General features: G+C 74.7%; 39 protein-coding genes, 1 tRNA gene and 1 pseudogene. 22 read left to right on the top strand and 19 right to left on the bottom strand.

The genetic code is table 11. The annotated features are described in order from the left end of the window. From LPA27_RS15060 to LPA27_RS15050, 3 genes and pseudogenes are all read right to left on the bottom strand, one after another. A pseudogene (locus LPA27_RS15060) lies at positions 1-274 on the bottom strand (hypothetical protein); the annotation flags it as partial. A 147-nt stretch (positions 275-421) separates the two neighbouring features. Further along, positions 422-498 (bottom strand) — tRNA-Pro (locus LPA27_RS15055). A gap of 135 nt (positions 499-633) precedes the next feature. Next, positions 634-1,572, bottom strand: a complete 939-nt coding sequence (locus LPA27_RS15050; protein ID WP_228942949.1) for a metallophosphoesterase — start codon at positions 1,570-1,572, stop codon at positions 634-636. Positions 1,573-1,598: 26 nt separating this feature from the next. Here LPA27_RS15050 and LPA27_RS15045 point away from each other — a divergent pair, with 26 nt between their 5' ends. Continuing rightward, the gene (locus LPA27_RS15045; RefSeq protein ID WP_056904165.1) at positions 1,599-2,060 is read left to right on the top strand and encodes a GatB/YqeY domain-containing protein; all 462 of its coding nucleotides are present in this window, start codon (positions 1,599-1,601) and stop codon (positions 2,058-2,060) included. Positions 2,061-2,126: 66 nt separating this feature from the next. Here LPA27_RS15045 and LPA27_RS15040 read toward each other — a convergent pair whose 3' ends face one another. Beyond that, on the bottom strand, positions 2,127-4,562 hold the full coding sequence (locus LPA27_RS15040) for a penicillin-binding protein (RefSeq protein ID WP_056903208.1): 2,436 nt from the start codon (positions 4,560-4,562) through the stop codon (positions 2,127-2,129). Between the two features lie 192 nt (positions 4,563-4,754). Between LPA27_RS15040 and LPA27_RS15035 the strand changes: the two genes are divergently transcribed. Next, entirely contained in the window at positions 4,755-5,069 is a 315-nt protein-coding gene (locus tag LPA27_RS15035; RefSeq protein WP_193666101.1) for a WhiB family transcriptional regulator, read from the top strand. A gap of 48 nt (positions 5,070-5,117) precedes the next feature. Here LPA27_RS15035 and LPA27_RS15030 read toward each other — a convergent pair whose 3' ends face one another. Then, positions 5,118-6,296 carry an ArsA family ATPase gene (locus tag LPA27_RS15030; RefSeq protein WP_228942948.1) on the bottom strand — a complete coding sequence of 393 codons (1,179 nt, stop codon included), beginning with the start codon at positions 6,294-6,296 and terminating at the stop codon, positions 5,118-5,120. Beyond that, a complete protein-coding gene (locus LPA27_RS15025; RefSeq protein ID WP_056863166.1) occupies positions 6,293-7,303 on the bottom strand; it encodes an ArsA family ATPase in 1,011 nt (336 codons plus the stop codon). Before LPA27_RS15025 ends, LPA27_RS15030 begins: the two co-directional genes overlap by 4 nt. A gap of 70 nt (positions 7,304-7,373) precedes the next feature. Here LPA27_RS15025 and LPA27_RS15020 point away from each other — a divergent pair, with 70 nt between their 5' ends. Next, complete coding sequence (locus LPA27_RS15020) at positions 7,374-8,684, top strand: Nramp family divalent metal transporter (protein ID WP_056863167.1); 1,311 nt, start codon at positions 7,374-7,376, stop codon at positions 8,682-8,684. 88 nt (positions 8,685-8,772) lie between these two features. Here LPA27_RS15020 and LPA27_RS15015 read toward each other — a convergent pair whose 3' ends face one another. Continuing rightward, positions 8,773-10,299 carry a PTS fructose transporter subunit IIC gene (locus LPA27_RS15015; protein ID WP_056863168.1) on the bottom strand — a complete coding sequence of 509 codons (1,527 nt, stop codon included), beginning with the start codon at positions 10,297-10,299 and terminating at the stop codon, positions 8,773-8,775. A gap of 202 nt (positions 10,300-10,501) precedes the next feature. Here LPA27_RS15015 and LPA27_RS15010 point away from each other — a divergent pair, with 202 nt between their 5' ends. The 5 genes from LPA27_RS15010 (at position 10,502) to LPA27_RS14990 (ending at position 14,092) form a co-directional block, all read left to right on the top strand. After that, positions 10,502-10,654 (top strand): hypothetical protein, encoded by a 153-nt coding sequence (locus tag LPA27_RS15010; RefSeq protein WP_165699027.1) that lies wholly within the window; start codon positions 10,502-10,504, stop codon positions 10,652-10,654. Continuing rightward, complete coding sequence (locus LPA27_RS15005; RefSeq protein WP_267477219.1) at positions 10,651-11,127, top strand: RidA family protein; 477 nt, start codon at positions 10,651-10,653, stop codon at positions 11,125-11,127. Before LPA27_RS15010 ends, LPA27_RS15005 begins: the two co-directional genes overlap by 4 nt. Further along, positions 11,127-12,005 (top strand): NUDIX hydrolase, encoded by an 879-nt coding sequence (locus LPA27_RS15000; protein WP_228942947.1) that lies wholly within the window; start codon positions 11,127-11,129, stop codon positions 12,003-12,005. The genes LPA27_RS15005 and LPA27_RS15000 overlap by 1 nt, the downstream gene beginning before the upstream one ends. Before the next feature lie 9 nt (positions 12,006-12,014). After that, a complete protein-coding gene (locus LPA27_RS14995; RefSeq protein ID WP_228942946.1) occupies positions 12,015-12,836 on the top strand; it encodes an MBL fold metallo-hydrolase in 822 nt (273 codons plus the stop codon). 272 nt (positions 12,837-13,108) lie between these two features. Beyond that, positions 13,109-14,092, top strand: coding sequence for a DUF559 domain-containing protein (locus tag LPA27_RS14990; protein ID WP_228942945.1), 984 nt, complete (start codon positions 13,109-13,111; stop codon positions 14,090-14,092). A 173-nt stretch (positions 14,093-14,265) separates the two neighbouring features. On the opposite strand, the gene LPA27_RS14985 is transcribed toward LPA27_RS14990, so the two are convergent. After that, a complete protein-coding gene (locus tag LPA27_RS14985; RefSeq protein ID WP_056863171.1) occupies positions 14,266-14,943 on the bottom strand; it encodes a Crp/Fnr family transcriptional regulator in 678 nt (225 codons plus the stop codon). 176 nt (positions 14,944-15,119) lie between these two features. Between LPA27_RS14985 and nth the strand changes: the two genes are divergently transcribed. The 3 genes from nth to LPA27_RS14970 are packed head-to-tail and all read left to right on the top strand — an operon-like array spanning position 15,120 to position 17,725. Continuing rightward, entirely contained in the window at positions 15,120-15,824 is a 705-nt protein-coding gene (gene nth / locus LPA27_RS14980) for an endonuclease III (protein ID WP_228942944.1), read from the top strand. Then, positions 15,821-16,528: an NUDIX hydrolase gene (locus LPA27_RS14975; RefSeq protein ID WP_056863173.1), complete on the top strand. Its 708-nt coding sequence runs from the start codon at positions 15,821-15,823 to the stop codon at positions 16,526-16,528. Before nth ends, LPA27_RS14975 begins: the two co-directional genes overlap by 4 nt. 6 nt (positions 16,529-16,534) lie before the next feature. Further along, entirely contained in the window at positions 16,535-17,725 is a 1,191-nt protein-coding gene (locus LPA27_RS14970; RefSeq protein ID WP_228942943.1) for a MarP family serine protease, read from the top strand. Positions 17,726-17,802: 77 nt separating this feature from the next. Here the strand turns inward: LPA27_RS14970 and LPA27_RS14965 are convergent, their stop codons facing one another. From LPA27_RS14965 to LPA27_RS14945, 5 genes are all read right to left on the bottom strand, one after another. Beyond that, positions 17,803-18,207, bottom strand: coding sequence for a phage holin family protein (locus tag LPA27_RS14965; protein WP_056863175.1), 405 nt, complete (start codon positions 18,205-18,207; stop codon positions 17,803-17,805). Between the two features lie 126 nt (positions 18,208-18,333). Then, a complete protein-coding gene (gene nhaA, locus LPA27_RS14960; protein ID WP_056903216.1) occupies positions 18,334-19,680 on the bottom strand; it encodes a Na+/H+ antiporter NhaA in 1,347 nt (448 codons plus the stop codon). A gap of 205 nt (positions 19,681-19,885) precedes the next feature. Then, a complete protein-coding gene (acs, locus tag LPA27_RS14955) occupies positions 19,886-21,865 on the bottom strand; it encodes an acetate--CoA ligase (RefSeq protein WP_056903217.1) in 1,980 nt (659 codons plus the stop codon). Positions 21,866-22,007: 142 nt separating this feature from the next. Beyond that, positions 22,008-23,642, bottom strand: coding sequence for a cation acetate symporter (locus LPA27_RS14950; RefSeq protein WP_056863178.1), 1,635 nt, complete (start codon positions 23,640-23,642; stop codon positions 22,008-22,010). 1 nt (position 23,643) lies between these two features. Continuing rightward, positions 23,644-24,042 (bottom strand): DUF485 domain-containing protein, encoded by a 399-nt coding sequence (locus LPA27_RS14945; RefSeq protein WP_056863179.1) that lies wholly within the window; start codon positions 24,040-24,042, stop codon positions 23,644-23,646. A gap of 345 nt (positions 24,043-24,387) precedes the next feature. Between LPA27_RS14945 and LPA27_RS14940 the strand changes: the two genes are divergently transcribed. The 8 genes from LPA27_RS14940 (at position 24,388) to LPA27_RS14905 (ending at position 35,626) form a co-directional block, all read left to right on the top strand. Then, positions 24,388-25,953 (top strand): MFS transporter, encoded by a 1,566-nt coding sequence (locus tag LPA27_RS14940; protein WP_228942942.1) that lies wholly within the window; start codon positions 24,388-24,390, stop codon positions 25,951-25,953. Position 25,954: 1 nt separating this feature from the next. After that, positions 25,955-28,129: a molybdopterin oxidoreductase family protein gene (locus LPA27_RS14935; RefSeq protein WP_267477218.1), complete on the top strand. Its 2,175-nt coding sequence runs from the start codon at positions 25,955-25,957 to the stop codon at positions 28,127-28,129. Next, complete coding sequence (locus LPA27_RS14930; protein ID WP_228942941.1) at positions 28,126-29,598, top strand: FAD-dependent oxidoreductase; 1,473 nt, start codon at positions 28,126-28,128, stop codon at positions 29,596-29,598. Before LPA27_RS14935 ends, LPA27_RS14930 begins: the two co-directional genes overlap by 4 nt. Further along, positions 29,595-32,207: a nitrite reductase large subunit NirB gene (gene nirB / locus LPA27_RS14925; protein WP_228942940.1), complete on the top strand. Its 2,613-nt coding sequence runs from the start codon at positions 29,595-29,597 to the stop codon at positions 32,205-32,207. Before LPA27_RS14930 ends, nirB begins: the two co-directional genes overlap by 4 nt. After that, positions 32,204-32,554 (top strand): nitrite reductase small subunit NirD, encoded by a 351-nt coding sequence (gene nirD, locus LPA27_RS14920; RefSeq protein ID WP_056903220.1) that lies wholly within the window; start codon positions 32,204-32,206, stop codon positions 32,552-32,554. Before nirB ends, nirD begins: the two co-directional genes overlap by 4 nt. Continuing rightward, the gene (locus tag LPA27_RS14915) at positions 32,551-33,708 is read left to right on the top strand and encodes a uroporphyrinogen-III synthase (protein ID WP_228942939.1); all 1,158 of its coding nucleotides are present in this window, start codon (positions 32,551-32,553) and stop codon (positions 33,706-33,708) included. The genes nirD and LPA27_RS14915 overlap by 4 nt, the downstream gene beginning before the upstream one ends. Positions 33,709-33,799: 91 nt before the next feature. Then, on the top strand, positions 33,800-34,117 hold the full coding sequence (locus LPA27_RS14910) for a hypothetical protein (protein ID WP_228942938.1): 318 nt from the start codon (positions 33,800-33,802) through the stop codon (positions 34,115-34,117). Between the two features lie 786 nt (positions 34,118-34,903). Continuing rightward, the gene (locus tag LPA27_RS14905) at positions 34,904-35,626 is read left to right on the top strand and encodes a sirohydrochlorin chelatase (RefSeq protein ID WP_228942937.1); all 723 of its coding nucleotides are present in this window, start codon (positions 34,904-34,906) and stop codon (positions 35,624-35,626) included. Positions 35,627-35,636: 10 nt separating this feature from the next. Here LPA27_RS14905 and LPA27_RS14900 read toward each other — a convergent pair whose 3' ends face one another. From LPA27_RS14900 to LPA27_RS14880, 5 genes are read right to left on the bottom strand one after another with little or no spacing between them, the layout of a single operon-like run. Then, a complete protein-coding gene (locus LPA27_RS14900; RefSeq protein WP_228942936.1) occupies positions 35,637-37,193 on the bottom strand; it encodes a cation acetate symporter in 1,557 nt (518 codons plus the stop codon). Continuing rightward, positions 37,190-37,609 (bottom strand): DUF485 domain-containing protein, encoded by a 420-nt coding sequence (locus LPA27_RS14895; protein WP_228942935.1) that lies wholly within the window; start codon positions 37,607-37,609, stop codon positions 37,190-37,192. The genes LPA27_RS14900 and LPA27_RS14895 overlap by 4 nt, the downstream gene beginning before the upstream one ends. Then, positions 37,606-38,382, bottom strand: coding sequence for a LytR/AlgR family response regulator transcription factor (locus tag LPA27_RS14890; RefSeq protein WP_228942934.1), 777 nt, complete (start codon positions 38,380-38,382; stop codon positions 37,606-37,608). Before LPA27_RS14890 ends, LPA27_RS14895 begins: the two co-directional genes overlap by 4 nt. Continuing rightward, complete coding sequence (locus LPA27_RS14885; protein ID WP_056903223.1) at positions 38,379-39,503, bottom strand: sensor histidine kinase; 1,125 nt, start codon at positions 39,501-39,503, stop codon at positions 38,379-38,381. The genes LPA27_RS14890 and LPA27_RS14885 overlap by 4 nt, the downstream gene beginning before the upstream one ends. Beyond that, positions 39,500-40,540 carry a class I SAM-dependent methyltransferase gene (locus tag LPA27_RS14880; protein ID WP_228942933.1) on the bottom strand — a complete coding sequence of 347 codons (1,041 nt, stop codon included), beginning with the start codon at positions 40,538-40,540 and terminating at the stop codon, positions 39,500-39,502. Before LPA27_RS14880 ends, LPA27_RS14885 begins: the two co-directional genes overlap by 4 nt. 93 nt (positions 40,541-40,633) lie before the next feature. Between LPA27_RS14880 and LPA27_RS14875 the strand changes: the two genes are divergently transcribed. Then, positions 40,634-41,362, top strand: coding sequence for a hypothetical protein (locus LPA27_RS14875; RefSeq protein ID WP_056863550.1), 729 nt, complete (start codon positions 40,634-40,636; stop codon positions 41,360-41,362). 348 nt (positions 41,363-41,710) lie between these two features. Here LPA27_RS14875 and LPA27_RS14870 read toward each other — a convergent pair whose 3' ends face one another. Further along, entirely contained in the window at positions 41,711-42,499 is a 789-nt protein-coding gene (locus tag LPA27_RS14870) for an HAD family hydrolase (protein ID WP_228942932.1), read from the bottom strand. A 148-nt stretch (positions 42,500-42,647) separates the two neighbouring features. Here LPA27_RS14870 and ssd point away from each other — a divergent pair, with 148 nt between their 5' ends. Both ssd and LPA27_RS14860 read left to right on the top strand, forming a co-directional pair. Further along, positions 42,648-43,733, top strand: coding sequence for a septum site-determining protein Ssd (gene ssd, locus LPA27_RS14865; RefSeq protein ID WP_228942931.1), 1,086 nt, complete (start codon positions 42,648-42,650; stop codon positions 43,731-43,733). Next, the gene (locus LPA27_RS14860; protein ID WP_228942930.1) at positions 43,730-44,986 is read left to right on the top strand and encodes a TadA family conjugal transfer-associated ATPase; all 1,257 of its coding nucleotides are present in this window, start codon (positions 43,730-43,732) and stop codon (positions 44,984-44,986) included. Before ssd ends, LPA27_RS14860 begins: the two co-directional genes overlap by 4 nt. Positions 44,987-45,082 lie beyond the last annotated feature (96 nt).

The raw sequence follows: 45,082 nt of genomic DNA, 5'->3' as shown, positions 1-45,082 counted from the left end.
CGCGGGGAGCCTCGTCCGCCCCGGGGGCCGACGGCGGGGCAGGGACCGCCGGGGCGGTGCCGCGCGCGGGCGGCGGCTCCGGGGTCTCGACGACCGGCAGCGGGGCGGTGCTCCCGGCGTCGGAGGTGTCCGCGGGCGCCGCGGGGCCGGTGTCGACGGGACGCGAGGCGGGGGTCTCCTCCGGCGGGGTGGCGTCACGCTTGCGGCGACGCTTGAGCCCGAAGGACGGCACCTCCAGCGACGGCGCCTCGGGTCGCTGCTGCTCGTCTGGCATGCGGCCAGTCTGACACGCAGCGGCGGGCCGCGTCCGCGGGTCCGCGGGGCGCGCCGGCTCTCCTCGCCCGGTCGCCGCCGCGCTCACCGGCACCCCTGCGGTCCCGGGACCACGAAGGGCCCGGATCCTGGTGGATCCGGGCCCTGATGGTCGGGCTGACAGGATTTGAACCTGCGGCCTCCTCGTCCCGAACGAGGCGCGCTACCAAGCTGCGCCACAGCCCGATCGTGACCACCGGCGATGCCGGGCTCACAAGCACGGGAGCATACCCGAGCCGCTCCTGCGGCCCCCAATCGGCCGCAGGGTCGTCCGGACCCTGGTCACCGGCCCCGGTCAGCGGCCCCGGTCAGCGGCCCCGGTCAGCGGGGAGCGCGCGGCACCAGGGTGAGCAGCGTGGCCTCGGGGCGGCAGGCCAGGCGCAGCCGCACGTAGGGGTTGGTGCCGAGGCCGGCGCACACGTGCATCCACGCCGAGCCCGGGTCGCCGTCGCGGGAGTCGGCGGGGTGACGGTGCAGCCCGCGGGCCCGGGCCGGCTCGAGGTCGCAGTTGGTGGCCAGCGCCCGACCTCCGGGCAGGCACACCTGGCCGCCGTGGGTGTGACCGGCCAGGACCAGGTCGTGCCCCTGGGCGGAGAAGTGGTCGAGGACGCGCAGGTAGGGGGCGTGGGTGACGCCGATGCGCACGTCGGCGCCGGGGTCGGCGGGGCCGGAGACCGCGTCGAGGCGGTCGTAGCCGAGGTGGGGGTCGTCGACCCCGGCGAAGGCGAGCCGGGTACCGCGCACGGTGAGGGCGCCGCGGGTGTTGGTGAGGTCGAGCCAGCCCCGCCCGGTGAAGGTCGCCGACAGCTCGCGCCAGGGCAGCTGCGGGGTGTGGGTGGCGCGTCGGCCGTCGTCGGGCAGGAGGTAGCGCAGGGGGTTGCGCAGGCTCGGCTCGAAGTAGTCGTTGGAGCCGTGCACGAAGACGCCCGGCACGTCGAGCAGCGCTCCGAGGGCGTCGCGCACGACAGGCACCGCGTCGCGGTGGGAGAGGTTGTCACCGGTGTCCACCACGAGGTCGGGGCGGAGCTCGGCCAGTCCGGCCAGCCACTCCTGCTTGCGGCGCTGGCCCGGGGTCATGTGCAGGTCGGAGAGGTGGAGCACGCGCAGCGGCTCGTGGCCGGCCGGCAGCAGCGGGACCTCGACGCGGCGCAGGGTGTAGGCCCGCGCCTCCGAGGCGGCGTACGCCGTGAGGGCCGCGCCGGTCGCGGCGGCCGCGGCCGCCCCGGTGAGGAGGTGGGGCGCGATGCGGGTGAGGAGCACCGGCCCAGGCTGCCACAATGGGCCTCATGCCCGCCCTCAAGGACCGTCTCCGTGCCGACCTGACCACCGCCATCAAGGCCCGCGACGAGGTGCGCTCCTCCACCCTGCGCATGGTGCTGAGCGCCCTCACCAACGCCGAGGTCGCCGGCAAGCAGGCCCGCGAGCTCACCGACGACGACGTCGTGGGCGTGCTGACCAGCGAGGCCAAGAAGCGCCGCGAGGCGGCGACCGCCTTCGCCGACGGCGGTCGCGACGAGATGGCCGCCAAGGAGCGGGCCGAGGCCGAGGTCATCGCCGACTACCTGCCCGAGCAGCTCACCGACGCCGAGGTCGCCGAGATCGTCTCGGCCGCGGTCGCGCAGACCGGCGCGGCCGGTGAGGGCATGCGCGCCATGGGCAAGGTCATGGGCCTCGTGCAGCCGCAGGTCAAGGGCCGTGCCGACGGCGGCGCGGTCGCCGCGGAGGTGCGCCGCCAGCTCGGCGCCTGACCCCACGCACGACGAAGGCCCGCTCCCTCCAGGGAGCGGGCCTTCGTGCGTCAGGGGGTGGTGCGGTCAGTTGCCGCGACCGCCGCCGTTGCCGCCGCCCCGACCGTTGCCGTTGCCGTTGCCGTTGCCGCCCGCGTCACCGCCGCCGCCGTTCCCACCGCCGTTGCCGCCGCCTCCGCCGCCCTGGGGGGTCGAGGGAGCGACGGGCTGGGGCACGACCCCGGTGGACTGGTAGATGGTGATCGCGGTGCCGGACGGAGCCGACTCGCCGCCGCTGGGGTAGGTGTAGGCGACCGAGTCGGCGGCGTAGCCGGTGTCGCGGTAGCCGCCGTAGGTGTAGCCGAACCCGGCCGAGGACAGCTGGCTCTGCGCCTCGGTCAGCGACAGGCCCGCGACGTCGGGGATGGTGGTGAGCACGCCCTCCACGTCGGTGCCGGAGGGAGCGACGAAGTTGTCGTCGTCGAGCTGGTCGTCGACGGCCTTCATGGCGTCACCCCACATCGGCCCGGCCACGCCGGAGCCGGAGGCCGCGGAGATGTAGGTGCCGCCGACGGTCTGGTAGCTGAGGCTGACCGGCGTGCCCACGTCGTTGGCGCCGGCGATCATGGCGGCGGTGGCGAGCTTGGGGGTGTAGCCGACGAACCACACCGACTTGCCGTCCTGGGTGGTGCCGGTCTTGCCCGCCGCGGGCGAGTCGAGCGCCTCGGCGGAGGCGAAGCCGCCCTCGATGACGCCGCGCAGCACCGAGTTGACGGCGTCGGCCGTCGAGGCCTCCATCACCTGGTCGCACGAGGAGGGGTACTCCTTGAGCAGGTTGCCCCGCAGGTCCTCGATCGCGGTGACGGGGCGGGCGTCGCAGTGCAGGCCGCGGCCGGCGAAGGTGGCGTAGGCCTCGGCCATCTCCAGGGGGCTGACGTTGGGGCTGCCCAGGGTGAAGGAGGGCACGCGCTCGGCGCCGTTGCCGAACTCGTCGCCGGTGGGGTTGTCGAGGTCGAGGCCCATCGACTGGGCCAGCTCGAAGGGCTGGCAGATGCCGGTGCGGGCCTCGAGCTGGGCGTAGAAGGTGTTGACCGACAGCTGGGTGCCGGTGATGAGGTTCATGGTGCCCGAGTCGGTGGAGTTGCTCGGCGACCACGTGCCGTAGCCGTAGGGCTCGCCGTCGCAGTCCTCGAAGGCCGACTCGCTGATCGAGATGGTCGGCGGGGAGTAGATGGTCTCGGTGAGCGGGATGCCGTCCTCGACCGCCGCGGCCAGCACGAAGGCCTTGAAGGTGGAGCCGCCCTGGAAGCCGGCGGAGTCGCCGTACTTCTCGTTGACGGCGTAGTTGAGGTAGGTCTCGCCGGCGGCCATGTCGTCGCCCATGGGCCGCGACTGCGCGATGGCGCGGACGTTGCCGGTGCGCGGCTCGACCATGGCCAGGCCGCCGATGGCGGTGTCGGTCGGGTAGACGTGGCTGGCGACCGAGGCGTCGGCGGCCTCCTGGAAGCTCTGGTCGAGGGTGGTGCGGATCCGCAGGCCCCCCGAGAGCAGCATGTCCTTGCGCTCGCGACGGGTGTCGCCGAGCGCCGGGTCCTCCATGAGGTAGTTGACGACGTAGTCGCAGAAGAAGGGGGCGACGGTCGAGACGCAGCCGTTGGGCGTGTTGGTGACCTTGAGCCGCAGCGGGGTGTCCTTGAGCCGGTCGGCCTTGGTCCCGGGGATCACCGAGAGCTCCGCCATCCGGTCGAGCACGACGTTGCGGCGCTCGATGGCGCGGTCGGGGGAGTTGGTGGGGTCGTAGCCGTCGGGGCTCTTGACCAGGCCGGCCAGCATCGCCGACTGGGGGTAGTTGAGCTGCTTGGCGTTGACGTCGAAGTAGTGCTTGGCCGCGGCCTGGATGCCGTAGGCGCCGTCGCCGAAGTAGGCGATGTTGAGGTAGCGCTCGAGGATCCAGTCCTTGCTGTGGCGCTGCTCCAGGGCGATGGCGTAGCGCAGCTCGCGGATCTTGCGGGCGTAGCTGTCGTCGATCGCCGCGGCACGCTGCTTCTTGGTCTTGGCCTGCGTCAGCAGGGTCTGCTTGACCAGCTGCTGGGTGATCGAGGACCCGCCCTGGACGTTGCCGTCGTTGGCCTGGTTGGTCACGAAGGCGCGCAGGGTGCCGCGCACGTCAAGGGCGCCGTGCTGGTAGAACCGCGAGTCCTCGATGGCGATGATCGACTTCACCATCTTGCGCGAGATCTGGCTCAGCGGGACCTCGACGCGGTTCTGGTCGTAGAGCGTCGCGATGACGTTGCCCTCGACGTCGGTGATCTCGGTCTTCTGGGCCAGCTGCTCGGTCTCGAGCTCGGCGGGCAGGCTGTCCATGGTCTCGGCGACGTTGCGGGCGCTGATGCCCAGGACGCCGGCGAACGGGATGGCGAGCCCGGCGACGACGACGCCGAGGACGGCCGACACGGCGACCATCACACCCAGGTGGGTGAGCACCCGGCCGCTGGATAGACGGTCACTGCGCGGTTCAGACATGCCGCCAGGGTACGGGAGGCCTCCAGGCCCCAGCGAAACCCGGCTAGGGGAGAGTAGTCATTTCGGACTATGCGGCTCGACCTCAACGAGTCTGTCCGCTGCCGGCCCCGGTTCCTTAACTTGTACCCAAGAGATCACAGGATCGTGCGTCATGGGGACGCCACACCTGCTCTCGGACGATGTGGGGACATCATCATGTGGGTTGAAGACTGGACGCCGCGCGCCGCCTGCCGGGCCGCGCAGCCGGATCAGCTGTTCGTCCGTGGGGCCGAGCAGAACAAGGCCAAGCAGCTGTGCGCCGGGTGCCCCGTGCGCACCGAGTGCCTCGCCGAGGCCCTGGACAACCAGATCGAGTGGGGAGTCTGGGGTGGCATGACCGAGCGTGAGCGCCGCGCCCTCCTGCGCCGCCGGCCCAACGCCTCGTGGCGCTCGGTCCTCGAGGCCGCCCGCACCCAGGCCGCACCGGCCCCCGTGGCCGCGCCCCGCACCGCCGACGTCACGGTCTGAGGCCCGACCCGGCGCCGACGAGACGGCGCCGGCGTCCGACCCGCAGCCCTAGCCCTCGGCGAGCAGCTCGCCGACGCGGCGCAGACCGCCGAGGTCGTGCACGTCGCCCGCGAGGGCGGGCACGACGGCGGTGGCGACGCCGGGGTGGGCCGCGGCGAAGCGGGCACGCAGACCGGCCTCGCGCTCGACCAGGCGCACCTGGTCGGCGTGCAGCCGCAGCAGGCCCGCGGTGAGGTCGTCCTCGGTGCGGCCCGCGCGCAGGCGGGCCGCCGCGCTCATGGCCTCGTCTGCCGACAGGTCGCTGGCGGGGGCCGGGCTGGCCCGGTTGACGACCAGGCCCGCCAGCGGCATGCGGTCGCCGCTGAGCCGCTCGACGAAGTACGCCGCCTCGCGCAGCGCGTCGGGCTCGGGCGCCGCCACGACCAGGAAGGCCGTGCCCTCGGCCTGCAGCAGGGCGTAGGTGCGCTGGGCCCGCTGGCGGAAGCCGCCGAAGACGGTGTCGATCGCCGACACGAAGGTCTGCAGGTCGCGCAGCACCTGAGCACCGAGGATCTTGGTGAGGGCGTTGGTGACGATCCCGAGCCCCGCGGTCATCAGCCGGGCCGGCCCCTTGGCCGGGGCCAGCATCAGCCGGATGAAGCGGCCGTCGAGGAAGCTGGAGAGGCGCTCGGGCGCGTCGAGGAAGTCGAGCGCCGAGCGCGAGGGCGGGGTGTCGACCACGATGAGGTCGTAGGTGCCGTCGCGCTGGGCGTCGGCGTGGATCTGGCCCAGCTTCTCCATCGCCATGTACTCCTGCGTGCCCGCGAACGAGCTGGAGAGGGCGACGTAGAAGGGGTTCTCCAGGATCTGGCGCGCCTTCTCCGGGCTGGCCTGGCTCTCGACCACCTCGTCGAAGGTGCGCTTCATGTCCAGCATCATCGCGTCGAGGGACCCGGTGGCGCCCTCCGCGAGGCCGGTGACCGGGCGCGGGGTGTTGTCGAGCTCCTCGATGCCCATCGACTGCGCCAGGCGCCGGGCGGGGTCGATGGTCAGCACGACCACCTTCCGGCCACGCTCGGCCGCCCGCAGCGCGAGCGCGGCGGAGGTGGTCGTCTTGCCGACGCCGCCGGAGCCGCAGCACACGATGATGCCGGTGGTGGTGTCGTCGAGCAGCGCGTCGACGTCGAGGGGCGGGGCGGCGGAGGCGCGCCCGGCCAGCGGGCCGACGCGGGGTCCTGAGCGGGTCATGCGATCCCCTGTTCCTTCAGCGCTGCGGCCAGCTCATAGAGCCCGCCGAGGTCGACGCCGCCCGGCAGGCGCGGCAGCTCGTACGACGGCACGCCGAAGTCGGCGACGAGGGCGCGCTGGGCGTCCTCGAGGGCGCGGCGCTCCGCGTGGTCGTGGGCGACGCGGAGCAGGCCGTCGAGCAGCGGGTCGCTCACCGGCAGGCCGGCCTCGGCCAGGTCGGCGGCCAGCGCGTCGCGGTCGAGTCCGTCGGCGCGGGCCACCGCCAGGTCGTCGTCGCCGATGTCGCGGGGGCGCACCATGTTGACCACGACGCCGCCGACGGGGAGGCCGTCCCGGCGCAGCTCCTCGATGCCGTCGTGGGTCTCCTGCACCGGCATCTCCTCGAGCACGGTGACCAGGTGGACCGCGGTGCGCGGGGAGCGGAAGAGGGTCATCATCGTGTCGGACTGGTTCTTGATCGGTCCGACCTTGGCCAGGCCGGCCAGCTCGTCGCTGACGTTGAGGAACTGCGAGATGCGTCCCGTCGGCGGGGCGTCGAGCACCACGGCGTCGTAGGTGATGGCGTTCCTGTTGCGGCTGTTGCGCTCGACGGCCTCGTAGACCTTGCCGGTGAGCAGCACGTCGCGCACGCCCGGGGCGATCGTGGTGGCGAACTCCACCACCCCGAAGCGGTCGAGGGCACGGCCGGCGCGGCCGAGTTTGTAGTACATCGCGAGGTACTCCAGCAGCGCCGACTCCGGGTCGATGTGCAGCGCGTGCACGGTGCCGGCGCCGCGGTCGGTGCTCAGCCCGGTCGCGACGCGGACCTCCTCGTAGGGCAGCGGGTCGACGTCGAACATCCGGGCGATGCCCTGGCGTCCCTCGACCTCGCAGACGAGGACGTTCTTGCCGTGGGAGGCCAGCGCGAGCGCGAGGGCCGCCGCCACGGTGGACTTGCCGGTGCCGCCCTTGCCGGTCACGACGTGCAGCCTGACCTTCGGCCAGTCCGGCCGCCTCTGCGCACTCACGGGGCAACCCTAGGTGTGACGCCCTAGGGGTGGGACATGATGGGGCGATGGCTCTTCTCGGGACCCGTCGATGACCGCCGCGGACCGCACCGGCTCCGCCCCGCCCGCCGCCGACCAGGCGCCACGCTGGAAGGTGGTCGGCCCGGGGCTGGTGGTGGCCGCCACCGGCGTCGGTGCCGCCGACCTGGTGGCGACCCTGGTGGCCGGCTCGAAGTTCGGCTACACGCTGCTGTGGGTGGCCGTGCTGGGGGCGGTGATCAAGGTGGTGCTCGTCGAGGGCGCCGGGCGCTACTCGCTGGCCACGGGGCGCACCATCTTCGAGGGCTGGCGCAGCCTCGGCCGGTGGACGACCTGGTACTTCGCGCCGTACATCGTGGTCTGGGGCCTGGTCTACGGCGCGACGGCGATGTCGTCGACGGCGCTGCCGCTGGTGGCCCTCTTCCCCGACCTGTCGCTGCGCTGGACCGCGGTGGCCTCGGGGCTGGTGGGCCTGGCGCTGGTGTGGTTCGGCTCCTACCGCACCTTCGAGAAGGTGATCACGGTCTTCGTGGCGATGATGTTCGTCGCCGTGGTGGGCGCGGCGGTGCTGACGCTGCCCAACCTCGGCGAGGTCGTGCTCGGCCTGCGCCCGATCTTCCCCGACGACTCGGTCATCAACGTGCTGGGGATCGCGGGCGGCGTCGGCGGCACCATCACGCTGGCCGCCTACGGCTACTGGCTGCGCGAGAAGGGCTGGGACACCCCGCGCTTCATGAAGGTCATGCGCATCGACAACGGCGTGGCCTACGCCGTGACCGGGGTCTTCGTGGTCTCGATGCTCATCGTCGGCGCGGAGCTGCTCTACTCCGCCGGCATCGCCATCGACTCCGGCGACCAGGGTCTCGTGCAGCTCGCCGACGTGCTGCAGGACCGCTACGGCGAGGTCTTCGGCGTCGTGTTCCTCGTCGGCTTCTGGGCCTCGTCGTTCTCCTCGCTCATCGGGGTCTGGAGCGGGGTGAGCCTGATGTTCGCCGACTTCTGGGGCAACCTGCGCGACCTGCCCTCGGGCCACCCGGCGACCCGCACCGGTGGCCGGTACTTCCGCGCCTACATGCTGTGGCTGACCTTCCCGCCGATGCTGCTGCTCCTGCTCGACCGGCCGGTGGGGCTGATCCTGGCCTACGGCGTGCTCGGTGCCTTCTTCATGCCGTTCCTCGCCGTGACCCTGCTGGTGCTGCTCAACCGGCGCCGCGACGGTGCGCTGGAGCACACCGAGGTGCCGCAGCAGTGGCGCAACGGCTGGCTCTCCAACTCGCTGCTGGTGCTGTGCGCGGTGCTCTTCGCCGCGCTCGCGCTCAACGAGCTGCGCGGCGTGCTCGCGCCGTACCTGCCCTTCCTGTGAGCGCCGGGCCCGGACGTGCCACGGACCCCGGGAGGGCTGCTCCCGGGGCCCGCGGAGAGTGGGGCCGACCTGCGTCGACGGTGCACGGTCAGGCGACCAGGGCGAGCTCCTCGTCGGCGGTGCGCACGGCCTGGCGGCCGCGGCCCAGCGACTTGGAGACGACCACCAGGGCGGCGGTCACGAGGGTGCCGACCACGACGGCCACGAGGTAGCCGGGGATGCCGCTGATGAGCGGGGTGACCCAGATGCCGCCGTGGGGCGCTGCGAGCTTGCTGCCGAAGGCGGCGACCAGGCCGCCGGTGACGCCCGAGCCGACCATGATCGAGGGGATGACCCGCAGCGGGTCGGCGGCGGCGAAGGGGATCGCGCCCTCGGTGATGAAGGAGGCGCCGAGCAGCCAGGCGGCCTTGCCGTTCTCCCGCTCGGCCTCGGTGAAGAGGTGCTTGCGCACGACGGTGGCCAGGGCGAGGCCCAGGGGCGGGGTCATGCCGGCGGCCATCACGACGGCCATGACGGTCAGGGCGGCGCTGGAGTCGGCGATGGCCGAGGCGGTGAGGCCGCCGGTGGCGAAGACGTAGGCGGTCTTGTTGACGGGGCCGCCCATGTCGAAGGCCATCATCAGGCCGAGCACGACGCCGAGCACGGCGATCGAGCCGCCGCTGAGGCTGTCGAGGCCGTCGGTGAGGCCGGTCTGCACGCTGGCCAGCGGGCGACCGATGACGAGGAGCATCACGACCGTGGTGGCGAAGGTGGCCAGCAGCGGGGTGACCACGACGGGCATGAGGCTGGCGACGGCCTTGGGCACGCGCAGACGGCTGATGCCCAGGGCGAGGAAGCCGGCCACGAAGCCGCCGACCAGGCCTCCGAGGAAGCCGGCGCCGACGACGCCGGAGAGGGCTCCGGCGACGAAGCCCGGCGCGAGCCCGGGTCGGTCGGCGATCGCGTAGGCGATGAACCCCGCCAGCACCGCGACCAGGAAGCCGAACGCCGCCACGCCGCCCTGGAAGAGCAGCGCGGCCCACTCCATGCCGGAGGTGGGGTCGAAGCCCGCGATGAGGTCGGTGACGGGGATCTGGGTGACCTCGACGGCACCCTGGTCGCCGCCGGCGATCCGGGCGAGCATGAAGCCGAGCGCGATCATGATGCCGCCGGCGGCGACGAAGGGGATCATGTAGCTGACCCCCGTCATCAGCCACTGGCGCACCCGCGAGCCGACCGACCCGCCGGCCTCGACCTTCGTCGCGGGCGCCGCGGCGGCGCCCGGCACGGTGCTGGTGGCGGTGCTCGTGGCGGTGCTCGTGCGGACCCCGGCGCGGGCGGCGGCCTCGGCCTCGCGGATGAGCCCGGCGGGGTCGCTGATGCCGCGCTTGACGCCGGAGACGACCGTGGGCAGGCCGGTGAAGCGGTGCTTGTCGCGCACCTCGACGTCGGCGGCCAGGATGACGGCGTCGGCGCGGTCGAGGTCGGCCTGGCTGACGCGGACCGCGCCGCCGGCGCCCTGGGTCTCGACCACGATCTCGTGGCCGGCCTCGCGGGCGGCGGTCTCCAGGGCCTCGGCGGCCATGTAGGTGTGCGCGATGCCCGTGGGGCACGACGTCACGGCGATGAGGAACATGTGGACTTCCTTCGAGCAGTGGCCGGAGCGGCCGAGGGTGGGCCACCCCCCGTGGCCTCCGGACGAGAGTGAGGCAGGTCACGTCCGTCCGTCAAGACGTTCGCAGGTAAAACCACAGGCTCGGGTGTCGGAACGGGCGCGATCGGGCTCGGGCCCGTCGTGTGCTCCGTCCGGGCCCAGCGACGTGAGTAGGGTGCGGAGCATGACCAAGTGGGAGTACCAGGTGGCGCCGATTCCGCTCCACAACGAAGCGCTCATGCTCAACAACTTCGGCCAGGACGGCTGGGAGCTGGTGACCATCCAGACCAACGCCCAGGGCGGGCTGATCGCCTTCCTCAAGCGACCCGCCCAGTGACCTCCCAGGGGACCTCCCCCGAGGAGCGGCTGGCCGCGATGAGGCTGGCGGTGCCCGAGGTCGCCGCCCCCGTGGCCGTCTACGTGCCCGTCGTGCGCACCGGCGACCTGGTGCTGACCTCCGGGCAGCTGCCGATGCGCAGCGGCGAGCTCATGGCCACCGGCAAGGTCGGCGGCGAGGTCACCGTGGAGGAGGCCTACGCCTGCGCACAGCAGTGCGCGCTCAACGCCATCGCCGCGGTGCGCTCCGAGGTCGGCGACCTCTCGCGCGTCGTGCGCGTCGTCAAGGTCGTCGCCTTCGTGGCCTCCACCCCCGACTTCACCGGCCAGCCCCAGGTCGCCAACGGCGCCTCGGAGCTGCTCGGCGAGGTGTTCGGCGACGCCGGCGTGCACGCCCGCTCCGCCGTCGGGGTGCCGGTGCTGCCGCTCGACGCCCCCGTCGAGGTCGAGATCATGGTGGAAGTGGCCCCCTGATGCGGATCCCGCTCCCGCCCGTGCCGCTGCCCGCCGAGGTCGCGACCGTGGCGCTGGAGTACGCCGCGGGCCGCCGCGAGCCGGTCGAGCCGCGCGACGCGGCCACCGTCGTGCTGCTGCGGGGCGGGGAGCGGGGCCCGGAGGTCTACCTGCTGCGGCGCCAGGCCACGATGGCCTTCGCCGGCGGCATGGCCGTCTTCCCGGGCGGCGGTGTCGACCCCCGCGACTTCGACGCCGAGGTCGCCTGGGCCGGACCGACACCCGCGCAGTGGGCCGAGCGGCTGGGCTGCGACGAGGACAAGGCGCGCGCCCTGGTCTGCGCCGCGGTGCGCGAGACCTTCGAGGAGTCGGGGGTCCTGCTCGCCGGGCCCTCCGAGGACGACGTCGTCGCCGACACCACCTCGCAGGACTGGGAGGCCGACCGCGTGGCCCTCGAGGCGCGCGAGCTCGCGCTCACCGACCTGCTGACGCGCCGCGGGCTCGTGCTGCGCACCGACCTGCTCGGCGTCTGGGACGCGTGGCTGACCCCGGTCTTCGAGCCGCGCCGCTACCGCACCTGGTTCTTCGTCGCGCTCCTGCCCGAGGGCCAGCGCACCCGCGACGTGTCGAGCGAGTCCTCGTCGGTGACCTGGCTGCCGGCCGGCGTCGCCGCCGACCGGGCCGACGCCGGCGAGCTGGCGATGATGCCGCCGACGTACCTCACCTGCCTCGAGGTCGGCGACCACGCCGACCCGCACGAGGTGCTCCACGTGGCCGGGTCGCGCTCGGTCGCGATGTTCACCCCCACCGTCGAGCCGCTGGGCGAGGGCTGGACGCTGTCGATGCCCGAGCGGATGCGGCCCCTGGTCGCCGCCCGACGGGCCCAGCGGGGGGACTGAGCGGTGGTCGTGCCGCTCGGTGAGTGGGCCGGGGGATCCTTCGGCGAGCGCGCCCGCTGCGTGCTCGCGCCCAACGCCGACCTGATGACCCTCGACGGCACCAACACCTGGGTGCTGCGCGAGCCGGGCGCCTCCCGCGCGGTCGTCGTCGACCCCGGCCCGTCGATCACCTCCCACCTCGACACCGTCGCCGAGGCGGCGGGGGAGGTCGGACTGGTGCTGCTGACCCACCACCACCACGACCACGCCGAGGCGGCCCGCGAGTTCGCCGAGCGGATGGGCTGCGGGGTCCGTGCCCTCGACCCCGCGCTCTGCCTGGGCGCCGAGGGCCTCGTCGACGGCGACGTCGTGGAGGTCCACGGCCTCGAGGTGCGGGTCGTGGCGACGCCCGGCCACACCGCCGACTCGCTGTCCTTCTGGCTGCCCGCCGAGGCCGCCGTGCTCACCGGCGACACCGTGCTGGGGCGCGGCACGACCGTGGTCGCCCACCCCGACGGCCGCCTCGGTGCCTACCTCGACTCCCTCGACCGGCTGCACGCCCTGGCCTCCGAGCGCGACCTCGCCGCGATCTGGCCCGGCCACGGCCCGGTCATCGAGCAGGCGCTGCCCGTGCTCGACCACTACCGCACCCACCGCCGCTCGCGCCTCGAGCAGGTCGAGGACGCGCTGCGCGCCCTCACCCCCGCCGAGCGGTCCGCCGACGACCTCGCCCGCCGGGTCGTCGAGGTCGTCTACGCCGACGTCGACCCCGTGCTCTGGGGGGCCGCCGAGCTGTCCGTGCGCGCCCAGCTGGCCTACCTGGAGCACGGGCGCCAGGGGCGCCAGGGTTAGCCGCCCCGGACGCTGACTCGTGGCGCCGGTCTGCTTCCCGCGGCCTGACCGGCGGATCGGCGCAATTGCGTGATCCGGGAACGCCGGTCGCGCAATTGCGGCGGTCGTGCCGGGAAGCGCCGCCGGGCTTTGCGTGGTCTGGGCACCCTGGGCGTGTCCCGGGGGGTCGGAACAGCGCAAAGACCGGCAGCGGCGCATCCCCCGTGCCCCATGGCGGTGTCGGGCTGTGGACGACGTACGAGCGGTCGTGCCCGAGTGGGCATGAAGAGCGCATGGACCGATCGACCCCACCCTCCGCGCCCGGCCCTGACCCCGACGCCTCCTCCGGACGCGAGGCGGGTGGTCCGGCCGGCCTGGACCTCGGGCGACCCTTCACGACGGCGGCCTTCCTGGCCGCCGGCCACTCAGTCGTCGAGCTGCGCCGCCGGTGCTACCGGCAGGTGCTGCGGTCGGTGTGGGTGCACACCGAGGCCGTGGACGACGACACCCCCATCCGGGCCGCGCTGGCGTTGCACCCGGCGTCGGCGTACGCCAGCCACTTCAGTGCCGCCAGGGTCTGGGGCCTCCCGGTGCCCGAGCACCCCTTCGAGCACGTCACCGTGGTCAAGGCCTGCCACCGACGGCCGCGCCCGGGCCTGAAGACCCACGTCACCGGTCGTGGTCGGGCGGTGATGACGGCGCGAGGCGTGCGCGCCACCCCGCCGGTGGTCACGTTCATCCAGCTCGCGGGGTCCTTGGCCCTGGTCGACCTCGTCGTGCTCGGTGATGCGTTGGTCGCGCAGCGCGGTGTCACGGCGGCCCAGCTCCGGGCGGCCTGCGACCGCAGCACGGAGTACTACGCCGCGGCGGCGCGCGAGGCGGCGGCCTACGTCCGCGACGGCGTCGACTCCCCGCAGGAGACACGTACCCGTCTGCTGATCGTGCTCGCGGGGCTTCCCGAGCCCGCGGTCAACGTGGTGCTCCGCCACGACGACGGCTCGTGGTGGCGGCGCTTCGACCTCTGCTACGAGCTGGTGCGGCTCGTCATCGAGTACGACGGGCGACAGCACGCCGACGACGCGCGGCAGTGGCAGTCCGACCTGGTGCGCCGCGAGGAGCTCGACGATGCGGGGTACCGGATCCTCGTCGTCACCGCGTCCGGACTGTTCGTCGAGCCGGGCCGCACGCTGGAGCGGATCCGTCGCCAACTGGTCGAGCGCGGCTGGCCCGACGTGCCGCCTCTGGACGAGACCTGGAAGCGGCACTTCCCCACCTGAGGTGCGCAAGCGGCGCAATTGCGCCCGCGACGCGGCCCGCCGCTCGGAGCTTTGCGCCGTCCGCGCAGCACGGAGCGCGCCGTGGTCGCTCAACTGGCGCAATTGCGCCCCGCGGCGCGTGGGCCGTCACGCAATTGCGTGATCGGTGCAGCAGCGGGCGGGTGGAGCGGGGGTCAGCGGGCGCGGCGGGAGAGGCGCTCGACGTCCATGATGACGACGGAGCGGGGCTCCAGGCGCAGCCAGCCGCGGGAGGCGAAGTCGGCGAGCGCCTTGTTGACCGTCTCGCGGGAGGCGCCGACCAGCTGGGCGAGCTCCTCCTGGGTGAGGTCGTGGTGCACGTGGACGCCGTCGTCGGCGGTGCGGCCGAAGCGGTCGGCGAGGTCGAGCAGCGCCTTGGCGACGCGACCGGGCACGTCGGAGAAGACGAGGTCGGCGACGACGTCGTTGGCCTTGCGCAGCCGCCCGGCCAGCTGGGTGAGCAGGCCGCGGGCGACGACGGGGCGGCCCTCGAGCCAGCGCAGCAGGTCCTCGTGGGAGAGCGAGGCGTAGGTGACGTCGGTGACGGCGGTGACGGTGGCCGAGCGCGGGCCGGGGTCGAAGAGCGACAGCTCGCCGAACATCTGGCCGGGGCCGAGCACGGCGAGGAGGTTCTCGCGGCCGTCGGAGGAGGTGCGGCCGAGCTTCACCTTGCCGTCGAGCACGATGTAGAGCTTGTCGCCGGAGTCGCCCTCGTGGAAGAGCACCTCGGAGCGCCGCATCCGGCCCTCGGTCATCGAGGCGCGCAGCGCGGAGGCCGCCTCGTCGTCGAGGGCGCTGAAGAGCGGGGCCTGACGAAGTACATCGTTGTCCACGAAACCTCCAGAATCTGTGCCCGCCGTGCGCAGAGCCACCGCGACGATCCTATCCGTGTGGAACCTCACAGGGGCAATCCGGCCTCGGCGCGGCGAGCCCCCGGGACCGTCGCGGGGTGGGTCCGGGGTCGGTGCGGGGTCGGCCCGGTGTCGGCACGGTCTCGTACGCTGACCCGGTGCCCGCCGTCGAGACCCCCACCGGCCTGGTGCGTCGAGCCCGCAAGATCGACCGCACCCTGGCCGAGACCTACCCCGAGGCGGGCTGCGAGCTCGACTTCGACGACGCCTTCCAGCTGCTCGTGGTCACCGTGCTCTCGGCGCAGACCACCGACCGTCGGGTCAACGCCGTGCGCCCGACCCTCTTCGCGGCCTACCCCGACGCCCGCGCCATGGCCGCGGCCGACCGCGCGGCCCTCGAGGGCATCGTCGGGCCGCTGGGCTTCTTCCGGGCCAAGACCGAGTCGCTGCTCACGCTCAGCGCGGCGCTGGTCGAGGACCACGGCGGAGAGGTCCCGGGTCGCCTCGACGACCTGGTGAAGCTGCCCGGCGTCGGTCGCAAGACCGCCAACGTCGTCCTCGGCAACGCCTTCGACGTGCCGGGCATCACCGTCGACACCCACTTCGGGCGGCTCGCCCGCCGGCTGGGCTGGACCAGCGAGACCGACCCGGTCAAGGTCGAGCACGCGATCGGGGCGCTCTTCCCGAAGCGGGACTGGACGATGCTCAGCCACCGGCTGATCTGGCACGGCCGGCGCTGCTGCCACGCCAAGAAGCCCGCCTGCGGCGCCTGCCCGGTCGCGCGCTGGTGCCCGGCCTTCGGGGAGGGGCCCACCGACCCCGAGGCGGCCCGCGCGCTGCTGAAGACCCAGGGACCCGCGTGATCCCCGACTGGCTCGAGCCGGTCAGGCGCGGCGCCTCGGAGATCACCGCCGAGCAGCTCACCCGCTTCACCCCGCCCGCCGACGGCAGCGCCCGTCAGGGGGCCGTGCTCATGCTCTTCGCCGAGGGCGAGCGCGGCGGCGAGCTGCTGCTGACCGAGCGCGCCCACGACATGCGCTCCCACCCCGGCCAGGTCTCCTTCCCCGGCGGCTCGGTCGACCCCGGCGAGAGCGTCGAGGAGGCCGCGCTGCGCGAGGCCGACGAGGAGGTCGGCCTCGACCCGGCCTCGGTCGAGCTCTTCGGGCGGCTGCCGGAGCTGTGGCTGCCGCCGAGCAACTTCGCGGTCACGCCGGTGCTGGGCTGGTGCGCCGACGTCGCCGTGCGCATCGCCAGCCGCGCCGAGGTCCACGCGATCCACCGCGTCGCCATCGAGGACCTGCTCGACCCCACCCACCGCGTGCAGGTGCGCCACCCCGCGGGCTTCACCGGGCCCGGCTTCCTCATCGGCCCCGAGCACGACGTCGTGCTGTGGGGCTTCACGGGCGGTATCGTCTCGAGGCTCTTCGACCACCTCGGCTGGACCCGTCCGTGGGACACCTCGCGCCTGCAGGACCTGCCCGAGCACATGGTGGCGGGGGCGCCGCGGCCCCGGCAGGGGCGGATGCTGGACATCGAGGACCGCGCCGAGGCGCACGAGGACATCTAGGACCCCATGAACCTGCTCGACTGGCTGCTCGTGGTGCTGGTGCTCGCCTACGCCCTCTCCGGCTACTGGCAGGGCTTCATCACCGGCGCCTTCGCCACCGGCGGGCTGCTGCTCGGCGGCCTGCTCGGCGTGTGGCTGGCCCCCGTCGCCCTGGGCGACGCCGCCCCGTCGCTGCTGGTCTCCCTCGGCGCGCTCTTCATCGTCATCCTGGCGGCCTCGCTCGGCCAGGCCGCGCTGCAGTACGCCGGGTCCCGGCTGCGCTCGCGCATCACCTGGCAGCCGGCCCGCGCGGTCGACGCCGTGGGCGGCGCGGCCCTCAGCGGCGCCGCGGTGCTGCTGGTCGCCTGGGCGCTGGGCGTGGCCGTCTCGGGCTCGCGCATCGACGGCGTGACGCCGCTGGTGCGCAGCTCGGAGGTGCTCGCCAAGGTCGACGGCGTGCTGCCGCGTGCGGCCGGCGGCGTGCTCCAGGCCTTCAACGACGTGGTCGGCACGAGCTTCTTCCCGCGCTACCTCGAGCCCTTCGCACCCGAGCGGATCGTCGAGGTCGCCCCGGGCGACCAGCGGATGCTCTCGCGCCCCGGCGTCGAGGCCGCGGCCGCGAGCGTGCTGAAGGTGCGCGCCACCAACGCCTGCGGGCGGGGGGTGGAGGGCAGCGGCTTCGTCTACGCCACCGACCTCGGCGACGGCCGCGACCGGTTGCTCACCAACGCCCACGTCGTGGCCGGCGTCGACGAGCCCCAGGTGATGCTGGGCGACGTGTCGGTGCCGGGGGAGGTCGTGGTCTACAACCCCGACGTCGACGTCGCGGTCATCGCCTTCGACGGCGACCGCGCCGCGCTGGCGCTCGACGACTCCGCGGCCGAGGGCGACCCGGTGGCGATCCTGGGCTACCCCCAGGACGGCCCCTACGACCAGCAGGCCGGTCGGATCCGCTCCGAGCAGCGGCTGCGCTCACCCGACATCTACGGCGAGGGCACCGTCATCCGCGAGGTCTACTCGCTGCGCGGGCTGGTGCGCCCCGGCAACTCCGGCGGCCCGATCGTCGCGCGCGACGGCGACGTCGTGGGCCTCGTCTTCGCCGCCTCGGTGACCGACGACGACACCGGCTACGCCCTCACGGCGGGCCAGGTCGCCGACACCGCGGCGCGGGGCCGGGGCACGGCCTCGGCCGTCGACACCGGTGACTGCGCGGGCTGAGACCCGCGCCGGGGCCAGGACCCGGGACCGGCCCCGGGCGAGCCTCAGACCTGGCTCAGGCCCGACTCAGGCCTGGCTCAGGCCTGGCCCTTGAGGGCGCGGGGGATCTCCTTGCCCTGGGCGATGGCCTTCTCGGGGGCGCGCACCTGCTTGACCTTCTTGACGCCGACGAAGGCGAGCAGGCCGGCGAGCAGCAGGTAGGCGCCGAAGACGATGAGGAAGGCCCAGTGCAGGGCCAGGCCGTCGCCGTTCCAGTTGATGAGGTAGGCGAAGGCCACCGAGAGCATGATGACGGCCAGCACGGCGAGACCGCCGGCGGCCACGAAGAGCCCGATGCCGACACCGCCGGCCTTGACGCTGACCTTCAGCTCCGACTTCGCCAGCTCGATCTCCTTGGAGACCAGGGTGGAGATGTCGCGGCTGGCGTCGGCCACCAGCTTGCCGATGGTGGGGTCGGTGTCCTTGACCGGTTCGATGGCCATGTGTGGGTGCTCCCGCTGCTCCAGCGCCGTGCGTGCCGACGTCGACGTGTGTGACTGCTCCGCCCGACCCTACAGAACGCGGGCCCCCGGCCTCACCACCGTGGGGGTGAGGCCGAGGGGGAGGGCTCAGCGCGTGCCGGGCTCGCCGCGCTGGAAGACGTCGGGGATGCCGTCGAGGTCGCGGTCCTCGGCCTCCTCCTCGCACAGGCGCCGGTAGACGCGGTTGCGCCCGCGCAGGACGACGGTGGCCAGCAGCGCGGCGATCACCGAGCCGACCAGCACGCCGACCTTGACGTGGTCGTCGCGCTCGGATCCCTGGCCGAAGGCGAGCTCGCCGATGAGCAGCGAGACCGTGAAGCCGATCCCCGCGAGCATCGACATGCCGAGCACGTCGACCCAGGTGAGGTCGTCGTCGAGGTCGGCGCGGGTGAAGGTCGACAGCAGCCAGGTCGAGCCGACGATGCCGACGGTCTTGCCCACCACCAGGCCGGTGACGATGCCGAGGGCGACCGGGTCGCCGAGGGAGTCCACCAGCCCGCTGAGCCCCCCGACGGTCACGCCCGCGGCGAAGAAGGCGAAGACCGGCACGGCGACACCGGCGCTGATGGGGCGCACGAGGTGCTCGAGGTGCTCGGCCAGGCCCGGGCCCTCCTGGCCGTCGCGGCGCAGCACCGGCACGGTGAAGCCGAGCAGCACGCCGGCGACCGTGGCGTGCACGCCCGACTCGTGCACCAGGGCCCAGGCGACGACGGCGAGGGGGATGAGCAACCAGCCCTTCCACACCCGCTTCTGCACCAGCAGGGCGAAGGCCGCGATCGGCACGAGGGCGAGCGCGAGGAAGGTCAGGTCGAGCTCGCTGGTGTAGAAGATCGCGATGATGGTGATGGCCAGCAGGTCGTCGACCACGGCGAGGGTCAGCAGGAAGGTGCGCAGGCCCGAGGGCAGGTGGGTGCTGATGACGGCCAGGATCGCCACGGCGAAGGCGATGTCGGTGGCGGTGGGGATGGCCCAGCCGCGCAGGTCGCCGTCACCGCCGAGGTTCCACAGCACGAAGACCAGGGCCGGCACGGCCATGCCGCCGACGGCCGCCGCGACCGGGAGGGCCGCGCGGCGCGGGTCGCGCAGGTCGCCGGCGACGAACTCGCGCTTGAGCTCGAGGCCGGCCACGAAGAAGAAGATCGCCAGCAGCCCGTCGGCCGCCCAGGTGCCGAGGGAGAGGTCGAGGTGCAGCGCCGAGGGGCCGACGGTGTAGTCGCGGATCGACTCGTAGACCGAGGCCCACGGGGTGTTGGCCCACACGATGGCGACCACGGCGCCCGCGATGAGCAGCATGCCGCCGGTGGTCTCGGCGCGCAGGATCTCCGCGACGCGGGAGTGCTCGAGGAAGGAGCCGCGGGCGAAGAGGCGCTGGCGACCCGGAGCCGGGTCGGGTGTCGGACCGGGCGGGGGAGTGGGCTGCTGGGCGTCGGGCACGGGGCTCCTCAGGGGTCGGCGGGGCGAGCGCCGACCAGACTTCCCGGCTCACCTGGGCCCCAGGCTACCGGCGGCACGGCCCCGCCCGGACCACCCGTCCGGGGCCGGACACGCACCGGCCGCCGTCGCCCGGGGGCGGCGGCGGCCGGTGCGTCGTACGACGGGGTCGCTCGGGTGGGGCCGTGTCGGGCCTGGTCGGGCGGGGTCAGTCGTCGGCCTTGCCCGACTGCAGGCCCGAGGAGATGAGGTCCATCACCGAGCTGTCGGCCAGGGTGGTGACGTCGCCGACCTGGCGGTTCTCGGCGACGTCCTTGAGCAGGCGCCGCATGATCTTGCCCGAGCGGGTCTTGGGCAGCTCGGGCACCACCATGATCTGGCGCGGCTTGGCGATCGCGCCGATCTCCTTGGCGACGTGCTTGCGCAGCTCCTCGACGATGTCCTCGCCGCCGTCGCCGGCGGAGTCGCGCAGGATGACGAAGGCGCACACCGCCTGCCCGGTCGTCTCGTCGGCGGCACCGACCACGGCGGCCTCGGCGACCTTGGGGTGCGAGACCAGCGCCGACTCGATCTCGGTGGTGGAGAGGCGGTGGCCGGAGACGTTCATGACGTCGTCGACGCGGCCCAGCAGCCAGATGGCGCCGTCCTCGTCCTTCTTGGCGCCGTCGCCCGCGAAGTAGTAGCCCTGCTTGCGGAAGCGGCTCCAGTAGGTCTCGACGTAGCGGTCGTCGTCGCCCCACAGGGTGCGCAGCATCGAGGGCCAGGGGCCCTTGACCACGAGGTAGCCGCCGGAGCCGTTGGGCACCGACTCGCCGGCCTCGTCGACGACGTCGGCCTCGATGCCGGGCAGCGGTGTCATCGCGGAGCCGGGCTTGCCGGCGGTCACGCCGGGCAGCGGCGAGATCATGATCGCGCCGGTCTCGGTCTGCCACCAGGTGTCGACGATGGGGCAGCGCTCGCCGCCGATGACCTCGCGGTACCACATGTAGGCCTCGGGGTTGATCGACTCACCGACCGAGCCGAGCAGGCGCAGCGAGGAGAGGTCGAAGCCGTCGGGGATCTCGCGGCCCTGCTTCATGAAGGTCCGGATCGCGGTGGGGGCGGTGTAGAAGATCGTCACCTTGTAGTCCTGCACGATCTGCCACCAGCGGCCCTTGAAGGGCGCGTCGGGGGTGCCCTCGTACATCACCTGGGTCGCGCCGTTGGCGAGCGGTCCGTAGACGATGTAGGAGTGCCCGGTGACCCAGCCGATGTCGGCGGTGCACCAGTAGACGTCGGTGTCGCGCTTGAGGTCGAAGACCGCGTCGTGGGTGAAGGAGGTGCCCACGAGGTAGCCGCCGGTGGTGTGCAGGATGCCCTTGGGCTTGCCGGTCGTGCCGGAGGTGTACATGACGTAGAGCGGGTGCTCGGCGTCGAAGAACTCGCAGGCGTGCTCGGTCGAGGCGCCGGCGACGGCGTCGTGCCACCACACGTCGACGGCGTCGTCCCACGCCACGTCCTGGCCGGTGCGGCGCACGACGAGCACGTGCTCGACCTCGAAGTCCTGCTCGGCGGCCTTGGCGCGGGCCTCGTCGACGGCCGGCTTGAGGGCCGAGGGCGCGCCGCGGCGGAAGCCGCCGTCGGAGGTGACGACGACCTTGGCGCCGCAGTCGACCAGGCGCGAGGCCAGGGCGTCGGAGGAGAAGCCGCCGAAGACCACGGTGTGGGGAGCGCCGAGGCGGGCGCAGGCCAGCATGGCCACGACGGCCTCGGGGATCATCGGCATGTAGATGGCGACGCGGTCGCCGCTGCCGACGCCGAGTGCGGTCAGGGCGTTGGCGGCCTGGTTGACCTCGTCCTGGAGCTGGGCGTAGGTGAGGTCGCGGGTGTCGTCCTCGGGCTCGCCGACCCAGTGCAGCGCGACGGTGTCGCCGCGGCCGGCCTCGACGTGGCGGTCGACGCAGTTGTAGGCGGCGTTGAGGCGACCGCCGACGAACCACTTCGCGAAGGGCGGGTTGCTCCAGTCGAGCACCTGGTCCCACTCGCGCTCCCAGGAGAGGCGGCCGGCCTGCTCGGCCCAGAACGCCTCGGGGTCGGCCGCGGCGCGCTCGTAGGCCTCGGCCCCCACGTTCGCCGCGGCGGCCAGCTCGGCCGGGGGCTCGAAGGAGCGGTCCTCACGGGACAGGTTGGACAGGGTCTCTTCGCTCACGGTTTCCTCCGGGTCGACGGGGTGGCGCTGGCCACACTAGGACGCGGGTCCCAGGGTGGCGAGGGCCGGTTGCCCCGCGGTTGCCCGCGGGTCGTGCCGCCCCGCCGGGCGCCTCGCGGCGCCCGGCGGAGCGGTGGTGCGGTCAGTGCGAGATCGCCTTCTCCGAGCCAGCGCCGGTGAGGGCGCGCACCTCGAGCTCGGTGTAGCGCTCCTCCGCGGTGGGCTCCTTGGAGGTGATGGTGCCGATGTAGCCGAGCAGGAAGCCGAGCGGGATGGAGACGATGCCCGGGTTCTCCAGGGGGAACCACGAGATGTCGATGCTGGTCGGCAGCAGCGACAGGTTCTTGCCCGTCGGGTCGAGCCCCTTGCCGGAGACGACCGGGGAGAAGACCACCAGACCGACGGCCGAGATCAGGCCGCCGTAGATGCTCCAGAGCGCGCCGCGGGTGTTGAAGCGCTTCCAGAACATGTTGTAGATGATCGTCGGCAGGTTGGCCGACGCCGCGACGGCGAAGGCCAGGGCCACCAGGAACGCGATGTTGAGGCTCTGGGCGGGGATGGCCAGCAGGATCGACACCAGGCCGATGCCGGCGGCGGCCCAGCGGGTCACCTTGATCTCCTGGTCCTCGCTGGCGGTGCCCTTCTTGATCACGCTGTTGTAGATGTCGTGGGCCACCGACGCCGACGAGGTCAGCGTCAGGCCGGCCACGACGGCCAGGATGGTGGCGAAGGCGACGGCCGCGATGATGGCCAGCAGCACCGCACCGCCCGTGGAGCCGGCTCCGCCGCCGACGGCCTCGGCCAGCAGCGGGGCGGCCAGGTTGCCCGAGGCGTCCAGCTCACCGGACTCGCGCAGGCCAGGGATGTCGAGCAGGGCGGCGGCACCGAAGCCGAGCACGAGGGTGAAGAGGTAGAACACCCCGATGAGGCCGATGGCCCACAGCACCGACTTCCGCGCGTCGCGCGAGGTCGGCACGGTGTAGAAGCGGATGAGGATGTGGGGCAGGCCGGCCGTGCCGAGCACGAGCGCGATGCCGAGGCTGATGAAGTCGATCTTGCTGGTCGCGGTGGCGCCGTACTTCAGGCCGGGCTCGAGGAAGGCCGAGCCGGCACCGGAGTTGCTGGCGGCCGTGCCGAGCAGCTCGGAGAGGTTGAAGTCGAACTTCGCGAGCACGAGCACCACGATCAGCGCCGAGCCGGTCATGAGCAGCACGGCCTTGACGATCTGCACCCAGGTCGTGCCCTTCATGCCGCCGACGGTGACGTAGAAGATCATGAGCGCGCCGACGCCGAGGATGACGATGTTCTTGACCGCCTGGTCGTCGACGCCCAGCAGCAGCGCCACCAGGGCGCCTGCGCCGACCATCTGGGCCAGCAGGTAGAAGATCGACACGACCACGGTCGAGGTCGCCGCGGCCATGCGCACCGGGCGCTGGCGCATGCGGAAGGCCAGCTGGTCGGCCATCGTGTAGCGCCCCGAGTTGCGCAGCATCTCGGCCACGAGCAGCAGCGCGACCAGCCAGGCCACGAGGAAGCCGATGGAGTAGAGGAAGCCGTCGTAGCCCGAGAGCGCGATGGCCCCGGAGATGCCGAGGAAGGACGCCGCCGACATGTAGTCGCCGCCGATGGCCAGGCCGTTCTGCACCGGGGAGAACGAGCGGCCGCCGGCGTAGAAGTCGGCCGTGCCGGAGGTCTGCCGGCTGGCCCAGAAGGTGATCCCGATCGTCAGCGCGACGACGCTGAGGAACAGGATCGTGGTGAGCACCTGGTGGTCCATGTCAGTGCCTCTTCCCGTCGGTGCCGGCCACGGTCGCGTCGTACTCGTCGTTGAGGGAGCGCGCCAGCGGGTCGAGGCGGCTCTCGGAGAAGCGGGCGTAGGCGAAGGCCAGCCCGAAGGTGGTGGCGAACTGCAGCAGGCCGAAGACCAGCGCGACGTTGATGTTGCCGACCAGCTTGGTGTTCATGAAGCCGCCGGCGTAGTTCGACATCAGGATGTAGAGCAGGTACCACGCCAGGAAGGCCACCGTGGCGGGGATGACGAAGCCCCGGTAGGCCTTGCGCAGCGCGGCGAAGTCGGGTGAGTCGTGCAGCCGGTCGTAGACCGGGTCGTGCCGGGAGGCCTGGGTGGCGGCCTGCGGCTGCTCCCCGGCTCCGGGCTGGCTCTCGTGGGTGCCCACGGCGGTGTCCCCTCTCGTGCGGATGCGGCCGCGCCGGCCGCAGGTGTGATCGCGGTCACCGTAGGAGTGACGGCGCTCACCCCGGCAGGGCCGACGCCCGGGTCGTCGGCGAGCGGCGCCTCGGCGTCGGTGAGCGGTCGGTCGGGCGCGGTGAGCGGCCGGGTGGGGGGTGGCGGTGCGGCGTGGCGGGGTCGGGCGGTGGGGCGGGCGGTGGGGCGGGCGGTGAGGTCGTGAGGGTGTGAGGACGTGAGGAGAAGTTGACCTCGACGGTCACCCGGGGTCGACAGGAGCGAAACCTCGCGCGCCGAGGGTGGAGCCACCGACGAGCCCCTCAGGAGCACCGCCATGACCATGACCAGCCACTCGCGCAGCAACCCGGGCAGCGACCCGGGCAGCGACCCGGGCAGCGACCCGAGCAGCGACACCGCCACCGGGCCGGCGCCCGCGCGCCGCACCGGACGCTGGATCGAGGACTGGCGCCCCGAGGAGGAGGCGTTCTGGGAGGAGACCGGTCGTCCCGTGGCCCGGCGCAACCTGCTGTGGTCGATCTTCGCCGAGCACCTCGGCTTCTCGGTGTGGCTGATCTGGAGCGTCAGCTCGGCCTTCCTGGTGGCCCAGGGCTTCTCCTTCACCCCGCAGCAGCTCTTCGTGCTGGTGGCGCTGCCCAACCTCGTCGGCTCGCTGCTGCGCCTGCCCTACACCTTCGCGGTGCCGAGGTTCGGCGGGCGCAACTGGACGATGGTGAGCGCGGCGCTGCTGCTGGTGCCGACGCTGCTCTTCGCCTGGGCGGTGCAGGACCCGGGCACGCCCTACTGGGCCTTCTGCCTCATCGCCGCGACCGCCGGTCTCGGGGGCGGCAACTTCGCCAGCTCGATGGCCAACATCAACTTCTTCTACCCCGCGGCCAAGAAGGGCGCGGCGCTCGGCCTCAACGCCGCCGGCGGCAACCTCGGCGTCTCGCTGATCCAGCTCTTCCTGCCCGTGATCGTCGGCGGCGCCGGCATCTTCGGCCTGGTCAAGGCCAGCGAGGGCGGCATCCACCTCGAGCGCGCCGCCTGGGTCTACGCCGGGCTCGCCGTGGTGGCGACGTTCGCGGCCTGGCGCTGGATGGACAACCTGGCCACCGCGACCTCCCGCCCGCGCGAGCAGATGCAGGTCGTGCGCAAGCCGCACACGTGGATCATGGCCTTCCTCTACATCGGCACCTTCGGCTCCTTCATCGGCTACTCCGCCGCCATGCCGCTGCTCATCAAGCTCAACTTCTGGGTGCCGGAGCCGACCCCGCTCGGCACGGGCATCTACTTCGCCTACTTCGCCTTCCTCGGCGCCCTGGTGGGCTCCGCGACCCGCCCGCTCGGCGGGTGGCTGGCCGACCGCTTCGGCGGCGCCCGGGTCACCCTGGCCGCCTTCGGCGCCTTGATCGTCTCCACCCTGGCGGTGCTGTGGACCCTCACGCGGCTGACCCCCAACTCGACCGCCGACCCGGCGATCGCCACCGACAACCAGTCGTGGTTCCCCTTCTTCCTCGGCTTCTTCCTCTGCGTCTTCGCCGCCACCGGCATCGGCAACGGCTCGACCTACAAGATGATCCCCGCCATCTGGCGCACCGAGGCCGAGCGCACCAGCGAGGCCGGCACCCCCGCCCGCAGCGCCGCGCTGCTGCTGGCCACCAAGCAGGCCTCGGCCGCCATCGGCGTCATCGGCGCGGTGGGCGCGATCGGCGGCTTCCTCATCCCGATCGCCTTCAGCTCGCCGTGGGTCGAGGACCCGCTCTCGGCCACGAAGGGCGCCTTCGTCGCCTTCACCGCCTTCTACGCCGTGTGCGCCCTGGTCACCTGGGCGGTCTACCTGCGCCGGCCCTCTGCGGCCGCCGCCGCGAGGCCCGGCACCATGGCGGGCGCGGGCATCTGACGTGAGCACCACTCCCGCCGGCCCGGCCACGGGCACCCGCACCCACTGCCCCTACTGCTCCCTGCAGTGCGGCATGACCCTGGAGCGCTCCGGTCGCGCCCTGCAGGTGCAGCCGTGGGCCGACTTCCCGGTCAACGAGGGCGCGCTGTGCCGCAAGGGCTGGACCGCGACCGGGCTGCGCGGCCACCGCGAGCGGCTGACCAGCCCGCTCGTGCGCGACGGGGCCAGCGGCGAGCTGCGCACCGCGTCGTGGGACGAGGCGCTCGACCTGGTCGCGACCCGGATGCGGGCGCTCCAGGCCGAGAGCGGGCCCGACGCGGTCGCGGTCTTCGGCGGCGGCGGGCTCACCAACGAGAAGGCCTACCAGCTGGGCAAGCTGGCCCGGGTGGCGCTCGGCACCAGCCAGATCGACTACAACGGCCGCTGGTGCATGAGCTCCGCGGCCTCCGCGGCCAACCAGGCCCTCGGCCTCGACCGCGGGCTGCCCTTCCCGCTGGCCGACCTCGAGCGCACCGACCTGGTCGTGCTCGTGGGCTCCAACCTCGCCGAGACCATGCCGCCGGCCGCCCGCCACCTCGACCGGCTGCGCGAGCGCGGCGGTCGCGTCGTCGTGCTCGACCCGCGCCGCACGGCCACCGCGGGTCGCGCCGACCTCGTGCTCCAGCCGCTGCCGGGCACCGACCTGGCCGTCGCGCTGGGCCTGCTGCACCTGCTCGACGGCGCCGGCGCGGTCGACGAGGAGTACGTCGCGACCCGCACCACCGGCTTCGAGGACGTCCGCCGCTCGGTCGCCGGCTGGTGGCCCGAGCGCGTCGAGCGGGTCTCCGGCGTCGCCGCCGAGGACCTGCGCCAGCTGGCCGGGCTGCTCGCCGACGCCGAGCGGGCCGTCGTGCTCACCGCCCGGGGCGCCGAGCAGCACGCCCAGGGCACCGACACCGTGCTGGCCTGGATCAACGTCGCCCTCGCCCTCGGGCTGCCCGGGCGCGACGCCTCGGGCTGGGGCTGCCTCACCGGCCAGGGCAACGGCCAGGGCGGGCGCGAGCACGGCCAGAAGGCCGACCAGCTGCCCGGCTACCGGATGATCGACGACCCCGCGGCCCGCGCCCACGTCGCCGGCGTCTGGGGCGTGGCGCCCGAGACCCTGCCCGGGCCGGGGCGCTCGGCGTACGAGCTGCTGGAGGCGCTGGGCACCGAGGGCGGCCCGCGGGCGCTGCTGGTCACCGGCAGCAACCCGGTCGTCTCGGCGCCGAACGCCGACCACGTGACCGAGCGCCTCGACGCCCTCGACCTGCTGGTGGTGGTCGACCTCGTGCTCTCGGAGACCGCGGCCCGCGCCGACGTCGTGCTGCCCGTGGCCCAGTGGGCCGAGGAGACCGGCACCATGACCAACCTCGAGGGCCGGGTCGTGCTGCGCCAGCGCGCGGTGGCCCCGCCCGCCGGGGTGCGCGACGAGCTGGAGCTGCTCGCCGACCTCGCGGCCCGCCTGGGCTCCCCGGTGCCCTTCGGCACCGACGCCGCCGAGGTCTTCGCCGAGCTCGGCCGCGCCTCGGCCGGCGGTCGCGCCGACTACTCCGGGATCACCCACGAGCGGGTCCGCGCCGAGCACGGCGTCTTCTGGCCCTGCCCCGCCGTGCCCGAGGGTCGTGCGCCCCACCCGGGCACGCCGCGCCTGTTCGCCGAGCGCTTCGCCACCCCCGACGGCCGCGCGCGCTGCCGCGTGGTGGAGCACCGCGGCCCCGTCGAGCAGCCCGACGCCGCCTTCCCGCTGCACCTGACGACCGGGCGGGTGCTCGCGCAGTACCAGTCCGGCGCCCAGACCCGCCGGATCCGCGACCTGCCCGACACCGGGCCCTTCGTCGAGCTGCACCCCCTGCTGGCCGCCCGGATCGGCGCCGCCGACGGCGAGCCGGTCGTGGTCAGCACCCGCCGCGGGTCGCTGCGCGCGCCGGCGCGCGTGGTCGACTCCATCCGCCCCGACACCGTCTTCGTGCCCTTCCACTGGGTCGGCGCCAACCGGCTCACCCACGACGCGCTCGACCCCTCCAGCCGGATGCCGGAGTTCAAGGCGTGCGCCGCGGCGGTGGGGCTCGCCGCGTCACCGGACCCCACGCCGGACCTCTCGTCCGCCCGGGCGCCCGTGCGGGAGCAGGTCGCCGCCGCGGGGGTGCCCGCATGAGCGCCCGCGTCGTGGTGGTCGGGTCGGGCATGGCCGCGACCCGGCTGGTCGAGGAGCTGCTCGCCCGCGACACCGGCGCGCGGATCACCGTGCTCGGCGACGAGCCCCACGCGCCCTACAACCGGATCCTGCTCTCCGCGCTGCTCGAGGGCACCCACCGCGCCGACGCGCTCACCCTGCGCGGCCTGGAGTGGTACGCCGACCGGGGCGTCGACCTCCGCACGGGCGCGCGGGTGCTCGAGGTCGACCGCGACGCCCGCGAGGTCGGCCTCGTCGACGGCACCCGCCTCGGCTACGACCGGCTGGTGCTGGCCACGGGCAGCATCCCCACGCTGCCGCCGGTGCGCGGGCTGGTCGGCATGGACGGACGCCTCGACGAGCGCGTGCACGCCTTCCGCAGCCTCGACGACGCCCTGCGGCTGAGTCGCGCCGCGGCGTCGGCGCGGCGCGCGGTCGTGGTCGGCGGCGGGCTGCTCGGCCTCCAGGTGGCCCGGGCCCTGGGCGTGCGCGGCCTCGACGTCGAGGTGGTCGAGGGCGGTGACCACCTGCTGCGCAGCCAGGTCGGCGCACCGGCGGGCGCGATCCTGGCCCGCGACCTGCGCCGCCTCGGCACGGCGGTCTACACCGGCACCCGCGCCGTGCGGCTGACCCCCGCGGGGCTCGTGCTCGACCACGGCTACACCCTCGGCACCGACCTCGTCGTGCTCACCGCCGGCGGCCGTCCCTCGGTCGCGCTGGCCCGGGCGGCCGGCCTCGCGGTGCGACGCGGGGTGGTCGTCGACGCCGGGCTGCGGACCAGCGACCCCCGCGTGCACGCGATCGGCGACTGCGCCCAGCGCGGCGGGCGCACGACCGGCTTCGTCGCCCCCGCCTGGGAGCAGGCCGGCGTGCTGGCCGAGGTGCTGGCCCACGACCTGGCCCACGAGCCGGCCGGTGACGTAGCCGGGGGAGCCGACCCCCGCCCGGGCCGCACGCTCCCGGCGTACGAGGGGTCGCGGACGGTGGCGCGGCTGCGCGCGACCGACCTCGACGTCGCGGTGCTCGGCGAGCCCGAGACCGCCGAGGGCGAGGTCGTGGAGCTGACCAACCCCGTGGCGGGCTCGCACCGCCGCCTCGTCGTGCGCGACGGGGTGCTCGTGGCCGCGACCCTCGTCGGCGACCTGAGCCGGATCGGCCTGCTCACGCAGTACTACGACCGCGGCACGGTGCTCTCGCCGGGCGAGCCCGGCGCGCTGCTGCGCGGCGACCGCCCCGGCACGGGCGCCCTCGCCGGCGCGGCCTCCCTGCCCGACGACGCCGAGGTGTGCGCGTGCGCCGGCGTCAGCGCCGGGCGCGTGCGCGCCTGCGGGTCCCTCGAGCAGGTCCGCGACACCACCCGCGCCACCACCGGCTGCGGCGGCTGCGCGTCCGCCGTGCGACAGCTCCTCGCCACCCGACCCAGCACCACCCTGGAAGGAACCCGAGCATGATGGCTCACCACCGCAAGACCCTCGTGGTCGTCGGCCACGGCATGGTCGGCCACCGCTTCGTGCAGGCCGCCGTCGAGCGGGGCCTCACCGAGACCCACGACGTGGTCGTGGTGGGGGAGGAGCTGCGCGCCGCCTACGACCGCGTCGCGCTGACCTCCTTCTTCGAGCGCGGCGCCGAGGAGCTCTCGCTGCTCCCGACCGGGGAGTACGACGACCCCCGGGTGCGGCTGCTGCTCGGCACCACCGTCGAGTCGGTCGACACCGGCGCCCGCACGCTCGTGCTCGGCGGTGCCGCCGCGGGCGAGGAGCTGGCCTACGACGAGCTGGTGCTCGCCACCGGGGCCGCCCCCTTCGTGCCGCCGATCCCCGGCACCGACCTCGACGGCGTCTTCGTCTACCGCACCATCGAGGACCTCGAGGCGATCCGCGACGCGGCCGCCACCGCCCGCGTGGGCGCGGTCGTCGGCGGCGGGCTGCTCGGGCTGGAGGCGGCCAACGCCCTGGCGCAGCTGGGCCTGGAGACCCACGTGGTGGAGATGGCGCCGCGGCTCATGGCCGTGCAGGTCGACGACGCCGGTGGCGCGGTGCTGACCCGCCACGTCGAGGGCCTGGGGCTGGGCGTGCACACCGGCGCGATGACCACCGAGGTGCTCGGCCAGGACGGCCGCGTGGTCGGCCTCGGGCTGCGCGACCGCGAGCCGCTGCCGGCCGACGTCGTGGTCTTCTCGGCCGGGATCCGCCCGCGCGACGCCCTGGCCCGCGCGGCCGGTCTCGACGTCGCCGAGCGCGGCGGCGTGCTGGTCGACGAGCGGTGCCGCACCTCCGACCCCCACGTGTGGGCGGTGGGGGAGTGCGCGGCCCCGGCGGGACGGATGTACGGCCTGGTCGCGCCGGGCTACGCGATGGCCGAGGTCGTCGTCGACGCCCTGCTGGGCGGCCCGGGCGCCTTCACCGGCGCCGACATGTCGACCAAGCTCAAGCTGATGGGCGTCGACGTGGCCTCCTTCGGCGACGCCTTCGCGACCACCGAGGGCGCCCTCGAGCTGGTCTACGCCGACGCCGTGGCCGGGGTCTACAAGAAGCTCGTCGTCTCCGAGGACGGCCGGCGCCTGCTCGGCGGCGTGCTCGTGGGCGACGCCAGCGCCTACGGCGTGCTGCGCCCGATGGTGGCCACCGCCACCAACCCGGGCATCGCGCTGCCCGACAACCCCGAGGACCTGATCCTGCCCAGCGGCCGCGGCGGCGCCGAGATCGGGCTGCCGCCCGAGGCGCAGGTCTGCTCCTGCAACGACGTCACCCGCGCGCAGATCGAGGAGGCGATCGGCGAGGGCGGCTCGTGCGACAGCCCGTCGTGCGTCACCGCCTGCACCCGCGCCGGCGCGACCTGCGGGTCGTGCAAGCCGCTGGTCAAGAAGGTCGTGGAGGACTTCTTCGCAGCCCGGGGCCGCAGCGTCGACCGCAGCCTGTGCGAGCACTTCCCGCTCTCGCGCCAGGAGCTCTTCGAGGTGATCGCCGTGCGCGGGCACACCCGCTTCGACGACGTCGTCGCCGCCCACGGCACGGGCCGCGGCTGCGACGTCTGCAAGCCCACGGTGGCCTCGATCCTGGCCAGCCTGCTCGGCGACCACGTGCTCGGCGCGGAGCGCCGCACGCTGCAGGACACCAACGACGCCTACCTCGCCAACATCCAGCGCAACGGCACCTACTCGGTCGTGCCCCGCATCCCCGGTGGCGAGATCACCCCGGAGAAGCTCATCGTGATCGGGGAGGTCGCCCGCGACTTCGGGCTCTACACCAAGATCACCGGGGGCCAGCGCATCGACCTCTTCGGCGCGCGCATGGAGCAGCTGCCGGCGATCTGGACCCGCCTGGTCGACGCCGGCTTCGAGTCCGGGCACGCCTACGGCAAGTCGCTGCGGACCGTGAAGTCCTGCGTGGGCTCGACCTGGTGCCGCTACGGCGTGCAGGACTCCACGACGCTGGCCATCATGCTTGAGGAGCGCTACCGGGGCCTGCGCTCCCCGCACAAGCTCAAGGGCGGGGTGAGCGGCTGCGCCCGCGAGTGCGCCGAGGCCCGGTCGAAGGACTTCGGCGTCATCGCCACCGAGAAGGGGTGGAACCTCTACGTCGCCGGCAACGGCGGCGCCACCCCCGTGCACGCCCGGCTGCTCGCGGGCGACCTCGACACCGAGACGCTGGTGCGCTACCTCGACCGCTTCCTCATGTACTACATCCGCACCGCCGACCGGCTCCAGCGCACCGCCCCCTGGGTCGACGCCCTCGACGGCGGCCTCGACCGGGTGCGCGAGGTCGTCGTCGACGACGTGCTCGGGCTCGGCAGCGAGCTCGAGGCGGCGATGGCCACCCACGTCGAGGGCTATTCCGACGAGTGGCGCGCCACCCTTGAGGACCCCGACAAGCTGGCCCGCTTCGTCTCCTTCGTCAACGCCCCCGACACCCCCGACCCCCACATCACCTTCCGCAGCGAGCGCGACCAGGTCGCCCCGGCCGACAGCGAGGGCCCGGTGCTGCTCGGCGCGAGCATCCCCGTGGGTCCGGGCGGACCGGGCGGCCCGGGCAGCCCCGAGACGGTCGGGGCCGGCCGGTGAGCGCGCCGGAGGCGACCTGGACGGCGGTCTGCCGCCTGGACCAGATCGAGGTCGAGGGCGGCGTGGCGGCGCTGGTCGGGGGCGCGGCGGTCGCGGTCTTCCGCACCCACGACGACACGGTGCACGCGCTGGGCAACTACGATCCCCTCGGGCGGGCCTCCGTGCTCGCCCGCGGCATCGTCGGCACGCGGGGGGAGGTCCCGTGCGTCGCGTCGCCGTTGCACAAGCAGGCCTACGACCTGCGCACCGGGCAGTGCCTCGACGACGCGGCCGTCCGGGTCCCGACGTACGACGTCAGGGTCGACCGCGGCGTGGTGCTGGTCGGCCCGCAGAGGGAGGGTCCGTGACACCCGAGCTGCCCGAGCCGCCCGAGCCAGCCGAGCCGCCCGATGCGGCCGCGGCGCTGGCCGGCTACCGGATCGGCGTGACCGCCGCCCGCAAGGTCGACGAGCAGGTCGCGCTGCTGGAGCGTCGCGGCGCCCGCGTGGAGTGGGCCCCGGCGCTCTCGCTAGAGCCCAACCAGGTCGACGACGCCGAGCTGCGGGCCCAGACCGCCGAGGTGCTCTCCCGCCCCGTCGACGTCTTCCTGGCCACCACCGGCATCGGCATGAAGGCGTGGTTCGAGGCCGCGGAGGGCTGGGGCCTGCTCGACGAGCTGCTCGCCGCCCTGGGGTCCTCCGAGATCCTCGCCCGCGGCCCCAAGAGCGTGGGCGCGCTGCGGCGCCGCGGGCTGCGCGAGCTGTGGGCCCCGGAGTCGGAGTGCTTCGAGGACGTGCTCGAGCACCTGCGCGGGCGCGACCTCGCCGGGCGCCGCATCGTGGTGCAGGAGCACGGCCAGTCGCTGTCGATGGTCGCCCACGCGCTGCGTCGCCAGGGCGCCGACGTCACCACCGTGACCGTCTACCGCGTGCTGGCCGCCGACGACCCCGGCCCGATGTTCAAGATGGTCGACCTCATCGCCGACCGCGCCCTCGACGCGGTCACCTTCACCTCCGCGCCCGCCGTGGCCGCGCTCATGGAGGCCGCGGGCGTCGTGGGCCGGCGCGACGAGGTCGTCACCGCCTTTCAGGCCGACGTCGTGGCCTCCTGCGTCGGCCCGGTCACCTCCGCCGCCTTCGAGATGTGGGGCGTGCCGACGCTCTTCCCCGAGCGCTCGCGGCTGGTCGCGATGGTCAAGCAGCTCGAGACCGAGCTGCCCTCGCGCTCCTCGGGCCTGGCCGTCGACCTGGTGGGCGGGCGCCAGCTGCTGCTGCACGGCGACGGCGTGCTCCTCGACGGGGTCGAGGTCAGGCTCTCGCCGGCGCCGACCGCGGTGCTGCAGGCCCTGGTCGCCAACCCCGGCAACGTCGTCTCGCGCCAGGCGCTGCTGGCCATGCTGCCCAGCGGCACCGCCGGCTCCGAGCACGCCGTGGAGATGGCCGTGGCCCGGTTGCGCGCCGGCATCGGCACCAAGGCTGTGCAGACCGTGGTCAAGCGCGGCTACCGGCTGGCCGTGGGCTGACTGCGAGGCCTCCTCTCGCCGCCTGAAGGTGCTGGGCAGCGGCGGTCATGGTGCCGGCCAGACGCGACACGTCGATCGCCGCGACGAGGCCGTGATCGAGCTGGACCGCCCCGGACGCGCCACGCGTCGTCGTGGCGCCGAGCCCGACCTGCTCGACGGGCCGGGACGCGCGGGAGGCGCTGTCAGGGGACGCGGGCTCTCCGGGGTCCCCGGCCCGGTGGCCGGCCCGGCGATGGGCGCGGTGACCGGCGCGGTGACCGGCCTGGGGACCGACCTGCTGGCCGGCCCGCCGACCAGCCCGTGGGTCGGCCCGGTGGTCGGCGTCGGTGAGTGGCGGGAGACGACACCTGCGGCGGTCCTCGACCGGTCGTTCGCCGCCACGTCTCGGCCGGGCTGGCCGGGGACGTGACGCATCCCCGCGTGACGGGTCGGCAGGGCTCGCGGTGATCGATCGTGCGGTCGCGCGCAGTCGGTGGTGGACGGGGCGCGCCAGGAAGTGGCGGGAGACGACACCTGCGGCGGTGCTCGACCGGTCGTTCGCCGCCACTTCTCGGGCGGGCCGGCCGGGGACGTGACGCATCCCCGCGTGACGGGTCTGCAGGGCTTGCGGTGACCGACCGTGCGGAAGTGGCGGGAGACGACAGCTGGGGCGGTCGTCGACCGGTCGTTCGCCGCCACTTCTCCGCCGGGCCGGCCAGCGACGCGAGGTGGCCCCGCGTGGCGGGTCGGCAGGGCTCGCGGTGATGGATCGTGCGGGCACGCGCAGCCGGTGGTGGACGGGGCGCACCAGGAAGTGGCGGGAGACGACAGCTGCAGCGGTCCTCGACCGGTCGTTCGCCGCCACTCCTCGGCCGGGCCGGCCAGCGACGCGGGGCGGCCCCGCGTGGCGGGTCGGCAGGGCTCGCGGTGATCGATCGTGCGGGCACGCGCAGCAGGTGGTGGACCGGGCGCACCAGGAAGTGGCGGGAGACGACACCTGCAGCGGTCCTCGACCGGTCGTGTGCCGCCACTTCTCGGGCGGGCGGCCAGCGACGCGGGGCGGGCCCGCGTGGCGGGTCGGCAGGGCTCGCGGTGATCGACCGTCCGGGGCCGGGTGCGCCCGAGACCCCCACCGACTGCTCGCACACCGACGGGCCACGACTCGACGAGCCACAGGAGCGTCCCGGCTGCGGGGGCGGGTGGCACCATGAGCGGCATGGACGCCCGCCTCGTGACCGTCGCCCACGGCACCCGCAAGGGCGGCGGCAACGAGATCGCCCGCCTGCTGACCGACGCCGCCGGCGAGGAGCTCGGCCTCGAGGCCGTCTGCTCCTACGTCGAGCTGTGCGAGCCGCTCTTCGAGGACGTCGTGGCGGCCTCGGCCACCCCGACGCTGGTCGTGCCGCTGCTGCTGTCGACCGGCTTCCACCTGCGCCAGGACCTGCCCCGCATGGCCCGCGCCGCCGGCGGTCCGCTGGTGCTCGGTCGCCCCTTCGGCCCGCACCGGCTGGTCGCGGCCGCGCAGCTGGAGCGGCTGCGGGAGGCGGGCGCGCGGCCGGAGGAGCGGCAGGTCGGGCGGCTCGTGCTCGTCGCCGCGGGCTCCTCGGACCCGCTGGCCACCCGCGACCTGACCCGGGCCGCCGAGCTGCTCGGCGAGGCCTGGGCCGAGGCGGCCGGCGCGGCCGGGGCGACCTCGCCCGTGGAGGTCGAGGTCGCCACTCTCACCGCGCTGGGCCGTCGCCCGGCCGAGGTCGTGCGGCCCGGCGACGTGGTGTCGCCGTACCTGCTCTCACCGGGGTTCTTCGCCGACCGGGCCGCCCGGGAGTGCCGCGAGGCCGGAGCCGCGCTGGTCGCCGACGTCATCGGGCCCCACCCGCGGCTCGTCGAGCTGGTGGCCCGGCGCGCCCGCGCCCTGGCCCGCATCGAGCAGCCCGCCTAGCCCGACCCCCTCAGCCCCGGGGGTACGCCGACTCCTCGGGCGTGTGCAGCCGCACGAGGAAGGCGCCGGCGTGGGCGGGGCGCGAGGCCCGGGTGAGCAGGCTGGTGCCGACCATGGCGCCCACCGCCAGCGGCACCGACCAAGCGGCCGGCTGCTCGAGCAGCACCGCCCGCCAGCCGGGGTCGACGTCGACGAGCAGCGTCACCAGCGCGGCGGTGCCGGAGCCGAGGCCGCCGACGACCAGGCCGGCGACGGCGCCCGCGGCGGTGAGGCCGGGCCACCAGATGCCGAGCACGAGCAGCGGGCAGAAGGTCGAGGCGGCCACCGCGAAGGCCAGGCCCACGGTGGAGGCGACGCCGACCTCGGGGCCGAGCAGGGCCACGGCGCAGGGCACGGTGACCGCGACGACGGCCGCCACCCGGAAGGCGGTGACCCCGTCGAGGCGGCGCCCGCCCCAGGCCCGTCCGGTGACGTCCTGGCTGAGCACGCCGGCCACCGCGATCGACAGCCCCGACGAGGTGGACAGGAAGGCCGCGAAGGCCCCCGCCACCACCAGGCCGGTCAGCACGTCGCCGCCGAGGCCCGGCAGCACGATCCGCGGCAGCTCGAGCACCAGCGCGTCGGAGCGGCCCGCGGCGGCCAGCGCCGGGGCGTAGGCCCGGCCCAGGGCGCCGTACACCGGCGGGACGAGGTAGAAGGCGCTGAGCAGCACGAGCACGACCAGCGTCGTGCGGCGCGCGGCGCGGCCGTCGGGGTTGGTGTAGAAGCGCACCACCACGTGGGGCAGGCCCATCGTGCCGAGGAAGGTGGCGACGATGAGGGAGTAGGTGACGTAGAGGCCCTGCCCGCCGCCCTCGGCCAGCGGCTGCGACCACGACACGAGGTCGGGGAAGGCCGGGCCGGCTGCGGCGTCCGGCCCGGCGGCACCGCCGGAGGAGCCGCCCGTGGGCCGACCGTCGCCGAGCCACACCACGACGAGCACCGCCGCGGGCACGAGCAGGGCGGTGAGCTTGAGCCAGTACTGGAAGGCCTGCACGAAGGTGATCGAGCGCATGCCGCCCGAGGAGACGTTGACCAGCACGACCGCGCCGACGATGACCGGGCCGACCCAGCCCGGGGCGCCGACCGCGGAGGTCAGCGTGAGCCCGGCGCCCTGGAACTGCGGCAGCAGGTAGAGCCAGCCGATCACGACCACCAGCAGCGAGCAGGTCGAGCGCACCCGCCGCGAGCCGAGCCGGGCCTCGGCGAAGTCGGGCAGCGTGTAGGCCCCCGATCGGCGCAGGGGGGCGGCGACGAGCACGAGCAGCACCAGGTAGCCCGCGGTCCAGCCGACGGGGTACCAGAGCATGTCGGCGCCGAAGGTCAGCAGCAGCCCGGCCACGCCCAGGAAGGAGGCGGCCGAGAGGTACTCCCCGCCGATGGCCGAGGCGTTGAGCCCCGGGCGCACCGTGCGCGAGGCCACGAAGAAGTCGCTGGTCGTGCGGGAGAAGCGCAGCCCCCAGGTGCCGATGGCCAGGGTCGCCACCGTCACCAGGACGATCGCGACGATGCCGGGTGCGGCGTTCACCGCGGGCCCCCCTCGGGCCCGTCCCGGGCCGGGTCGGGCGGCGCGGTCCCGCGCACGAGGTCGCCGTAGGCCACCTCGTTGCGCTCGGCGCGGCGCACGTAGAGCCAGGCGAGCCCCACGAGGAACGGGTAGGCCGCCACGCCGAGCAGCAGCCACGGCAGCGGCACGCCCAGCCAGCTGCGGTGGCCCAGCGAGGGCGCCAGGTGGAAGAGCAGCGGCAGCGACCCGAGCACCCCGACGAGCACCAGCAGGGTGCGCGCGGCCAGCCACAGCTGCTCGCGCAGCAGCGAGCGGAGGTACAGCCCGGCCAGCCGCTCGTCGGGCCCGGGGTCGCGGCGGGCGCGCTCCGCCCCGCCCGTCGTACGCCGCCGCGGCGGCCCGGTGACCCGCACCCGCGGCGGGCGGGCCTCGCTCACGAGCCGGCCCGTCGCAGCAGCAGGTCGCGCAGCTCGCGGGTGTGGCGCCGGCTGACCACCAGCTCGGGCCCCTCGGTGCCACCGTCGGCGGGGCCGACCCGCACGGTGCAGCGGCCGGCCTCGGTGCGGACCTCGGCCACGTGGGCCAGCGCCACCAGCAGCGAGCGGTGGATGCGCACGAAGCCGGCCTCGGCCCACTCCTCCTCCAGCGTCGACAGCGGGGTCCGCACGAGGTGGGAGCCGCCCGCGGTGGTGTGCAGGCGTGCGTAGTCGCCCTGGGCCTCGACGTGGGTGATCTCGGAGCGGGCCACGAAGCGGGTGACCCCGCCCAGCTCGACCGGCACCTGCAGGTCGGCGACGGTCCCGGTGCGGTCGGCGCCGTCCACGACGCGGCGCACGGCCTCGGCGAGTCGCTCGGCGCGCACGGGCTTGAGCACGTAGTCGACCGCGCGCAGGTCGAAGGCGTCGACGGCGTGGGCCTCGTGGGCGGTGACGAAGACGACCGGCGGCGGGGTGCGGAAGCGGCCGAGCACCTGCGCGAGCTCCAGGCCGGTGAGGCCGGGCATCTGGATGTCGAGGAAGACCGCGTCGACCTCGGTCTCCTGCAGCACCTTCAGCCCGGCGGTGGCGGAGTCGCGGGTCAGCACCTCCCCGACGCGGGGGTCGCGCTCGAGGAGGTAGCGCAGCTCGTCGAGCGCGGGCCGCTCGTCGTCGACCACCAGCACCCGCGCCAGCACCGGGGCGGTGCCCTGGCCCGTCACCTGGCCGGTCACCGGACGTGCACCCCGGGGGCGAACTTCGGCACCCGCACGGTGACCTTGGTGCCGGCGCCGGCGGCGGTCTCGACGACCAGGCCGTGGTCGTCGCCGTAGACCGCGCGCAGCCGGCCGTCGACGTTGCCCAGGCCCACCGAGTCGAGGCTGCCGTCGCCGGCCAGGGCCCGCCGCACCCGGGCGGGGTCCTCGCCGACGCCGTCGTCCTCCACCTCGATGACGCACTCCTGGCCGCGGTCGAGGGCCACGATGCTGATGTGACCGCCGCCCTCGCGGCCCTCGAGGCCGTGACGCACGGCGTTCTCGACCAGCGGCTGGATGCACAGGAACGGCACGGCCACCGGCAGCACCTCGGGCGCGATGCGCAGGGTCACCCGCAGCCGGTCGCCGAAGCGGGCCTGCTCGAGCAGCAGGTAGCGCTCGACCGAGCGCAGCTCCTCGGCCAGCGTCGTGAACTCCCCGTGGCGGCGGAAGGAGTAGCGGGTGAAGTCGGCGAACTCCAGCAGCAGCTCGCGCGCCCGGTCGGGGTCGGTGCGCACGAAGCTGGCGATCGCACCGAGGGAGTTGTAGATGAAGTGGGGGCTGATCTGGGCCCGCAGCGCGCGCACCTCGGCCTCCATCAGCCGGGTGCGCGAGGCGTCGAGCTCGGCCAGCTCCAGCTGCCCCGAGACCCAGCGGGCGACCTCGTCGGTGGCCCGGGCCAGCCCGGCGGTGGGGTACGCCGTGAACGTCGCCAGCGTGCCGACCACCCGCTCCTCGACCAGCAGCGGGCTGACCACCGCGTTGCGCACCGGGCAGCCGGGCTGGTCGCAGGGCAGGTCGGAGCGCTCGAAGACCCGGGTGGCGCCCCGCTCGACGGTCTCGGCCACCAGGGCCGGCAGCTGGCCCTGGTGGTGGGCGCCGCTGCCCTCCCAGGCCAGGACCTCGGCGGGGACGGCGGAGTCGGTGAGCGCGAGGGCGGGCGCGCCGAGCAGGGCGTGCAGGTGGCGGATGCTGCGCTCGGCGCTGGCGCGGTGGAGACCCTCGCGCAGGGCGGGCCCGGCCAGCGACGCGGTGTGCAGGGTGCGGAAGGTCGTGCGGTCGGCGTCGGTGCCGAGGTGGCGCCGGCGTCGCAGTCTCACCGGAAGTCGAAGAGGAGCACGGTGTCCTCGTCGACCGTGACGGCCGAGTCGGGCGCCTTGGTCACGTCGGTCACGGCCGGGAAGCTCCCGGTGGTGACCACGAGGTGGCTCCCCGTGGCGTCGGGGGTGGCGTCGGGGGTGGTGTCAGGGGTGGCGTGGTGGGTGGCGTCGGGCTCGGTGGGCCCGCCGGCGGCGCCGTCGGGGCCGCCGGTGCCGCCGGTGCCGTGGTCGCCGGTCGGGGACGCGGTGTGGGCGGGCTCGTCGGCGACGACGACCCGGCGCTCGAGGACGCCGGCGCGGAAGCACTGCACGGCGTAGGGCAGCTGCATGCCGTCCATGCCGCGGCCGTAGTCGTCGTAGAAGGCGAGCACCTGCGCGCGCAGCTCCTCGCGCCCGGCGTCGTCGCGGGTGGCGACGTGGGAGCGGGAGAGGGCGAGGTCCTGCACCGTGCTGCGGTTGAGGGTCTGCCAGGAGCGGAAGGCGCGGTCCTCGACGAAGCCGAAGAGCGGGGAGTGCACGAGCGCCCGGTGGGACTCCCCGCGCTGCCCGCCGCCGAGCAGGCGGCCCAGCCGGCGCACCCACGGGATGCGCTCGTCGCGCTCGTTCCACACCAGGGCCAGGTGGCCGCCGGGGCGCAGCACCCGGGCGATCTCGGGCAGGGCGACGTCGGGGTCGAGCCAGTGGAAGGCCTGGGCGCACACCACGACGTCGACCGAGGCGTCGGGCAGGGGGAGGTCCTCGGCCGGGGCGACGGCGGTGCGCACGTCGGGCAGGCGCCGTCCCAGCACGGCGAGCATCTCCGGGTCGGGGTCGGTGGCCAGCACGTCGTGACCGAGCGCGACCAGCTGCTCGGTGAGCTTGCCGGTGCCGGCGCCGACCTCGAGCACGGTCACCGGGTCGCCGGCGCCCAGGTCGGTGAGCCACGCGGCGGCCTCGCGGGGGTAGCCGGGCCGGCCGCGGTCGTAGGCGTCGGCGACCGTGCCGAAGGCCCGGGCGGGCGTGCGGTCCGGGTGCGGGGCTGCGGGGTGGTCGGCCATCGCAGCGACGATATCCCCTGCCGGCCCCTGGTGGCCCCCGCCGCCGTCCCCTGTGGCGCGGGCGGGCACGCGCGGGCCGGTAGCCTCGCGCCCGTGACCGACGACCCGCTGGCCTGGCTGACCTCGCTCGAGGGCGTGCCCAGCGCGTTCGTCGCCGCCCGCGACGGCATCGACGTGATGCTGCGCGACCGCGGGCTGCGGCGTACGTCCCCGGAGACGACGGCGGAGTCGCTGCTGCGCGGCGCCCACGCCAGCGCGGTGCTGGAGGGCTCGGGCTCCTCGCTCGCCGAGGTGCGTGCGGGGGAGGGCGACGCGGTGGCCGCCGACGCGGTGCGGGTCTCCTCCGAGCTGCTCGCGCTCGTGCCCGCGCTGGGCCGCGCGCCGCTGCAGGCCCTGGCCCGGGTGCACGCGCTGGCCTCCGCCGGCTCGCTGCCCGAGGACGAGCGGGGCCGCCCGCGCGACGCCGCGGCCGCCGAGCGGCTGCGGGCGCTGGCGACGCTGCTCACCGCCGAGACCGCGGCCCCGGCGCTCGTCGTGGCCGCGGTGGTGCACGCCGACCTGGCGACCTCCGCGCCCTTCGCCTCCCACAACGGGGTCGTGGCGCGGGCGGCCGAGCGGCTGGTGCTGGTGGCGCGCGGGGTCGACGAGAAGTCGCTGGTCGTGCCCGAGGCCGGCCACCTCGCCCTGCGCGAGGCCTACGAGTCCAACCTGCGCGGCTACCGCGACGGCGGCGAGGCCGGCGTCCACTCCTGGCTGCTCTACGCCGCCGAGGCCTACGCCGCGGGCGCCGAGGCGAGCCCGCTGCGCCGTGAGGCGACCTGAGGCGACCTGAGGCGACCGGAGGCGACCTGAGGCGCAGCGTCGCGGGGCGCCCGGAGACGTGCCCGTCGGGGCCCGGACATGCAGGTGGCACCCGGGCCATCGATCGACCTGGGTGCCACCGCTGACACGCGAGCCGCCGGCTACCAGGCGTGCATCACTACTGCTGCTGCGGGAGTGTCCCGCTGGCATGCGCCCATAAGAAGGGTGGATCGCCGCGTGGGTACCCCGGACCGCGTGTACGTCTCTGTTGAGGTGTCCCGACCCCGTCCTACCGGGCCGGTGAGGCCTTCCCGCTCCTGCTGGCCTCGTGACTCCATGTGTACGCCGGTGTGACCTGGAGCACAAGACCTACCCGGCGGTAGGTCGCCGACGGCGTGCGCCGGCCCAGACCGCGCCGCCCACCGCGACGACGCCGGTGACGGCCAGCGCGGCGAGCGTCGAGCGACCGCCGGGCAGACGCGAGCGCAGGGCCACGGGCCGGGTGAAGACGAGCACGGGCCAGTCGCGGGCGACCGCGATGCGGCGCAGGTCCTTGTCGGGGTTGACGGCGTGCGGGTGGCCCACGGCCTCGAGCATCGCGGTGTCGGTGACCGAGTCGCTGTAGGCGTAGCTGGCCGCGAGGTCGTAGCCGCGCTCCGCGGCCAGCGCGCGGATGGCGGCGGCCTTCTCCTCGGCGTAGGCGTAGTAGGCGATCTCGCCGGTGTAGCGGCCGTCGACCTCCTCCAGCCGGGTCGCCACCACGAGGTCGGCGCCCAGCATGGCCCCGATCGGCTCGACCACCTCGCTGCCGGAGGTGGAGACGATGACGACGTCGCGCCCGGCGGCGTGGTGCTCCTCGATGAGGCCGACCGCCTCCTCGTAGACCAGCGGGTCGACGATGGTGTGGAGGGTCTCCGCGACGATCTCGCGCACCGTGGCGACGTCCCACCCCGCGACCAGCTGCGACATGAAGTGCCGCATCTTCTCCATCTGGTCGTGGTCGGCGCCGCCGGTCAGGTAGACGAACTGGCCGTAGGCCGAGCGCACGACGGCGCGCCGGGAGATCAGGCCCCCGGCCTGGAAGGGCTTGGTGAAGGCCATGGCGCTCGACTTGGCGATGATCGTCTTGTCGAGGTCGAAGAAGGCCGCTCCCGGCATGTCTCCAGCATAGGGACCCCGCGGGCGGCGCGCGGGCGAGTGCCACGGGTGACCACGAGTCGTCCCCAGGGCGGCCGGCGCGCGGCCCTGTCCACAGCGGTGGCCGCAGGCGCGGCGTACGGCGTGACGGCGGGTGAGGCTCGCCGGCATGGACGCACCCCTGCTGCTCACCCGCGACCCGCTGCTGCTCGACGAGGTCGCCCGGCTCGCGGCCGCGGCGGGCGCCCGGCCCCACGCGACCGACGACGTGGCCGGCGCCCTGCGGGCCTGGTCGACCGCCCCGGTCGTGCTGGTGGGCGTCGACCTCGCGCCGCATCTGGCCCGGCTCGGGCCCGACCGGCGGGGGCAGGTGCACGTGGTCGCCCTCGACGACGTCGGACCTGCCGGTCTGCGCACCGCCCTCGAGCTGGGGGCGGAGTCGGTGCTCCCGGTCGGTGCCGCCCCGGGGCGGCTCACCGAGGTGCTGACCGACCTGGGGGAGGGGCGGGCCTCGCCGGGGCGCACGATCGCGGTGGTCGGCGGATCCGGTGGGGCGGGCGCCACGACGGTGGCCTGCGCCCTGGGTCAGGTGGCGGCCGCGGCCGGCACGTCGCTCGTGGTCGACCTCGACCCGCTGGGTCCCGGCGCCGACCGGGTGCTGGGCCTCGAGCGGGCGGCCGGGGTCCGCTGGGGCTCCGTGGCCGAGACCACGGGCCGGCTGAGCTCGCGTGCGCTGCGCGAGGCGCTCCCGCGCCGCGCGGGCCTCGGGGTGCTCGGCTGGGCCGCCGGCCGGGCCGAGTCGCTCGATCCCGGCGCGGTGCGCGAGGTGGTCTCGGCGGCGCGCCGCGGGCACGACACGGTCGTCGTCGACCTGCCGCGCGTCCTCGACGCCACCACCGGCGAGGTCAGGGCCCGCAGCGACCTCGTCGTGGTGGTCGTGAGCGCCACCGTGCCCGGGGTCACCGCCGCGGCGCGGCTGTGCGACCGGTTGGCCGCGGAGGCCGGCGGTGGGGGTGCGCCGGGCGAGGCCGGCGGGGTCGCCCTGGTCGTGCGGGGCCGGGCCCTGACGGCGTCGGAGGTGACCCGCGCGACGGGCCTGCCCGTGCTCGCCGTGGTGCCCGAGGTGCGCCGGCTGCGTGAGTGGTGCGACCTGGGCCTGGGGCCGGTCCACGGGCGGCGCAGCCCGCTGTCCCGGCCGATGGGGGAGGTCCTCGGCGCGGTGCCCGCTCCGGTGCGGACGAGGGCCGCGGCATGACCGGCACGACCGGAGTGACCGGGCTCCGGGCCCCGCAGGTGGGCGCGCCACCGGCCGAGACGGTGGAGGCGGTGCGCGAGCGGCTGGCCGCCGAGCCCGGCGAGCTGACCCCGCACCGCGTGGCCCAGGCGCTGCGGGCCACGGGGCGCCCGGTCGGCGACGCCACGGTCCTCGCCGTGCACGACGCGCTGCGCCGCGACGTCGTCGGTGCCGGGCCGCTCGAGCCCCTGCTGCGCGTCCCGGGCGTCACCGACGTGCTGGTCAACGGCCCCGACCAGGTGTTCCTCGACCGCGGGGCCGGTCTCGAGCCCGCCGGGGTGCGCTTCCCCGACGACCAGGCCGTGCGACGCCTCGCCCAGCGCCTGGCCGCGCTGGCCGGTCGCCGCCTCGACGACGCCAGCCCCTGCGCCGACCTGCGGCTGCTCGACGGCACCCGCTTCCACGCCGTCCTCTCCCCGGTGGCCCGCCCCGGCACCACCATCTCCCTGCGCGTGCCCTCCCGTCGGGCCCTCGACCTCGACGCGCTGCGGGCCGCCGGTGCGGTCGGCCCCGACGCCGCGCACCTGCTGCGCGCCGTCGTGGCCTCGCGGCGGGCCTTCCTGGTCACCGGCGGCACCGGCTCGGGCAAGACCACGCTCCTGGCCGCCCTGCTGGCCCTCGTGGACCCCGCCGAGCGGCTGCTCGTGGTCGAGGACTCCTCCGAGCTGCGTCCCGACCACCCCCACGTCGTGGGTCTCGAGGCGCGCACCCCCAACATCGAGGGCGTCGGCGGCATCGAGGTGCGCGAGCTGGTCCGTCAGGCCCTGCGCATGCGCCCCGACCGGCTGGTGGTCGGCGAGGTCCGCGGCGCCGAGGTCGTCGACCTCCTGGCGGCGCTCAACACCGGCCACGAGGGCGGCTGCGGCACGCTGCACGCCAACTCCGCGACCGACGTGCCGGCGCGGGTCGAGGCGCTGGCCCTCGCGGCCGGGCTCGGCCGGGCGGCGGCCCACAGCCAGCTGGCCTCGGGCATCGACCTGGTCCTCCACCTGCGCCGCGGCGGCGACGGGGTGCGCCGGCTGGTCGAGGTGGCGGTGCCCGACCGCGGCGCCGACGGCATCGTGCGGATGCAGGTCGCGGCCCGGCTGGGGCCACCTGCGCCGCACGGCGACCGCGACCTGGTGGAGGGTCCTGCGGCCGACCGTCTCGCCGCCCTGCTCGCCGACCCCGACGCCGACCCCGGCGCGGGATCGGCGCCCGGGTCGCGGCCGTGACGAGCTCCGGCCCCGCCACCTGGGTGGCGCACGGTGCGCCGGCGGCCGCGGTGGCGTGCCTCGCCGCCGTGTCCGCCGCGCTCGCCGTCGCCCTCC

It is taken from the genome of Nocardioides sp. Leaf374 (assembly GCF_916862475.1).
Taxonomy (GTDB): domain Bacteria; phylum Actinomycetota; class Actinomycetes; order Propionibacteriales; family Nocardioidaceae; genus Nocardioides; species Nocardioides kribbensis.
Note: the sequence above shows the minus strand (reverse complement) of the source record. Positions and strands in the feature narration are given on the sequence as shown.

Coding starts and splice junctions, on each gene's coding strand:
- LPA27_RS15045 (WP_056904165.1), top strand. CDS start 1,599: ATGCCCGCCCTCAAGGACCGTCTCCGTGCCGACCTGACCACCGCCATC.
- LPA27_RS15040 (WP_056903208.1), bottom strand. CDS start 4,562: ATGTCTGAACCGCGCAGTGACCGTCTATCCAGCGGCCGGGTGCTCACC.
- LPA27_RS15030 (WP_228942948.1), bottom strand. CDS start 6,296: ATGACCCGCTCAGGACCCCGCGTCGGCCCGCTGGCCGGGCGCGCCTCC.
- LPA27_RS15020 (WP_056863167.1), top strand. CDS start 7,374: ATGACCGCCGCGGACCGCACCGGCTCCGCCCCGCCCGCCGCCGACCAG.
- LPA27_RS15015 (WP_056863168.1), bottom strand. CDS start 10,299: ATGTTCCTCATCGCCGTGACGTCGTGCCCCACGGGCATCGCGCACACC.
- LPA27_RS15010 (WP_165699027.1), top strand. CDS start 10,502: ATGACCAAGTGGGAGTACCAGGTGGCGCCGATTCCGCTCCACAACGAA.
- LPA27_RS15000 (WP_228942947.1), top strand. CDS start 11,127: ATGCGGATCCCGCTCCCGCCCGTGCCGCTGCCCGCCGAGGTCGCGACC.
- LPA27_RS14990 (WP_228942945.1), top strand. CDS start 13,109: ATGGACCGATCGACCCCACCCTCCGCGCCCGGCCCTGACCCCGACGCC.
- LPA27_RS14970 (WP_228942943.1), top strand. CDS start 16,535: ATGAACCTGCTCGACTGGCTGCTCGTGGTGCTGGTGCTCGCCTACGCC.
- LPA27_RS14965 (WP_056863175.1), bottom strand. CDS start 18,207: ATGGCCATCGAACCGGTCAAGGACACCGACCCCACCATCGGCAAGCTG.
- LPA27_RS14950 (WP_056863178.1), bottom strand. CDS start 23,642: ATGGACCACCAGGTGCTCACCACGATCCTGTTCCTCAGCGTCGTCGCG.
- LPA27_RS14940 (WP_228942942.1), top strand. CDS start 24,388: ATGACCATGACCAGCCACTCGCGCAGCAACCCGGGCAGCGACCCGGGC.
- LPA27_RS14930 (WP_228942941.1), top strand. CDS start 28,126: ATGAGCGCCCGCGTCGTGGTGGTCGGGTCGGGCATGGCCGCGACCCGG.
- nirB (WP_228942940.1), top strand. CDS start 29,595: ATGATGGCTCACCACCGCAAGACCCTCGTGGTCGTCGGCCACGGCATG.
- LPA27_RS14905 (WP_228942937.1), top strand. CDS start 34,904: ATGGACGCCCGCCTCGTGACCGTCGCCCACGGCACCCGCAAGGGCGGC.
- LPA27_RS14880 (WP_228942933.1), bottom strand. CDS start 40,540: ATGGCCGACCACCCCGCAGCCCCGCACCCGGACCGCACGCCCGCCCGG.
- LPA27_RS14870 (WP_228942932.1), bottom strand. CDS start 42,499: ATGCCGGGAGCGGCCTTCTTCGACCTCGACAAGACGATCATCGCCAAG.
- ssd (WP_228942931.1), top strand. CDS start 42,648: ATGGACGCACCCCTGCTGCTCACCCGCGACCCGCTGCTGCTCGACGAG.
- LPA27_RS14860 (WP_228942930.1), top strand. CDS start 43,730: ATGACCGGCACGACCGGAGTGACCGGGCTCCGGGCCCCGCAGGTGGGC.